Raw genomic sequence first — 57,671 nt, forward strand, 5'->3', positions numbered from 1 at the left:
GGGGCCGGAGCAGTAACCCGATGGAGAATCCGGGGCGTCGGCTGGACGGTAGGACGGAGAACACGCAGGGCGTGCCGCAGCGGGATCCCGGCAGCACGGGGGACGACGCGGGCTCCGGGGGCCGGAGCAGTAACCCGATGGAGAATCCGGGGCGTCGGCTGGACGGTAGGACGGAGAACACGCAGGGCGTGCCGCAGCGGGATCCCGGCAGCGCGGGCGACGACGCGGGTTCGGGTTCCGGTGGTCGGAGCAGCAATCCGATGGAGAATTCGGGGCACCGTCTGGGCGGTGGGAAACCGGATCCCAACGGGATCTGGAAGGAACCGCACCCGGACGGCCGGACCAATGGGCCGGCGCAGGCTCAGCGGACCGGGCGGGGTCACGATTACCCCGCGACTCACTACAACCGTCCTGTCGACAGTGACTTGGGCGGGGGCGACAAGGTCGGCGGTCGGCCGGGTGACACGGTCGGCCGGGACCCGTTCGCCGGCCCGGGCAAGGCGCTCGGCGGGGGGCAGAAGGATCCGTTCGGTCACAACGAGCCGCGTCCGGAGCGTGCGTCGGGCGATAAGGGCGCGGGTGACTCGCTGGGCGGTGCGCCCAAGCCGTCGGGGCGCAAGGATGCCGGTTTCGGCGGGCGGCCCGCCACGCTCGACGACCTGCCCGGCGGGCGTCCGGGCGGCAGTGGCAAGGGCTCCGGCGAAGCCGGCGGCGGCCTGCGCCCCAACCACGGCAACAGCAGCACCACCAACGTCGAGACGCAGTCCCACGGCAGCGGCAGCGGCAGCGGGAGCCGTCCCGGAGCCGGTACGAACTCCGGCAAGGGCACGAACACCGAGTCGCCGGGGACCCCCGGAAAGCTGCGTCCGGGCAATCAGAAGACGCTCGACGAGCTGATAGCGCCCGGCGGGGGACGGGGCAACCGGTCCAACGAGTTCGAGGACCGCGGCAGCGCCTTGGCCGGCGGGCCGGAATCGCGGCGTCCGGGCGAGAGCCTGCCCGAATCCGGGCCGGCGCCGACGTCGTCGCGTCCGGTGGGCGAGTCTCCGGGCGCGTCGGGCCCGAAGCCGGGGCAGCGCGTCCCGGACGGGGAGCACGGGCAGCCGGTGCCGTCCGGGGGGAAGGAGGCTCCGGGCGGGGCGCCGACAGGGCCCGGCGGCGGCCAGCGGGGCAACCGGACCAACGAGTTCGAGGAGAACGGCAGCGCCCTGCCGGACCCGGCTCAGCACCGTACGGGTCAGGAGATCGTCCGGTTCGGTGAGCGGCAGGGAATGTCCTACGGCGAGGCGCGCGACTGGGGCCGCAGTTACGCGGACGCGCAGCGCGACGGTTTCGACGCCCGTAACCGCTGGGAGCGGGACTTCAACGACCGGCTCGACGAGTTGAAGGCGAACCATTCGCCCACCCCGGAAGGTAAGGGCAAGGCCCCGGCCGACGATGGGAATCGGGAATCGGAGCCGGTCTCGGACGGAATGGGCCGTGGCGTCGCGCGCTTCGGTATGGACCGGGGTATGTCCCCTCGTGAGGCGCAGAACTGGGGCGACCGGTATACGGAAGCGCAGCATGAAGGCCATGAGGCGCGTAACCAGTGGGAGCGGGAGTTCAACGACCGGCTCGACGAACTGAACACGACGCATTCGCCGGGCGGCCGGGACGGGGAGAACGCGTCTCCCTCCGGTGAGGGGATAGGGAGTCTGGCCCCGCCTCCGGAGCGGGTGGGCAGGGACATCGCGCAATTCGGCGAGAGCCGCGGAATGTCCCGTCAGGAAGCGCGCGAGTGGGGCGACCGTTATGCCGACGCACAGCACGATGGTGGTGTCGAGGCGCAGAACCGGTGGGAGCGGGAGTTCGAGAACCGGCTCGACGAGCTGAAGCTGGAGAACGAATTCCACCAGCACCGGAACGGTGGGAATGAGAACGGCGCCGGTAGGGGTGCCGAGAACTCGGGTCCGTCTCCGGAACGGGTCGGCATGGACATGGCCACGTTCGGCGAACGCCGGGGGATGTCTCCCCAGGAGGCGCGAGGGTGGGCCGACCGGTACGCGCAGGCCCAGCGCAGCGGTGACCGGGAGAGCCAGAACCGGTGGGACCGCGAATTCGACGACCGCCTCAACGAGCTCGAATTCGAGCGGGATCTCAACAACCGGCATCGCTTGAACAGCGACCCCGCGTCCGGTTCCAGCGGCGAGGGCCGGGGGAACCGGTCCAATGAGTTCGAGGAGCCGGGCCGTAAGGACGAGCCGCAGGGCGGTCGCGACGGTCGCAACGACCTGGGCTCCAGCAACGCCAAGGGATCCGGCCGCAGCGACAGCGACACGGACACGGGCAGCGGCACCGGGCGGGGAGAGCACTCGGACGACGGCCCGCAGGCCGAGCCGCAGACGTCGCCCTCCGGCCAGGGGCGTCAGACGCAGGTAACGGTGGTGGAGCGGCCCCAGCCGGAGCCCCCGGCCGCCAAGTCCCCTGCCGGGGAGGATGCGGGCAAGAGCGGGGGCAAGCACACGCCCACGTCTTCGTCCGCGTCCGACGATGCCGTCAACGGCGGCCGTCAGCCCGGCAAGCAGGCGCCCGGCGAGGGCCCGGCGATGGGCAAGACGCCTGGCGCGGGCGAGCAGTCCGTGAAGGGTAAGGAGCCGGCGGCGGGCGCTCCCGTCTCCGCTCCCTCGCACCGGCATCCTGGCGCGGCGCGGTTCGACATCGACGCCGCGCACGAGCGGCTCAACGACCCTGCTGTGCCTCAGGACCGGCGGGAGGAGTCTGTCCGGTGGGCCGAGGATGAGGTGTGGGGCCGTATCCGGGAGGTGGCGCCGGATGAGAATCCGGCGGGCGTCGTCTCGCGGCCTGACGAGGTCGTGGACCTGGTCGCCGCCGAGCACCTGCGCGCTGGCCACCTCCCGGCCAGGGACCTGCTGAACACCCTCATCCCGAGCCGGGAGCCCGTAACGAGGCCGCAGTCCGCACAACCCGCGCAGCCCGCCCCGACCCAGCAGCCCCGGCAGAACGAGCGTCCGTCGCAGGACGAACAGCCCTCGCAGAACGAGCGCCCGTCGCAGAACGAGCAGCCCTCGCAGACCGGGCGGCCCACGCGGCCCGCGCAGTCCGAGCCTGCTCAGCAGCCTGCCCGTACCCACCAGGCCGTCCAGCCCGGCGAAGGCAAGGACAACTTCTCCGGCCCAGGCCACCGGTTGGGCGGCTCGGGCAACAACCCGCATGACGTGCGGGTGCAGGACCCTGGCAAGACGGGCGACGACGCGGGTTCGGGTTCCGGTGGTCGGAGCAGCAATCCGATGGAGAACCCCGGGCGTCGGCTGGACGGTAGGACGGAGAACACGCAGGGCGTGCCGCAGCGGGATCCCGGCAAGACGGGGGACGACGCGGATTCCGGTGGTCGGAGCAGTAACCCGATGGAGAACCCCGGGCACCGGCTGGACGGTAGGACGGAGAACACGCAGGGCGTGCCGCAGCGGGATCCCGGCAGCGCGGGTGACGACGCGGGTTCCGGTGGTCGGAGCGGTAATCCGATGGAGAATCCGGGGCACCGTCTGGGCGGTGGGAAGCCGGATCCCCACGGGATCTGGAAGGAACCGCACCCTGAAGGTCGGAGCAATGGGCCGGCGGAGGCTCAGCGGACCGGGCGGGGTCACGATTACCCCGCGACTCACTACAACCGTCCTGTCGAGGGCGACTTGGGCGGTGGGGCCGACAAGGTCGGCGGTCGGCCGGGTGACACGGTCGGCCGGGATGCGTTCGCCGGTCCGGGCAAGGCGCTCGGCGGGGGTCAGAAGGATCCGTTCGGTCACAACGAGCCGCGTCCGGAGCGTGCGTCGGGCGACAAGGGTGCGGGTGACCCGCTGGGCGGCGCGCCCAAGGCGCCGGGGCGCAAGGATGCGGGTTTCGGCGGGCGGCCTGCCACTCTCGACGACCTGCCCGGCGGGCGTCCGGGCAGCAGTGGCAAGGGCTCCGGCGAAGCCGGCGGCGGCCTGCGCCCCAACCACGGCAACAGCAGCACCACCAACGTCGAGACGCAGTCCCACGGCAGCGGCAGCGGCAACGGGAGCCGTCCCGGAGCCGGTACGAACGACGGCAAGGACACGAGCACCGACACGGCGAAGGGCGGCACCTCGGAGCCCGGCGGGAAGCGTACGGGCGCCACGTCGAGCGGCCCGGCTCACGAGTCCGTGGAGCCGCTGCCCGTACCCCCGCTCCACCAGCCGACGACCGGCCACCAGCCGGCCGCCGGTACGGACGAGGCGACGCCGACGTCCCCCGCCACGGACGGCCGGGCCGGTCCGTCCGACCACCTGGACGAGCCGGTCACCACGCCGGGCGAGGCGCAGCCGGGCAGGCAGGGCAACCGGGCCACCGAGCCGCTGCCGACCGGGACGACGGGACCCGTCACGGCCCCGCGTACGGGCACGAGCGGACAGCAGGCGCCCGGCGAGGGCCCGGCGACGGGCAAGACGCCTGCCGCGGGCGAGCAGTCCGCGAAGGGTAAGGAGCCGGTGGCGGGCGCTCCCGTCTCCGCTCCCTCGCACCGGCACCCCGGCGCGGCGCGGTTCGACATCGACGCCGCGCACGAGCGGCTCAACGACCCGGCCGTGCCCCAGGACCGGCGGGAGGAGTCCGTCCTGTGGGCCGAGGACGAGGTGTGGGGCCGTATCCGGGAGGTGGCGCCGGATGAGAATCCGGCGGGCGTCGTGTCGCGGCCCGACGAGGTCGTGGACCTGGTCGCCGCCGAGCATCTGCGCGGCGGTCACCTCCCGGCGCGGGACCTGCTGAACACCCTCGTCCCGAGCCGGGGGCCCGTAATGAGGCCGCAGACCGCTCCGACTCAGCAGCCCCGGCAGACCGCCCCTGCCCAGCAGGCCCCGCAGAACGAGCGCCCGCCGCAGGACGAGCAGCCCTCGCAGAGCGGGCGGGCCCCGCAGCCCGCGCGGTCCGAGCCGAATCAGCAGCCTGCCCGGACCCGGCAGCCCGCCCAACACGACGAGAACGAGACCTACTTCGCGCCTCCGAGCCGTCGCGGCGGCAGCGATCCGATCCGCGATTGGGAGCAGGCTTCCGCTTCGAGCAAGAAGCGTTCCGAGGATCTGCGGGCGATCGATGACGCGGTGCGGAGGCTGCCGGACAATCCGAGTGAGCGGCATCTGCGGCGTGTGCTCACGGCGGTGGACAACTGGCGTGCCAACAAGTCGCGGAGCAGTCACCGCTGGGAGGCGGTGAGCCAGCTTCGGAGGGCGGTCAACAGTCGGCTGGCCGAGTTCGAGTCGCAGCCCGCCGCCCAGCCGGGGCCTTCTTCCCGGCACCGGTCGGCGGGCAGCAGCCAGATGGTGCCGCTGGTGCCCGTCCCGGCGCGTCAGCCCGCGGTGACCGGTTATGGTCCGGCTGACGGCTTTGAGGCCGAACTGCGTGGCTATCAGGTGGTTCTGGGCCACGGCGTCGAGCCGGGCGAGTTCGGCAACGTCGTGGAGTTGCCGGGGCTGCTGACCATCACGTTGGACAAGTTCGGCGGGGTGCCGGTCCTGGAGATCGTGACGCGTCCGTCGCGCGGTCTTCAGGGCGGCAGCGTCGATGGGCGGGCTGAGCGCGCCGATGTGGTCGCGGCTTTCGATCAGGTGCTGCAGATTCTCCGGCGGGTCACGCCCGAGCGGAGCTATACGCTGAGCCAGCTTTTCCCCGCGTCGCTCGGGTACGAGGTCGATCAACTCGCAGAAGGCCTGCGAGTCAAGATCAACCCATATAGCACCGACCATATGCTGGTGCATCAGACCGCGACGTCGCCGCTCAGTGAAATGGCCGAGTACATCCGGCATGTGAGGTCGAATACTCTGGGGGGTACTCCGCCGACCCAGGTGGCTCGACAGGATGCGGATGCGGCTCTCGATTTCAGCCGGAACGCCCGTAACGCCTTCCGGGCTTGGGTCGGTCAGAACCCCGATTACGCTCCTTACGTGACGGAGTGGGACGCCGACGAGCTGCGTGGGGCCCTGACGCTCGGCTATATGCAGGTCGCCGCAGTCATTCGGGGGCGGTCGCCGCAGCATCACCCGAAGGATTACACGGTCGCGTCGTCGCGTGCTTCTCTGGCTGCGATTCGGTCGGGTCTCGGGTACGCACCCCAGGCATTCCTGGAGGCGAATGCCGGTGCTCTGGCGGACGGGTTCACCCGGACTTTCAACAGTCATTCTTCCCGGCCGAATGACGCGTTGCTCGATGGGTTGATGAGGCGGCGCGGTTCGGAGCATCAGCCTGCTACGTTCGGCGAATATCTCGATAACCTGCTCGTCGCGGAGCCGGCTCGGTTCGTGAGTCAGCTTGAGGCGATGTCGATCCGTACGCATTTCGTGGAGCTGGAGGGCAACCCCGTCGGGGGTAGGGCGCTTCTTGACCCGCTGGTGGTGGTGACGGAGAACCGTGCGTACGGGCCGTCGCCGGAGCAGGCGACGCAGGCCACCACGGTGCAGGGGGCAGCGGGGCTGTCGGATTTCTCGCTGGGCCTTTACAACCAGGCTCGTGTGCGGCGTGGTCTGGAGGCGGTCGGCTGGCCCATCGACTATTCCCAGCAGGCTGGTTACGCGCAGCAGGGCTATTCGTCGGTGGCGTACTCCCAGTACTCGCCGCCCACCCGGACCACCGGGAACATCGGACCCGCCCGGACCCCCGAATCGGCGGACACGACCGCTCGCCCGGCCGCGCCCGCGGCCCCCACGCCCGTACCCGCCGCGTCCACGCCCTCTCCCGCCCTGGTCGAGCTGGCGGGCCGGCTGCCGGGCATGGAGCCGGAGGAGCGCGTCGCGGCGGTGGCCGGGCTGCCGCTGTCGGAGCGGGAGGCCCTGGCCACCGACGCGACGCTGGTGACGGGCCTGCGCGACGCGCTGCCCGCCGAGGAATTCCACGCGATAGCGGCCCCGTTGCTGGTCGTGGTCCCGCCGGGCACGGACCGGCCGGAGGAGGCTCGGCAGGAGGCGGAGGCCCTGCTCGGCGGCATGCTCGGGGACCCGGACACCACGGCTGCTCTGTTGACGGGGCGGCGACGGATCGTTGTCGTGCCCCGGGACACGCCGCTGACGTCGTTCGACCCGTTCCAGCAGCCGGACGAGGCCCATGACCACGGGCGTTCCGTGGGCACCGAACGCGGAGTCTTCCGCGGTCGGCTCGCCTGGGTCGGTGAGGAGAACCTGCTCGGCGACACCGTCGGCGTGCCCCACGCCGATGTCTTCGAGGACGGCTACTCCAGCGCCCGCCACGAGTGGGCCCACGCCGTGCAGTCGGTGCTGGGCGACGCCGACCGTCAGTGGATCGCGGACGTCTTCGAGGCCAAGCGGCGTGACGGCACCGCCGAGAACTGGCCTGACGGCGTATTCCCCAACTACTCCTCAAGCTCTCAGCAGGAGTACTTCGCCCAACTCAGCACCGCCTACCTGGGCGCCAACACCGGCACCGACCCCAGCACGGGCCAGGCGCGCAACAACGGCGCCGACTGGGTCGAGCAGAACGACCCGGCGCTGCTGCCGCTGCTGCGACGGCTGTACGGGCCGGGGCGGCCGGGAATCCTCGGCAGCCAGGACAACCCGTACATCCTCGCCGGGTTCCGCGCCCTGTGGGCACAGGCCGAAAGCGAACTGGAACCGACACCTGCGGCGGGCCACTCGCCGCGCACCGACTCCGGTCTGGGGGAGCCCGGCCTCTTCCAGCACGAGGGCTCCGACGAGGAGACCGTGCTGGAGGAGACCCACTTCGCGCCTCGCACGTCTTCCACCACCATGGTGCTGGAGCGGCCCGAGCCCACGGAGGAACGTCCGCCGCGCAACGAGCAGGCTCCGCAGAGCGAGCAGGAGCCGCGGAACGAGTCCGAACCGCGGAATGGGCAGGCCCCGCGGAACGAGCGGACCGAGCCGGCCTCCCCGGCTCCCCGCACCGAGGAGCCCACCCGAACCCACCAGTCCGCCCAGTCCGCCCAACCCGTCGAAGACCGCCAGACCCACTTCGCGCCTTCGAGCCGTCGCCAAGGCGGCAATGATCCGATCCGTGACTGGGAGCGGCTTTCGTCCACGTCGGGCAAGCGACGTTCCGACGAGTTGCGGGCGATCGACTCCGCTGTGCGGCGTCTGCCGGACGATCCGAGCGAGCGGGATCTGCGGCGGGTGCTCAACGCGGTGGAGGCATGGCGGGCCAACAAGTCGCCGAGCAGCCACCGCTGGGGAGTGGTGAGCCAGCTACGGAGCGCGATCCGGGAGCAGCTGCGGGAGTTCGGGGGGCAGCCCGCCGCCCAGCCGGGCCCGTCGTCGTCGCAGCGGGCCGCCGCGCCCGTGGGCAGCAGCCAGATGTTGCCGCTGGTGCCGGTCCCGCAGCGTCAGCCTGTGGTCACCGGTTATGGTCCGGCTGACGGCTTTGAGGCCGAACTCCGGGGATATCAAGTGGCCTTGGGCCACGGCGTCGACCCCGGGGAGTTCGGCAACGTCGTGGAGTTGCCGGGGCTGCTGACCATCACCCTGGACAAGTTCGCCGGGGTGCCGGTCCTGGAGATCGTGACGCGTCCGTCGCGCGGTCTTCAGGGCGGCAGCGTCGACGGGCGGGCTGAGCGTGCCGATGTGGTCGCGGCTTTCGATCAGGCGCTGCGGATTCTCCGGCGGGTCACGCCCGAGCGGAGCATCAAGCTGGGGCAGCTCTTCCCCGCGTCGCTCGGATACGAGGTCGATCCGCTCGCGGTCGATCTGCGGGTGAAGATCAATCCGAACAGCACGAACCACATGCTGGTGCATCAGACCGCGACGTCGCCGCTCAGCGAACTCGTCGAATACATCCGGCACGTGAAGGCGCATACCGAGTCGGGTACTCCGCCGATCCAGACCGCCCGCAGGGACGCGGACGCTGCCATCGAATTCGGCCGTAACGTCCGCAGCGCGTTTCAGCGATGGCTCGCCCAGAACCCGGGTTACGCTGACTATGTGGCGGAATGGGACGCCGACGAACTCCGTGGCGCGCTGACGCTCGGCTATATGCAGGTCGCCGCTGTAATCCGGGGGCGGTCGGGACAGAACCACCCGAAGGACTACACCGTCGCGTCCTCTCGCGCCTCTCTCGCCGCGATACGGTCCGGGCTCGGGTACGCACCCCAGGCATTCCTGGAGGCGAATGCCGGTGCTGTGGCCACCGGGTTCACCCGGACTTTCAACAGTCATTCTTCCCGGCCGAATGACGCGTTGCTCGATGGGTTGATGAGGCGGCGCGGTTCGGAGCATCAGCCTGCTACGTTCGGCGAATATCTCGATAACCTGCTCGTCGCGGAGCCGGCTCGGTTCGTGAGTCAGCTTGAGGCGATGTCGATCCGTACGCATTTCGTGGAGCTGGAGGGCAACCCCGTCGGGGGTAGGGCGCTTCTTGACCCGCTGGTGGTGGTGACGGAGAACCGTGCGTACGGGCCGTCGCCGGAGCAGGCGACGCAGGCCACCACGGTGCAGGGGGCAGCGGGGCTGTCGGATTTCTCGCTGGGCCTTTACAACCAGGCTCGTGTGCGGCGTGGTCTGGAGGCGGTCGGCTGGCCCATCGACTATTCCCAGCAGGCTGGTTACGCGCAGCAGGGCTATTCGTCGGTCGCGTACTCCCAGTACTCACCGCCCACCAGGGCCACCGGGAACAGCGGACCCGCTCCGACCACGACGAACAGCGGGACTACGGACACGGCCGCTCGCCCGGCCGCGCCCGTACCGGCCGCCGCGCCCGTAACCCCCACGCCCGTACCGGCCGCGTCCACGCCGTCTCCCGCCGTGGTCGAGCTGGCCGGGCAGCTCCCCGGCATGAGCCCGGACGAGCGTGCCGAGGCGCTGGCCGCGCTGCCGCTGTCGGACCGGGAGGCCCTGGCCGCCGACGAGTCGCTGGTCCAGGACCTGCGCGAAGCGCTGCCCGCGTCTGAATTCCATGACATCGCGGCGCAGTTGCTGGTCGTTGTCCCGCCGGGCACGGACCGGCCGGAGGAGGCCCGGCAGGAGGCCGAGGCCCTGGTCGCCGGCATGCTCGGGGACCCGGATACCACGGCTGCTCTGCTGACCGGGCGGCGACGGCTCGTCGTCGTGCCGAGGGAGACGCCTCTGACGTCCTTCGACCCGTTCCACGAGCCGGACGAGGCCAACGACCACGGGCGTTCCGTGAGCGAGGAGCGCGGGGCGTTCCGCGGCCGGCTCGCCTGGGTCGGTGAGGAGAACCTGCTCGGCGACACCACCGGTGTGCCGCACGCCGACGTCTTCGACGACGGCTACTCCAGCGCCCGCCACGAGTGGGCGCATGCTGTCCACTCGGTGCTGAGCGACGCCGACCGCGAAAAGATCGCGGAGGTCTACGAGGCCAAGCGGCGCGACGGCGCCGCCCAGAACTGGCCGGACGGAATCTTCCCCAACTATTCGTCCAGCACGGCCTACGAGTACTTCGCCCAGCTCAGCAACGCCTACCAAGGTGCCAACACCGGCACCGACCCCATCACCGGCAGGCCGCGCAACAACGGCGCGGACTGGGTCGAGCAGAACGACCCGGCTCTGCTGCCGCTGTTGCAGCGGCTGTACGGGCCGGGGCGGCCGGGGTACCTCGGCAGCCAGGACAACCCGTACATTCTGGCCGGGTTCCGCGCCCTGTGGGCCCAGGCCGAAAGCTCCCTGGAGCCGGAGACCGCGACGCCGGAGCCGACGCCCGCGGCGGGCCACTCGCCGCGCACTGATTCCGGTTTGGAGGAGTCCGGCCTCTTCCAGCGCGAGGGCTCCGACGAGGAGTCCGTGCCGGAGGAGACCCACTTCGCGCCTCGGACGTCGTCGTCCACCACCATGGTGCTGGAACAGCCCGAGCCCGCCGAGGAACGGCCGAGCCGGTCGAACCAGTCGTCCCGTGGTGAACGGTCGTCGCGTGGCCACCGGTCCATCCGAGGCGAGGGCTCGTCCCGCAGCGAGCGTTCCTCGCGCACCGAACGGCCGTCGCGCACCGAACGCACGCCCCGTACGGAGCAGCCCGCCCGTACGGAACAGCCGTCCCGCAGCGAGCAGAAGCGCCCGGCCGAGCAGCCCGCGCCCGCCCGTAACGAAAGCCCGGCCGCCACGCCCGAGGAGCGGGTGACCGGGCGCGGGCTGGAGCCGGTGTACATCGTCGACCAGGGCGACACGCTGGCGCACGCGCTGACCGCCACCGCGCCGGGGGAGACCAGCCGGCTGGCCGGGCACTCCCGGCCCGCCGGTACGCAGGAGCTGCGGGACGGTCTCGCCGACGCGCTCGCCGCCGACCTGCGCCTGCCCCCGTCGGAGCGCCGGCTGTGGCCCGCGCTCACCAGGCAGAACGGCCCCGGCGGGACGGCGGAGCCGCTCGTCGCCGAAGGCGGCGAGGACGAGGCCGTGCGGACCGTGCGGACGGGTTCCGAGGGCGGGGACTGGCTGACCCTCGCGGTCGCCGCGCCCGTACTGAACCTGAATCTGACCGTACTGACGCCGGACGGCGCTTCCTGGACGGCCGGACCCGAGAACGGCCGCCCGGCCGTCCTCTTCCAGCAGCAGGACCCGCCCCCCTTCACGGCGGAATGGGCGGCGACCCAGCCTCCGGCGGAGGCCCGGCCGACTCCGCCCGCGCCGCCGGTTCAGGAGACCCCGGCCCGCGCCCAGGCGCAGGCCCCGGCTCCGGCCCCGGTCGCGGAGCCATCGACGGTGCCGCGCGCCCTCGGCGCAACCGGTGGAGGGCGCTCCGCCGAACCGGCCGTCACCAGTACCCCGGCGCAGCCGCAGGTCTTCTTCGGCGCCGACCCGCGCCCGACGGCGGCCCCGGCCGAGCCGTCGCGCAGCCGGACGAAGTCCGGCAGCTCCTCCGGGACTTCTTCGAAGTCGAAGGGCAAGGAGAAGGAGAAGGCCACTTCCTCCAAGAGCACCACTTCCAAGAGCACCACTTCAAAGAGCACCACCTCCAAGAGGACGACATCCGCCCCCGCGGCGGAGACCACCGCCCCCGTGGCTCCGCCCACCACCCGGCGGCAGCGGACCATCCTCGCGCCCGTGGACGAGAACACCGAAGCGCGCTTCGCCGACCCCGGCGAGGGCAGCTCCAGGGGAGCGGCGGGCAACAGCGGCGCCGGCCGGGGCAGCGGCAGCGGCCGTGGCAGCGGTGACGGGTTCGAGCAGACCCCGGCGCCGCGTGAGGGCGAGGGCGAGGGCAGCGCGCCGCGCGCCCTCTCCCCGTACGCACTCGCCTACGGCTCCCGGCACGACGGCATGGTCGGGCTCGTGGTGTACGAGGCGCAGACCCCGGACGTCCTCGACGGACTGCACCGGCAGGTGGTGGAGGAGCTGGGCCTGACGCCGGGGAGCGAGGCCGCGGACGAGGTGCGCGCGCAGCTCACCGAGTCGCTCGACCTGTCGGAGATCTCGGAGAACCTGTCGGACGTGCGCAGCGGCGGCGGCCACCGCATCACGGTCACCGTCGACGGGCGCGAGCGCACCGCGGACGTACGGATGCGGCAGTCCGACCCGAGGCTGAACCAGCGCGCCGGGACCTCGGGCGAGGTCCCGCGCAAGACGAAGGTGGAGCGGACGGGCGACGGCGGGCAGACGTCCTCCAGCAGCCAGGACTCCGGCACCGTGCGTACCGTGCCGATCCCGTGGATCGGGATCTACGAAGGCCCGCAGGGGCCGCTGCGCTGGTTCGACGGCACCCTGTCGGCGACCGTGACGCACAACCAGATCTCGCAGTCCGTGACGGTCGGCGAGGGCGTGTCGACGAAGACCGTGCAGCGCGCCGGCGACGAGGCGCACGCCGTGGACTACACGAGCCGGTGGCAGGTGCGGGCCGACGCGGACCGGAATCCGCAGGCCGACTGGGGGCCGGAGCGGGCGCAGGGCACGGTGACCGTGTGGTTCCCGGAGCACCGGGCCTTCGCCCCCACGGGCGACCAGGGGCCGATGCCGGAGCCCGCCGGGCTCGACGGTCTGCCGCTGTGGGGCGTCGAGGGCGTCGTGGAGCCGGCCCGGCTGCGGGACGAGATCCTCGGCCACGAGGACTTCGCCGACCTGAACGGGCTGGGCGAGGACTCGCGGGAGGATCTGACCGAGTTCCTCTCCGAGCGGATGCTGCGCGGCAGCGTGCCGATGCAGCGTGACAACGGCGTGTTCTCGCCGGTGCTGTACGACGCGGACGGCGACGCGGTCGGCGTGGTCCGGATCGCCGCCAGGCTGCGGCCCAGGGACCCGTCCGTCCGGACGCCGGACGGCTTCTCGCTGGAGTCCTGGCGCACCCACAGTTCCAGCGTGGACCAGTCGGTGCGGCTCACCAGCGGCATCGGGGTGGACGGCAGCGGCGGTCCGATGTTCACGCCGGACACCGCGGCCGGCCACCCGACCGCGGGCACCCGGCACGGCGGCGGCGTCTTCGGCAAGGCCGGGGCTTCCTGGTCGCCCTACGACGGGCTGAGCACCGGCAGCAGCTCGTCGCTGATGCACGGCCTCTACACGACCAGCGGCCACCTGGTGGTGCCCGCCGACATCACGTACGACGTCACGTTCATCCCCGCCGACGGCGGCGAGATCGCCCGCTCCTTCGGCCCGTGGGAGGAGGGCATCGAGCTCCGGCTGCCGCCGCGGGAGGTCACCGAGGGGCACGTCCCCACGCGGGAGGAGACGCGGCGGCTCCCCGGGCACCTGGAGAACGTCGAGAGCATCGGGCTCGCCGCGGTGCCCGTCGGCGTCGAGGGCACCGAGGAGATGTTCAACCGGGCGGAGCGGTATCTGCGCCGGGAGGGCTTCCTGCCCTCGCGCGAGCGCGGCGGGTCCGGTTCGAGCGAGAAGCGGCGGCGCGCCCAGCTGGAGAACCTGCGCCGGTTCCAGCAGCTGCGCTCCGGGATCGGCCAGGACACGGCGCTGACGGACGCCGTCGACGGCGGGCGGCGCGCGTGGTTCCAGCTGCCCGGCCGGCGCAATGTGCAGGTGCGGTTCACCGCCGGACCGGACCGCACGCCGCGGCCCGGGGAGACGGAGGCGCCGCGGCCCGAGCACTCGCGGCATCTGCCGAGTGTGGAGACCGCGACCTTCAGTTCCCACGCGACGAGCGGTTCCCGGCAGACCGGCAACCAGTTCGCCGGCTCGGTGGGCGGTGGCGGCGGCCCGCGCTGGGCGACGCCCGACGCCGGGTGGGCGGTGGACACGACCGTTGACCGCACCCGCGGCAAGAAGGTCGACACCTCCTCGACGGCCGGCACCTCGGTCTCCACGGACCAGTTCAACCTGACCACGGAGGGCGGCACCGAACTCTTCCGGATTCCGGCCCGGTTCGGGCTGGACCTGTACGAGGGGACGTCGCCGGAACCGCTGGTGCGCTTCGCCCAGGACCCGGACCGGTCCGCGCCCGTAACGGCTCGGCAGCCGGTCCAGGGCCTGCCCGCGCCCGTGACGGCTCGGCAGCCGGTCCAGGGCCTGCCCGCGCCCGTGACGGCCGAGCAGAACATGCCGGCCGTGCCCGCGCGCGTACTGGGCGGGCAGAGCGCCCCGGTGGCGCCGGCCGCCGCCCCCGCCGCTCCCACTACGGTTCCCGGCACCATCACGCTCGCCGTGCCGCACGCCCGTACCCTCCCCGCCGACGCCCCGGCCCCCGCGCCGCGGGAGCCGGACGTCATCCGCGCGCCCCGCACCGGTGGCGGGCAGGACGACGACTTCGAGCGGCTGCGGATGACGGACGCGGAGGGCAACCCGCGGCCGGGGCAGATCCGGCTGCCGTCCGACGCGAACGTGGACGACTTCCGGGGCGCGGGCGCCATCCAGCGGGCGTTCCAGCAGCTCGTCGACGGCACCTACCCGGGCCACCCGGCGACCAACGCGTTCGGCCAGTGGGTCAACTCGGCCACCGGCCGGCTGCCCGGTGCGGTGACGGCCGTGGGCAGCGGGGTCGCGGAGTACCTGGCGGGCCCCGCGCCCACCGACTCGGGCGCCTTCGCGGCCGAGGCCCTGTTCCAGCAGATCCGGACCTCCAGCCTGATCGGCCGGTCGCACCAGATCTTCAACGGCACGTATGTCATCGAGGGCCTGGTCCTGCCCGGACTCGCCGCCGACCAGGAGATGTCCCTGGACATCCGCGGCTTCCTGCACCACCCCGCCCACGACGGGTCGTTCACCACCTACGGCGAGAGCGACATGTCCAGTACGGACACCAGGTCGCGGTCGCGCACCGTCACCAACAGCCGCGAGTACGGCGGCAGCGTCGGCGCGCTCCAGTCGGCGCCCACGCCGCCGAGCCGGGGCCTCCAGGCCCAGCCCAGCGGCCGCGGCGCCCAGAGCCGCAGCGTCGACGACGGCAACTCGCGGTCGACGAGCACCTCGGTCGTGCGGGTGCCGGTGGAGACCGGCCGGCACCATCTGATCACCGCCGACGCCACGCTGCTGCTGACCCTGCACCGGGGCACCCGCAACGTCGTCGGGCACCTGGCGGGGATGGGCAGCCGGGACGACATCACGATCGCGATCGACCTGCCGCGCTCGGTGCGGTTCAGCATCGCCGACAGCCATCTGCACGGCCTGGGCCGCTGGTTCGCCGGTGTGCGGGGCATCCCCGCGACGCCCACGCCGCCCAACACGCTGCCGCTGCCCGAGCACTTCGTGCAGACCCGGCAGCTGGGCTACGGCAGCGTCCGGTACGTCACCCAGCTCGACGACCCGGTGCGGCGCAACGAGGTCCGCGACCGGCTCCACGACGAGCTGCTGGCGCTGCTGGAGCGGGAGGCGCCGGGCGTGACGCGGCCCGGCAGCGCCGCGTACATGTCCGGGCTGGGCGCCCAGATCGCCAATATGACCGCGCAGGACCGGCTGCGGGCGCTGCCCGGCCGGGGGTCGGTGACCGCGTGGTACCGCTACCCCACGACGGGCGGCACCCGGCTCCTCCAGGTCACCCTCTCCGCGGAGCCGGAGGCCCAGTCCGCGGCGCTGCGCCAGCTGCGCGGCCGACCGGCGGGCGAGGGGGCGGGCCTGGACCAGCTCGGCATCCACGCGCCGAACGTCGAGGGCCGGTCCCACGGAACGTCCCGCACCCGGAAGGCGGGCGTCAACCCGATCACCCGCTACCCGCGCCCGAACGCCGCGGCCGGCCGTACCGACCGGACCGGACCCACGCTGTCCGCCGCCCGGTCCACCGCCCGGTCCGCGCGGATCGACAACAGCGCCGACGACCGGCACTGGACCCGCACCGAGAACGCCGCGGACTTCGACCACGTCGGCTACACCTTGACCGGCGCCGTGCGCTCCCAGCTGATCCCGAACTGGCCGCCGGACCTGCTCGGCGGCGCGGCGGCGGCCGGCTGGATCACCCTGTCCGAGGACTCGGGCGAATCGGTCGCCCAGCGGCTCCAGCGGCTGCTGCGCGGCCGGCCGACCCGCACGGTGCAGGTCCCGGCGTCGGTGGCGCTGCGGTTCGCGGGCTCGGAGACGACCCCGCCCCGCACGGAGATCGCCCCGCCGGTCCGGCCCTGGGTCACCGGCGCCGACCCGCGGCTGCCCGCGTCGGAGCGGGGCCCGCTGCCGTTCGGCAGGCGTCCGTTCACGGCCGGTCCGGCGCTGGCGCCCTCGGGCGCGACGCCCGTGTTCACGTACAACGCCTTCCACGAGCTCGCGGAGGCCATCCGCGACGTCGCGCCGGGGGCCGCCGAGACGTGGGGCCTGACGCGGGACCTCACGCCGGAGGCCGCCTCGGTGCGGCTCGGGGAGCTCATCCAGGCCGGGGAGATCTCCCTTCCCCCGGCGAGCACGGCCGGGGAGCAGACGTCCCTCGTGCCCGGCGCCTGGCCGGCCGAGGACGAGGTGGCCCCGGCCCTCCAGGTGAGCCTGCACAACCCGCGGCCGCTCACCGAGGCCGAGGACATCGCCATGGACCGGCTGCGGGTGCGGTCGCGTTCGCAGGGCAGTTCCTCGTCCGTGGGCACCGCCGCGGGCCTGGGCTACCAGACCGTGGAGAGCGGCAACCAGGCCAACCTGCACCTGGTCGGCTTTACCGTGCCCGTGCTCCAGGAGCAGCCGGTCACCCGCACCGGCGGCGGCTCGAACTCCAGCGGCGGCTGGGACCGGATCAAGACCGGCGGCACGTCCCGGTCCGCGACCGAGACCAACACCCGCAGCCACGAGACGATGGTCGACGTGGTGCTGCGGGTCGACGGTCCGGGCGGCACCCGCTACGTCACCGGCACGGCCACCGTCCGGCTCTTCGAGCGGGACCTGCTCGGCTACGGCGTGATCGGGCCGCGCAGCGCCTCGCGGGTCTACGACCTGCCGGCGATGCTGAACGAGCAGCCGCACACCCCGCTGCGGAACTGGCTCACGCACCCGGTCACCCAGCTGCCCGCCGCACTGGCCGCCGGGCTGGACCGCCAGGAGGGCAGCGCCCAGCTCTGGCTCGACCTGGGCGCCGACCCGGACAGCACGGCGCTGGCCCGCGCCCTGTACGTGGGGTCCCGCACCGCCCAGGCGGCGGGGCGGCCGGTGGAGCTGGCGCTGCGCGGCAACACCGGGCTGCGGTTCTGGCCGTTCGCGGCCGACGGCTCGCTCGCCGACATCACCCACGCCACCGCCGCCGCCTGGCACCGGATACAGGGGCACATCACCGCCGCGACGGACGCGGCGGTCGCCGAGGCCGCCGCGGTCGCGCACGAGCAGCAGTGGCTGCTGCCCGACCTGGAGCAGGCCGCGGCCCAACTGGCCGCCGCCGACGCCGGGCTGGCGGCGGCGGACACCGCGCACACCGGGGCGGCGGACGCGCTGACCGAGGAGCGGCGGCAGCGGCAGTCGGTCGCCGACCGGCTCGCCGAGGCCCGGCGGGCCCAGGACGACGCCGAGGGCGCGGCCCGTGCCCAGGCGCAGGCCCAGCGGGCGGCCCAGGTCCGGGTCGCCAGCGCGGAACGGGCGGTGGCGGAGGCCGAAGCGGCGCTGGAGGCCGCGGAGGCCGCGGACGACAGCGCGTCGGACACGTCGTCCGTCGCCGGGTCCGAGCCCGACCCCGAAGCGGACCTGGCCGCCGCGCGCAACGAACTGGGCGCGGCGGAGCGGGCGTTGACAGGCGCGCGGGCGCGTGCCGAGGTCGCCCAGGAGGCGGCCGACCGCGCCGCCGCGCACGCGGACGGCGTGGACCGGCAGCTCGGCGCGGCCGACCGGCGGGTCGACGAGGCGGGCCGGGCGGAGAGGACGGCCGCCGGCGGTCTCGCCGTTGCCACGCAGCTGCGCAACCAGGAGTTCGAGACCCACCAGAGGCTGCTGGAAGAGGTGCGGCAGGCGCGCCAGGAGCAGGTCGACCAGCGGCGCATCCAGGACGAGGCGTGGGCCCGGATGCCGGGCCTGGCCGGCAACCTGAGCGCCGACCGCTGCCGGGAGGGCACGGGCGGGGCGCGGTTCCCGCTGAACTCGCTCCACTAGCCGCGACGGCGGCGGGCGCGCATCGGCCCCGGCGGGGATTTCCCCGCCGGGGCCGATGGGTTCTGCCGGAGCGCTGTCGGACCGGAGTGTTGTCGGACCGGAGTGCCGCCGGACCGGAGTGCCGCCGGACCGGTGTGCGCTCAGATGCGCCAGCGGCTCTCGCCGTTGTCGCACTTCTCGATGATCAGCCGCCGGTCGCTGTACTCCGGCTTGTCCTTGGGGCCGACCGTGACGCACAGGTGGTTGCTGGCGTAGTTGCGGATGTGCACGGTGCCGTCCCCGGCCGGGTCGAGCCACCACAGCTGGTTGTCGTCGAACGAGTCGGTGCAGGGCGCCTCGATGAGCTTGGTGCCCGGAGGCATCGCGCCGAACATCGGCACGTCCAGGCAGAGGCCGTCCTTCGCATTGTCGATCAGGACGAGGTCGGAGCCGCCGGGGCCCTTGTGCTTGTGGTGGACCCGTACGTTCCACAGCTGGTTGTCGTTGTCCGTCCCGTCGCACTGGTGCTGGTTGACGGGGGTGTTCTGCGAGCCGGGGCCGAAGCCCGGGATGTCCATGCACAGGCCGGTCGCGTAGTTCCGCAGCAGCGTCTTGGGGGTGTTGGCGAGGGACTGCGACCGGAACAGCAGCTGCTTCGGCTTGACGGGGCCCGCTTTCTTGAGCTTCTCCTCCTTCTCCTTTTTCTTCTCCGCCGCCGACTTCGGCTTGGGCGACGGCGTGCCGACGCTCTTCGGCTCGGTCCCCGTGCCGATCGCCGTCTGGGGCGGCGGGTCCTGGGTGTGCGTGGGCTCCGGCGTGTGCGTCGGCTTCGGTTCGGGCGTGTGCGGCGCGGGGATGTGCGCGCGCAGCTCGCGTTCCTTCGCCGTCTGCTCGGCCGCGAGCCGCACCTTCTTGTCGTGCTCGTCCGCCTGGTAGGTGCGCCACGCGCCGACTCCCAGGGTGGCGCCCGCGGCGAGTGCCATCACGGCCGCCGCGCCGGCGATCCGGGTGCCCACGCGGGTGCGCTCGCCCGGCTGCTGGGAGCTCGTGGTCAGTGCGGCGACGAACCGTGCCCGCCGCCGTCGTTTCGCGTCGTCCTGTTCAGTTTCGCTCAAGGCCCGTTTCCCAACTCACAGAAGCTGCGTCAGTAGATGTGCGGGCGGCTCGTGGTACGCCGTGCCCGCTGCGCCCCCGGCCAGTGAATCACCGGCGGCCTCGCTCGGGACCGGTCCGTGGGCGGTGTGAGCGCGTGATGAGCAAAGGTTGAACAGCCCTGATCCGCCCTCACCGGGTTACCGATCCGTACAGTTCGCGTTCGCGCAACAGCTCCGCCGCTCTCGTCAGCGCGGCGGCCAGCCGCCGCCGGTAGGTGCTGAAGGACAGCGCCGCCCGGCTCGCCGCGGCCTGCTGGCTGCGCGGCCCGCTCAGATAGGTGATCTCCAGGACGTCGGCCAGCTGCCGCTGCCCGGGGAGCGCGCGCAACTGCGCCACCGTCTCGGTCAGCGCCGTCCGCAGCGCCGCGGCGTCCGCGCCGGGCGCCACCAGCCGGGTGCCCAGCAGCGCGCTCTCCGCGAGCTGCCGCGGGTCCAGTGCGCTGCGGTAGGCGTGCTTGACGGCCTCCGCGAACTCCGGCCAGGGCATGGGGGGCGCCGTGGCGGCGGTCGCCGGCGCGGGCAGCGCGGCGGGGTCGTCGGCCAGCAGCCGGGTGCGCAGCGCCTCGGCCCAGCGGTCGAACGTCGCGCTGCGCCAGTCCTGTACGTACGGCGCCGCCGGGCAGCCGTCCGGGCCGTCGAGCGGGGCCGTGCGCTGCTGCCCGTACAGCTCCAGCAGCGTGGCCAGCGCCCGCTGCTCGGGGGCCGTGCACGTCCAGCTCATCGCCAAACCCGGCGTGGTGGCCCACAGCGTGGTCAGCGCGTAGCCGGCGGCGACCGCACTGCCGGTGCTCCAGCGCGCCAGCAGCAGCCGCTCGCTGCGCCGCAGCGGCGACCGGCCGGCCGCGTGCTCCAGCGCGGCGTGCGCCACCGGGTCGTCGGGCAGGCCGGTCGAGCCCGCCTCCAGGCAGGGGGCGACGAGCGCGCCGACGAAGCCCCGGCGGCCGTTCTCGGCGACGGTGAAGGCGCCGGGCTGCTGGTCCCACCACTGCTGGGCGAGGAGGGCCGCCGCGCCGCCGTGCTCCCTCTCGACGGCGGCCAGTACGGCGGCCAGGTCCGCCGGGCGGGCGGTGCGCAGCTGGAGGCGGTCCGCGCCCTGCCAGTCCGCGGCCTCTCGCGCGATGCGGTTCGCGCGGCCGAGGTAGGCGAGGCCCGCGCCGAACGCCCAGCGGCCGCCGCCGCGCTCCGCCAGCCGCTCGGCCAGGTGCGCGTGCAGCCGCCGGAAGAGCCGTTCGTACGTCTCCAGGCCGCGCCAGCGCAGGTCGGCCAGGAGCGCCTCCCGTACGAGCTCGTGCGGTACGAGGCCGTCGGCGGTGGTGTGCACGAAGGACTGGCAGCTCAGCCAGGCGCAGAGGGTACGGGCCTCGGCCGCAGGAATCTCCAGGGCGTGCCGGACCAGTTCCTCGGTGGTGACGCGGGCGAGGGCCAGGACGTGCAGGGCGTCGGAGCGGTCCGGCGTGGGGCTCTCCCGCAGCAGCAGCCGCAGCAGTTCGCGCACCAGGTCGGGGGAGTCGCTCAGCTCGCAGCCCGGGTAGGGCCCGTCGGGGTGCGGGGCGCGTTCGCACGCGTCGGCGAAGAGGGCGAGGGCCAGCGGGAGGCCGTGCGCGGCCCGTACGAGCTCGGGGACGGCCGCTTCGTCGACGTCGCGGTTGCGCAGCAGTTGCGCGGCCTCGGCGTCGTCCATGCCGTCCAGTTCCATGCTGCGCAGCGCGTGCCACCACTGGGCGTCGGTGCGCCACTCGGCGGACGGGGGGCGCCGGCCGCCGATGACGAGCAGGACGTGCGCGGGCATGCGCGGCAGGAACTCGTCGCGCAGCCACTGTTCCAGGGGGCCCAGCGACTCCGCCGAGTCGATCAGCAGGACGTGCGCCTCCGACGGCGGGCCCTGCGCTTCGAGGGCGGCGAGGAACGCCTCGGGGGTCGGGTCCGTGCCGCGCATGTCGATGGAGCGGGCGGTCCTGCCGTGCGCCTCGGCCTCGTCCGCGAACCGGCGCAGCAGGGTGGTCTTGCCGACGCCGCCCATGCCGTGCAGCCACACGACGAAGCAGCCGTGCCGGTCGCTGAGCAGCAGCTCCCGCAGCAGCCGGAGTTCGGCGACCCGGCCGGTGAACACCCGTTTCCGCAGGGCCGCGAGCAGGTCGCCGTGGGAGTCGGCGGGGGCGGGGGCCGCGGCGAAGGGGACCGGGGGAGGGGCGGGCGCGACGGGCCGGGAGGCGACGGACCCGGGCTTGACGGACTGGGGCGGGGCGGACTGGGGCGGGATGGTGGCGGGCATGACGGAGGCGGGCGGGACGGGCGTGGGCTTGGGGGGTGTCGTCCGCATCTGCTATCCGCTGAACCGCTGAGGGCCGCCGACGCGGGGGCGGGTGAGGCTGAGGGTGCCGGTGGCCGTTCCGCGGGTCGGCGCCTGCTGGGCCGACGGCTCCGCGAGGCCCGGCAGAACCACCTTTGTGATCATCGAGCCTTTCCTGCTTTCGAGCTTATGAACTTCCGGGTTGCTGGGGTACTGCGGTACTGCGGTGCTGCGGTGCTGCCTTACTCGTGCGTCCCGGCTGTCGTGCCGTGGGCTTTGCGCTGCGGTTGCGCGCTTTTCGCTTTCGAGCACGTGAGCCGGTCCATGATTGACCGTGATCGATCGTGACCATCGACGATGCTCCTCCGGGGGTGCCCGCGCATCGGTGATGACTACGTAGAACGCGCTGGGTCGATTACGTAATTCCGTTTCGGGTGGTCAGAGAGTCAACTCCCGCAACTGGCGACGTGAGGAAATGCCCAATTTGCGGTAGATGTTTCGGAGATGGGCGTCGATCGTGCGCGGGCTGAGGAAGAGCATCGCCGCCACCTCCTTGGACGTCGCGCCGGCGCCGACCTTCCCGGCGATGACCCGCTCCTGCGCGGTGAGCTCGCCGAGCGGGTTCTCGCCGTGCGGGCGCGGCCGGGCGCCGATGGCGCGCAGCCCCCGCGCCGCCCGCGCGGCGAAGCCGCGGGCGCCCATGGCCGAGAGCATGTCGTACGCCGCCCGCAGCTCGGCCCGCGCCTCGGGGCGCCGGTTCTCGCGGCGCAGCCACTCCCCGTACGTCATCCGGGCGCGGGCGTACAGAATCCGCACCCGGGTCCGGGCGAACTGGTCGATGGCCTCCCGGTACAGCGCCTCGGTGTCCTCCTCCCGGCCTTCGTAGCGGCCCTCGTCCTGGCTGAGGAGCGCACGGGCCTGCAGCCACTCGGCGACGGCCCACGGAACCGGGTTCGTACGGGCCAGCGCCTCCAGATGGTCCAGCGCCGTGGCGGCCTCCTTCCCGCGCCCGACGTACGCGGCGGCCTCGACCAGCTCCGCGTTGACGGCCCAGATCGAGTACGAGCCGCCCTGCTGCCGCTGCTGGGCCGCCAACGCGGCCTCCAGCGCCGCCTCGTGGTTGCCGAGCCCGTTGTGCAGCACCGCCCGCGAGTAGTGCTCGCCGGCCGTCTCGAACGGCCGCCCGCCGGTGCCCAGCAGCGACTGGGTCTCGCGGTAGCGGTCGACGTCGCCGCTGTACGCGATGCAGACGAGCTCGGCCCCCAGCAGCGGGGCCGTGCCCGCGGCCTCGTCCACCGCCCGCGCCTCGCCGAGACTGGCCGCCGCCTCCGCGAACCGGCCGACCGAGACCCTGGCGATCGCCTGGTAGCGCAGCGCCTGCGGCAGCGCGGCGAGCGCGCCCTGCCGGCGCGCCGCCTTCACCTGGCGGTTCGCGACCTTCTCCATCAGCGCGTCGTCGCGGAGGTCGATGACGAGCTGGCAGACCAGGTTCATCCGCAACGGCCCCGTCGACGGGGCCGCGGGGTCGCTGCACGCCGCCGCGGCGGCGAGCATCGCGGGCACCGCCTCCTCGACGGGCAGCATGTTCTGGTCCAGCAGGGCGTCGAGCAGCAGATCGACCGGCCGGGCCGGCGCCCGCCGCGGGGCCCGCTCGCGGATGTGCGCGCCGAGCCGCTGGAGCCGTCCCGGCTCGTTGTCGTTGTACATGAACGACGCGAAGGCCTCCAGGTACGTCTCCCTGGCCCGGTCGGGGTCCAGGCCCTCGGCGATGTCGACGAGGGCGCCGGTCGCCTCCGGGGTCTGGCCGAGCTGGTAGTCGACCCGCGCGCGCAGCAGCCGCGCCTCGGCCTGCCCATGGGGGTCCATGGGCAGGTGCGCGGCCCGCGCGACGAGGGCGCGGGCCGCCGCCGGCGCCCCCGACTGCAACCGCAACTGGGCGGCGGCGAGCAGCCGTCCGGCCTGCCGGTCGGATACGGGCGTGAGCCGGCCCGCCTGCTCCATGAACGCCGCGGCGGCCGCGTACCCGCCGCGCTGCCGCGCCCGGTCGGCGGACCGCTCCAGCTCGACGGCGACCTCCTCGTCGACCTCGACCACGGCGTGCGCCCGGTGCCACGCCCGGCGGTCGGGGCCGGTCTCGGGATCGGTCGCCTCGGCGAGCGCCGCGTGCACCCGCCGGCGCGTGCCCGGAATGGCCGCGGCGTACACCGCCGACCGTACGAGCGGATGCCGGAACCGCAGCCGCGGCCCCAGCGACAACAGCCCGGCGTTCTCCGCCGTGTCGAGCCCGGCGGCGTCGAGGCCGAGAATCTCCGCCGCGCGCCGCAGCAGCCCGAGATCGCCGACGGGCTCCGCCGCGGCGAGCACCACCAGCGTCCGTACGGCGGACGGCAAACGGTCGAGGCGGCGTACGAACTGCTCCTCCAGCGCGGCCACCACACCGGCCTGCGATCGCATCGGCCGCGCGACCCCGAACGGCCCCGCGTCATGCGCGAACTCCAGCAGCGCCAGCGGGTTGCCGTGCGCCTCGGCCAGAATCCGGTCGAACACCTCGCAGTCCAGCCCGGTATGCGTCACCGCCCCCAGCACCGCCCGGGCGTCCTCGTCCCCCAGCCCCGACAGCGGCAGCCGCGGCAGCTCCGCGAGCCCGGAGGCGGGCCCGGCCTCCCGGGTGGCGAACACCACCGCGACCCGCTCGACGGCCACCCGCCGCGCCACGAAGACCAGCGCCCGCCGCGAGGCGTCGTCGAGCCACTGCGCGTCGTCCACCACACAGCACACCGGCTGCTCCTGCGCCGCCTCGTGCAGCAGCCCGAGCACCGCGAGCCCGACCGTCAGCGGATCGGGCGAGGTCTGCTCCCCGAGCCCGAACACGGCCTCCAGGGCCGCTTGCTGCACGGCCGGCAGCCCGAAGCGAAACCTGAGAAAAGGCGCGCACAACTGATACAGCGTCGCGTACAGCAAATCCTGCTCGAACTCGGCCCCGGCGGACCGCACAACGGCGAATCCTTCCAGTCCCGCCATCGCGGAATCGAGCAACGCCGACTTCCCGATTCCCGCCTCGCCGGCCACGACGAGCGCGCCCCCACGCCCGGCAGCCGCTGAGACCAGCAGCCGATCGATCTCGATCCGCTCCCTCTCCCGGGCAACGAGCTGCATCGGAGTCGGCCTCCCTGCCAGTGTTAGAGCCTCTAACGCCCTCAAAGCGTGATGAGTTGGTGCGAGATTTGTCAACTCGGTCAGTCAAATCCCCCAAGCAGGCGCCGGGATGGTGAAAACGGCTGCCCGAAGGGGCAGGGACGGGCGCTGGACCGGGGGCCGACATGATGGCGGGCGACGCGATGGCGGACGGCGTGACGGCGGGCGGCGCGGGCGGACGTGGACGGAATGGACATGAGCATGTCGATCTTGCGGGGCGGCGGCGGACCGGATTCGGATGAGCGAATCCCCTGTGGCCGATGAACTCGGCAGGCCCGTATGGGGGATCGCCGAGAATTCCCGGCAACTGCTGTCCAGGGAAAGGGCTTTAAGGAGGCCCTTTCCCCTTTCCGCGGGAGCGTCGCATGCCCGGCCCTGACGGTCGACTTTGCGTTGTCTTGACCCTCTGGTTTGGCCCTCGCTATGGTGACGGCCATGATCGACGGCCCTGACCAGGCCGTTAAGGTCGTGCTGGGTGAAACGGGGGCGGGCGGATGGCCGCCGCTACGGGGGGATTGGGATTGAACCTGTCATCAGACAGAACCGGTGGCAGAGTCGGAGACCGAGCGGAAGGACATTTCCGCGAGGCGCCGCCGTGGGTGCGCGAGGCGAACCTGTCCCTGCTGACCGCGCGCGAACGCGAAGTTCTCCTGGCGCTGGGCGACTGCCTTTCGAACGCCGCCATAGCGGGCCGCTGGTTCATATCGGAGCGGACGGTGAAGAAGCACGTCACCAGCGTCTTCGGCAAACTGGGGATATCCTCGCGCGCGGAAGCCGCCGTCATAGCGACGTACGACAAGGTCGCCGAAAGGTGTCCTTCAGGACACTAGATCCCATTCCGGGGACGTGGAATCTTCACTGGGTCAACACCAACCGCAGGGGAGAAGAACTATGTCCGCAGCAACTCTGGTGAAGGATTCCGACACCGCCGCGGAGCCGGCGCCGGCGAAGGCCGCCAACGCGTTCACGTCCGCGTCGATCGGCGCGTACGTGGCCGCGACGACGGCGCCCGAGCGCGCCCTCTCGTCGATCAGGGCCAAGGTCGACAAGGGGCTCGTGCGCTACGACGCCTGGTTCCTGATATTCACCGCCGTCATCCTCGGCCTGGGCGCCACCATCTTCGCCGGACTGGTCGTCTGGTGCGTGGTGAAGCAGAACAAGAAGTTCACCGGCTCGTGGTCCTTCAAGAACTGGGGTCTGAAGGTCAGCGCCGAATGCAAGTAGCGGCCTGACGGCCGCTACTGCGAGGCGCCCGGGAAGCCCCCGGCGGGATCCGGGCTCCCCGGGCGCCCCCGCCACCCACCGCATCGGCAAAGGATCAACGCGACAGTGTCTCTCCTGAATGTCAAAGACGTCAGCTATTCCTATGACGGAATTGTCAACGTCCTCCTGGACGTCTCCTTCACGGTCGAGAAAGGCACGATCGTCGGGCTGGTGGGCCCCAACGGCTCCGGGAAGTCCACGCTGATCAGGAACATCTTCGACCTCGTACAGCTGCAAGCCGGTTCCATACGGATCGGGGGCCATGAGCACGCCCGGCCCGAGGCGAAGAAGCTGGGCATGTATCTGTCCAGCAACGACTACCTCCCCGAGTTTCTGACGGCCCGCGAGTACATCGCCATGATGGGAAAGCTGTTCGGCCAGGACACGAACCACGACGAAGCCATCGAACTGTTCCGTAAATTCTCCATGGCAGGCCGCTACGACGACCTCATGGAGGACTATTCGCACGGCATGCGCAAGAAGACGCAGCTGGTCTCCGCGCTCGTCGTCCGCCCGCCGCTGGCCGTCATCGACGAGACCCTCAACGGCATCGACCTCGAAGCGCTGCACCTCGCCGAGCGGGAATTCCGGCGGGTCCGCGAGGAGGGCCGCTCGATCCTGCTGTGCACGCACGACTTCGCGGTGCTGGAGCGCCTGGCCGACCGCACCCTCTTCCTCGACCTGGGACGCGTGGTGTACGACGCGCCGACGAAGGACCTGGTCGAGGAGCACGGATCGCTCGACGCCATGGTCTTCGACTACCTCGAAACGTTCCAGCGATGAGGGGCGAACGACAACTGGCGGACATACAGCAGATGACGGACATGCGGCCGGTCACAGATGCACGACAACTGGCGGGCATACGACCGGCCCAGTCCGCGACCCTGGCCCGGATGCTCCTCGTCTTCTTCCGCCGCCGCGTGCTGCGGGCCGGAGCGCTGAAGTCCGCCCCGGTCAGGGTGTTCGTCGCGGTGGCGGGGGCGCTGCTGCTGGCCGCCATGTGCGCCGGCTCGTACTTCTTCCTGCGCCCCCTGGCCGACGAGGCGGCCGTGTGGCGGCTGCTGTTCGACACCTCCACGGTGTCCCTGCTGCTGTGGGTGCAGATCGCGTTCCTGCTGGTGAAGGTGTTGTTCATCAACGCCGAAGGGATGCTCCGGCTCAGCTACCAGCTGCCGGTCACCAACCGCGAGCGCTCGACGGCGTTCCTCCTGTACGAGGCGGCGATGACCGCCGCCGTGGCCGCCGTCGGCCTCGTCTCGCTCGCCGTGAGCGCGCTGATCCTCCTCGGCCCGTCCGCGATCGGCTACATCACGGCCTCGGTCGTCCTCCCGGCCGCCCTGACCTATCTGGGGCTGTCCGTCCTGTACCAGCTGCTGACCCGGCTGTGGACGCTCGCGGGGCTCGGCCGGATGGCGGGCGTTCTCAACGTGCTCGCGCTGTTCGCGCTGCTGGCGTACTACACGGCCCGGATGACGCCGATGATCCAGGACTTCTCCAGCGCGTATCTGAGCAGGCGGACCGCGTACACCTGGGTCACGTCGGTGTCCTGGGCCTGGCACGCGTACGGACCGTGGGCGGCGCTGGCCGGCGCGGCGGCCCTGGCGGCCGTACTCGTGGCCCTGACCTTCGCGCTCGCCCCCAACCAGCACATACGCCAGTCCCGCTACCTGAAGCTCCCCGGCAGCGTACGGCTGCGCGGCGCCCTTGGCCCGTACGACTGGTGCCTGCTGCGCAGCGCGCAGACCGTGGCCGCCGCCGCCATGGCGCTGGCCCTGTTCGTCTACCTGCTGCTCGCCAAACCTTCGGTGAGCCCCCTGTGGGGCCTCGCCGCCCTGTCCTTCGGCGGCCTGTACCAGTTCACGGCCACCCAGCGGCTACGCGACCTGCCAGGCACGCGAGAACCGGCCTGGCGCGTCTACACCCGCCTGATCACAGCGCAACTCATCCTGCTCACCGTGTTCGCCGTACCAGCCTTGGCGATCACGGCCGCGCTCGCCCCGGACCGCTTGATTCCGAGCGGCGCGGCGCTGGCGTCCTGCCTGGGCGGAGCGGTGATGACCACGTGCGTCGGCATCGTGTTCCCCGCGGAGAAGGACAACCCGTTCTCCGTGTTCCTGGGGCTGTCGGTGGTCTTCATCGTCGCCGGCACGACGGTGATCGGGCTGGGCCTGCTGAACCTCCCGCCCTGGGCGGTGGTGGCCTGCCTCGCCGGGGCGGTCGTCGCCTTCGTCTGGTACGCGGTGCAAGGAATCCACACCAATGAATCGAGGAGAAGGAATGTTCACGGCACGGTCGGTAGTGACGTCCGCCATCGGGGCCGCCCTGCTGACGCTGATCACCGCGGCGGCGGTCCTGCTCACCCTCATGTTCTCGACGGGCACTGACGAGGTCGTCGAACGCACGGCGCTCTTCGGCTCGTTGGTCTTCGAGACGGTGAAGAAGAGCGACGGCGCGCTGGGCATCACCACCGGCGTCGAGAACCCGCTCCCCCTCATCGCCTTGTTCCTCGTCCTCACCGCCGTCCTGACGATGATCCAGACCATCTACCGGGGACTGAAGCAGCGCCGTGAGCACCTCCTCAACGCACCCGGCAACTGATCTGAGACTCCGCGCCGTCGCCTGGGCGGTGGCCGCCCAGGTATGGCCGCTGCTGGCACTGGCCGCGGTCTTCCAGGCGATGGCGCTGGCCTGGCTGGCGAAGTCCGGCGACCCCGTCCCGACGACCCTGGCCTGGCAACTCTCGACCAAGCCGGCCGCCCTGGGCCTGGCGGCGTCCTTCGCCCTCCACGAATCGGCTCATGTGGCGGCCCTCAGACGGATCGCCACGGTCACCCACATCACGCTGGAGAGAACGGCCTGGCGCACGTCCCTGATCCCCCGGGGCGAGATGACCGCACGCCAGACGGCGACGGTGGCCGCGGCGGGCCCCCTCGCCTGCGCCGCGACGGGCGCCCTCCTATGGTTCTCCGGCCTGGACCGCCCGCTGTCGTACTGGTACGCGGCGCACGTGGTGTTTCTCCTGCCGCCGTTCGGCGACGGCAGGGCGCTATGGCGAAGCGTCCGCACAACACAGCGGACCAAGACGAGCTGAATCAGGCTGACTAGCGGGAATCACCGCAACCCGGCGAAGAGATCACTCTCGGGCAGGGGAGCGCCGGTGGTGTCCTTGACCCGCACGTAGGTCTCCATGCCCATCAGCTCGCCGAACCTCTCCTTGCCCATCTTGAGGAAGAAGATGTTCTCGCCCTGACTGGCATGTGCGGCCAGCGAGTCGAATTTCTGACCGCTGAACGCGGCGGTATCCACCCACGTGGTGATCTCGTCGTCGGGGAGGCCGATCTCGGCCAGCGCGGCGAGCTCGGCGGGGTCGGGCTCCGGCATGTCCCCGAACTCGCGCATGAGCTCCCCGAACCGCTGCATCGCCGAGTGGGGCATCGTCGTCCAGTACACCTTCGGCGTCAGCTCCGTCATCTCCAGTGCCGCCATCGTGATGCGGTTGGCCTGGATGTGGTCGGGGTGGCCGTAGAACCCGTTCTCGTCGTAGGTGACGACGACATCGGGCCGGTAGCGCTCCATGAGCTCCGCGAGCCGGGCGGCGCCCTCCTCCACGGGCGTCTGCCAGAAGGACCCGGGGGCGTCGTTGCTCGGCCAGCCCATCATCCCGGAGTCGGCGTAGTCCAGCGTCTCCAGATCGCTGATCTTCAGCACGTCGCAGCTCTCCTGGAGCTCCCGACGCCGCATCACGGCGACAGCCTCCGGATCGTGACCGGCGTCACCCGGCTTCACTCCCCCCGGCCCGTCACCGCACCGTCCGTCGGTACAGGTCACGAGAACCGTCCGCACCCCTTCGGCCGCATACTGCGCGAGAACCCCTCCCGTGCTGGTGGCCTCGTCGTCGGGGTGGGCGTGTACGGCCATGAGCGTCAAGGGCCGGTCAGTCATGAAACAGTCCTCCTGAGAAAACACGTCGCAGTCCACATGCACGGGGCGAGGCTCCGGACGGAACGGACGACCTCCCGATCCCCGCCCACCCAGCACCGCCCCCTCGGCCCTGTAACCCCGCCGACCGGACCCGCTGTTCCCGACCGGCCGCCATCGACAGCATTTTCAAGATCGAACCGAACCGGCGGTCACGCAATCAGTCACGCGGAACGCATCAGGGCCGGTAACTCATCCGAGTCACCGGCCCTGATCTCTGTTCCTTCAGTCGGGGTGGCGGGATTTGAACCCACGACCTCTTCGTCCCGAATGAGGTTCGGGTGGGCTCGTGATCGGCGGCGATGGGTATCGGCGCTGGTCAGAGACTTGCTGCGGGGCGGGCTCGCATGGCTTCAGAGGGTATCCGTTGGAAGATCATCTCCCAGATTTCTCCCAGCGAGGGCCGACTGCCTGCACACTGGGCGCGGAGTGGCGCGGTTGCTGCAGCAAGTTTGCGTATCAGGTGAGGCTCTTGCGGCGTGCGCGCAGGGAGTAGGTCGTCGGTCCACCCGGCCTGCCGCTCTTCGACCAGCCGCCGCTCGTCGCGATGACCCAGCCCTTCTGCTCCTTCATCTGTGCGGCGAAGGTACGGCGGTCGTTGATGGAGCAGCCGCAGGTGAGGGTGACGTCGATGTCGAGGTACTGGCTGCGAGGGTTGTCGTCGCCGTACGGATCCTTGATCCATTCGACCTTGTGGATGTGGCCCTTCAGGCCCGTTCGCTCTTCGTCATGTTTGATCCCGAGTGCCTTGGCAAACTCGTCCAGGTCGTCGATCTCGAAGAGGTCGCTCGACCACTGGCCGGGCCAGACGGCGAACAGCCGGGACTCTCCGCCGACCGCGCGCTCGTAGGCGGCACGCTGGTCCCCGTGCGTCACGGTGCCATCCCCGTGGACCTCGATATAGCACGTCGTACTTGAGGCGTACGGGAAATCTCTGCCGGTTGCGGCTGCGCTTCGTGGCTTCATTGGCCCCCCAATGTGGTTCTACGGCAATGCACTTTGTTCGATCCCAGTGAACAACAGGTCGGCATTGCAGGGGTGCCATCTCATGAAAGGTGATCGGAGCGCGTTGTCGACCAGAACACCGTTGGTTACTGAGCTTGAACTCGTGATGTCGTAGGGGTTGAGGGGCTGTGGTCTCCTGCGGCATCACCGGGTCGTGAGGTATCCACAGGGTGGCGGGCTGACCGCCGAACGGCAGCAGTTCCGCGAGGAGTTACGGGGCCAGGCGGCCGAGCGGTTCGCAAGGGGCGAACCGAGCTCAGCGATCGCCAAAGATCTGCGCGTCAGCGTCCGTTCGGTGCAGCGATGGCGGCGGACCTGGGATGAGGGCGGTCCGCGGGCCCTGCGCTCGCGTGGGCCCGCGTCGCTGTCATGGCTGAATGAGAAGCAGTTCGCGCAGTTGGAGGCGGAGCTGGCCGAGGGGTCGGCCGCGCATGGGTGGGAGGAGCAGCGGTGGACACTGGCCAGGGTCAAGACGGTGATCGGCCGGCGCTTCCATATGCACCGTTCAGGGCCTGCGCAAGCTCCTGATGCGCAACGGCTGGTCCTGTCAGGTCTCGGCCCGACGCGCGATGGAGCGGGACGACGAGGCGGTGGCCGGGTGGGTCAAGGAGGTGTGGCCGTGCGTGGAAGGCTCGCGGCGGCCCGTGGGGCCTGGCTGGTCTTCGAGGACGAAGCCGGATTCTCCATGACGCCTCCGCAGGCCAGGACCTGGTCCCAGCGTGGCCGGACCTCGGTGGTGCGGGTCCGCGGCCGCTCCCGGTGACGCGTCTCTATCGCCGCGCTGACCTGCTACAAACCCGGCGACCGCTCCCGGCTGATCTACCAGCCTCGCAGGAACGACGGCCGACGCGACGGCTGCAAGAGCTTCTCCTGGCATGACTACCGTGGCCTGCTGACAGCCGTACACCGGCAGCTCGGCGGCCCGATCGGCCTCGTCTGGGACAACCTGAACGTTCACAAGGCTGCCGGACTGCGCGAGTTCGCCGAGGCCCGGGACTGGCTGACCATCTTCTACCTGCCGCCCTACGCGCCTGATCTCAACCCTGTCGAAGGGATCTGGTCGCTCCTGCGACGCGGCTAGCTCTCCAACGTTGGCTTCAACAACCCCGAACAGCTCGTCCGGACCGTCCGACGCGGACTACGGCACATCCAGTACCGCAACCACCTCATAGACGGCTGCCTCACCGAGACTGGCCTGACGATCACACCTTCCTGAGGAAACAGAGCGACATCACGAGTTCAAGCTCAGTAGAGGGCGTCTGAAAAGCCGGTCAGCGGGCAAGTTCCCTGGTAGCGGGGCGGTGGCGCACTTTCAGGAGCTGGGGTGTGCGGGCTGCGTTCCCGTTACTCGACTGATCTGTCCGATCGGGAATGGGAGATCCTCTGTCCGCTGGTTCCGGCGGTCAAGCCCGGTGATCGGCCGGCGATACACGCGCGGCGGGGGATTCTGAACGCGTTGGCGTACTGGCTGCGGGCCGGCTGTGCCTGGAGATTGTTGCCGCATGACCTGCCGCCGTGGCAGACCGTCTATCACTACTGGCGGCGACGGCAGCAAGAAGGTGTGTGGGAGCGGATGTTGACGGCTCTGCGCGAACGCGAGCGGATGCAGTTCGGCCGTGATGCCACTCCCAGCGCGGCCATAGTGGACAGCCAGAGCGTGAGGGCCAGCGAACGCGGTGGCCTGCACGGGTACGACGGCGGCAAGAAGGTCAACGGCATCAAGCGGCACCCGCTCGTCGATACCTGCGGCACCGTCCTGGCCGCTTGCGTGAGCCCGGCGAGCGTCGGCGATCGTGATGGCGCCGCGGTGCTGTTCTCCCAGGCTGCCGGTGTCTTTCCGCGCCTTCGGCTCGTATGGGCGGACCAGGGGTACCGCGGTGCCGACTTCCATGCCTGGGCCCGGGAAACCACCGGCGTCACCGTGCAGGTCGTGCAGCGCCGCGACGGAGGGTTCCGCTCGACCTGGGCGAAGGCAGGGACACCGCCTCCGGCCGTGCCCCTCTTCGCAGTGGTCCCGCGACGTTGGGTGGTAGAACGGACCATCGCCTGGCTGGGACGGTGCCGCCGCCTGTCGAAGGACTACGAGGACCTGAGTGTGTGTTCAGAGAACGCCATCTACCTCACCATGGCCATGCTCCTCGTGCGGCGCCTCGCAAGACCAGCCCGCTGACCGGCTTTTCAGACGCTCTCTAGTGGCCGAGTGGACCCACATGCCATGGGTCGCTCGGACGGCCGTCGGCTTCAAGCCCGTAGCGACGAGCCTGTTGCCAGCCGACATCGTCGGGGCGGTGGAGTTCAGCGAACATACCGATTCCAAAGCCACCACGATATCCAGCATCAATTCCTATGCGCATGAGTCGATCGACACCAGTCGAATCTCCATTCTCGTCTCGGCAGTACAGCAACTCGCTTAGGCCCTGCCCATCGGGGTCGGATACGGCGACAAATTCTGCTTCTTCCGTCTGCCCGTTCCTTTCGAGAAGGTCTGACAGTCCCCAATAGGCGTCAGACTCTCCGCGTTCCGCGGCTCGTCGCATCAGGTGGATCGCTCGCTCCAGGTCTCCTGCAACATCGCTCATGCATGCGAGCGTGAATAGAGCTCCAGCGTTTCCTGCTTCTGCGGCCTGACAATACAATTCACGCTGCACTTCCTCATCTGGTGTGATCTCCGCCAAGCAGAGAGCAGCCTCGTGGCTTCCAGCATCAATAGCGCAACGGTAAAAAGCAGCGGCTTCTTGCGATCTGTCTGGCCTCTTTGATATTTCAGCTAGCGTCAGGAGAGCATCAACATCGCCAGCATCGGCGCCTTCCATGAGAATTTTACGCGCCGTGGCTTGAAGGTGAGGAGGCGTATCATGGTCAAATAGGTAGCGCAAATATGGGTACCACAGCCGAGGGTCAGTTGTGGTGGAGTTCGCTTTGAGGAGGAGGCGTTCGGCGCCTTCCTTGTCGCGGCCAGATATGCGTTTGGCCAGTTGGATCTGCGCCCAATAGTCACCCGCTTCGGCTGCGCGACGATAGAGACGCTCGGCGGCTTTGCGATCGCCAGCGCCCTCCTTAAGCTGGGCCAGCAGCACAAAGGCGGGCGTCTCCCCCTCGTCCGCGGCTCGCTCGTACAGTTGTTCTGCTTCTTTTCGGCGACCATGGCGATCGTGCCATGAGGCCAGCGTGGCAAGACCCCGAGCGTCCGCGGCCTCAACGGCTTGCCGATAGATGCTCGACTCCGGGTCATAGCCGTCAAAGCGGGCTTGGACCGCAGCGAGTTCTACAAAAGCGCTTGAGTCCCCGGCTTGGGTCGCCGCGCGGACAAGTTGGACAGCATGGCGGTACCGCCAACGATCATTAGCCGCCTGAGCTAGCGCCATAAGGGCCGCTGGGTCACGAACGTTATCGGCGGCGGCGTCCCAGAACGCCTTGGGAGGCACTGCATAAATGCGCTCGGACCGTCCGCGCTGATCCAGATAGTCAGCCAGTTGATAGTGTGGCTCCGACGGCTTGGTCTCCCCTGGGCGAGCACGGATCCGTGTCAGGGGCCCGCGTGCACCGTGCAGCGGAAGGGTTGCGTACTCTAGGGCTTGCGATGCCCAGGAGTCAGTCACTTGCCCCCACTGTAGGTTTGTCAGATATGAGGGAGCAGCGAACTCCAGCAGCGACAACGGCACAGTCGGTCCAAGGCCCAACCGTTGGGCATCCATGGCCACCTCTATCACCGCCCTGGCGGCCGGGGGGGCATTTAGATATCGCTCAATAAGCGCCGGCCCACCAGTCAGGTACTGAGTGATGTGCCCCTGCTCCGCATGTTTAACCGCATGAGCAAGCCTCGGATCCACTGCAGCAGCTGCATTGAGGTTCGCTGACTCACTCTCACTGAATTTGTCGGGTACAGGCAGATCGCATCCCGTCAGCAGCGCCCTAGCTTGCGAATGAGAGTCATTGGTGCCGGATCCGGATGTGGGAGGAGCCGTGAGCGTCGCCCAGTATTCGTGCCAAAGTGTGCCCAGGACGAGCACCGGGGCACGTTCTGGGTCGCGCAGGAGCGCACGCAATCCGGCAGCGAGATTTTCGCCCATTGGGCTGTTCGGTGTGAGTAGATAGTGCTGGGTCTCGTTCAGCCATAGGACGGTGTTAGGCTCAACCGCTTCCAGGCAGGAAAGGGCAGCTTCAGGTCGGCTGGGCTCGATCGGATGCCATAGGCGCCAGGAAGGTGAGAGCAACTGGATGGCTTCCCAGCAGGCGCGGGTCTTCCCTGTAGAAGATCCGCCTACCAGCATCACTATCTTGCTGGCCCCATGGACTACCTGCTGTACAGCGTCGCGAAGCCGTCGGTCATGCTCGCGCTCGACGTACACCGGCAAGGCCGGAAGGTGTTCTGCAGATCCGTCCGATTCAACGGTGATGGCCTGGTGTACTTCCCATGCGTAGGGATCGGCGATCTCGCTGATGCACCGTCCAGGAGGCTGTTCAGGAAGCAGGCGCCGCTGCGGGGCACGGGCTTCGTTGATGATGATGTCGCCGCCTGCCTGGTAGATCCGAGCATCGTGTCGTGCTGCGGCATCTTGCCGAATCACTGGTCGGCGATCACTGTCACTCACGACTCGTTGATGGTCTGGTGGCCAACAGCTTGGTAGATGCGGGCCCTTCCAGATGCACGGGCCTTCATCTCAACGGAACCGATGCGGGTCGCCTCAGCGCTCGGCAGCAGTGGGGTCAACTCCTCGTCCAGGAGTCGACGTAGTTCGTCTGCCAGAGAGGGATCATCGCGCAGCAGCCTGAGCAGTCGGCGCTGCCAATCGGCGGCAAGCCCTGCTTCGGCCTCCGAGTCACCGGCTTCCCGGGCGGCCAGCACCTCAACACGCACATCGGCAAGCTCTTCTTCAATCGCCTGAACACGTTGTGGATGCACACGGCGCCACAGAGCCACAGCAGACGAACGCGCCTGCTGCCAAGTGTCCGTTGCCATCGCGCCCACGAGTGCGGTGCCCGCTGCCATGACGAGCGGATTCATATAGCCCCCAACCTCAGTAGCAAGGTCACCACCGTATTCGAAAAGTCCGCCTGCCATGGTTGGCTGGCGGCACCCGAAGTCACGCCAGCCTCAGAGATCTCCCTGGTCTGGGCCCTCCCACGGGCAGCGTGGGACGAGGCGGGGCACCAGACGGTTGGAAATGTGAGTTCTCGGTCGGCCTGTCGCCCCCGGCCGACTCCGCGATGGCGGAGTGGAACGCGTACTTCACCACCGACGTCCCCTACGAGCCCCTGACCGATCTCCTCATCGCGCTCGGCACGCGTACGGTTGCGGACATTGGCACCGCCGGGCCCCAGACGGTCCTCAACGCGCTGAGCGCCAAGGGCTGGATCCGCGATCTGGATCGGCGTCAGACCACCGCGACTGACGCCGCCTTCACGCGCAGCGTCTCCTTGGTCCAGGCGCAGCTGGTGCTCAGCGGTGAGAAGACCTCCTCCTGCTGGCTACCAGCCGGATCGGTGGACCGGTCGGCCCTGTTCCGGGCCTTCGGGGTCCGGAGCTACCGGAGCCCGACTGCCCGGAGCGCCTGCTCGGCGGCCCGGTACTGGTAGAAGTGGCCGTGGTCGAGGCTGGTCTGGAGCAGCATCCCCTGCTCCTTGTCTGCGTGGAAGAGCGACAGGGTGGCGCAGTCCTCGCACTTTTCGCAGGTGAGGAATGGGCTCAGCGGGTGGAGTCTTTGGCCGCCACCGGCCAGGTACAGACTGGTCGCGATCCGCTCTGGTCCGGCATGACGCAAGTTCTCGGTGGGAACGACTGGGTGGTCTCCCATCAGCCGCGGAAGGGTGATGGTGTCCGACTGCTCGTGGCGATCCCACACCACGTTGGTCACATCAAGCAGCTGCAGGTCGGCGAGGAAGCGTGCTCGGTCGAGGAGCAAGCGCAGGCCGTCGTGAGCCTCGTTCAACTTGGAGACGGAGACAGCGGGGAGGTATTCACGCCCGTGGGCCCTGCTGTTGCGCTTGGTGCCCAGGCTGCGGCAGGCTGCCTCGGCCTCGTCGTCCGCAAGGAGGGTTGCAAGGTCGTGGAGGGGGTGCTCGGGGGGAAGTTTGGACATGCCCTCCGCCGCTCCGATCTGCTGAAGGATGCGCTGCCAGTCCCCGAAGCCGGGGCCGCCGTGCCCGGTTGCGATCTTCCCCTTGAACGCCTTGATGGCCTTGCAGGCGATACCAGCCTCGTGCGCCAGAGCGATCGTGAGAAGCGCGCTGTATCCGAGCAGGGTTTCCGCGGCCTTGAGTACGGCCGCGTACTCCTTCGCCTGGGCATCGTCCTGGCCGTCCGCGCTCTTCTGCACCTCGACGTTCCGCCAGCGCAGAGCGATCGGATAGGGGTACCGGGTGCGGACGATAAAGCCCGGATCGTCCAGTTGGGCTGCAGCGACGGAACGGAGCCGGGTGAGCTGGCCGGTAGCAATGATGCGGTGCCGGGCTTCCTCCGGGCTTGTGCTCATGTCGAAGACTGACTCCGCGAGCGCCCCGGCCTCGGCCGCCATTTCCCCCAACCGCTGGCCAGCAGCAGCGAGATTGGCCAGGGCTGCGGACAGCGCGGGGTCCTCGTTCGGCAGCTCCAGCGCCTTGAGCTGAGAGCGCCTAAGGTGCCGTTGAAACGCGTATCCGGCTGTGAGAGCTCCGACGGTATCGGAGCGCAGGAACGCGAGGATCAGGTGGGCATGCTCCGCCGTCAAGGGTTTGGCCGGGCGGAGGACAAACAGGCTGCTCACGGCAATGGCCGGTAGATCAGCTTCCTGCACCAGAGCGGCTTTCGGTCGACCGGAAACCACCGAGGACAGCAAGACGTCGCCGGCACGAAGCTGAAGCCGCTCCGGTGTATCGTTGCGCCAGTCATCGGCTGCCGGATCCGCTGTCGAGATCACACCGTCTCGCCCAATGTTCTTCAGCCAGATGAGGCGGACAGCGCCCGAGTCGGCGGGTCCGCAGACCCCGTCCGCGACCCGGCGGTCAAACGTCCATCCGCTCAGGACCGTATCGAACACCGATTCAAACGGCAGGCGGTCTGACGACGAGTCTTCGTGCTGCGCAGTGCTGGACAAGGTCCCCCCAGGGATCGTGATGCCAGATCCTACGATGCTGGTTGAATGTGCCGTCAGGCGTGTTGGCGGTGACCTCCAAGGCATGGGAGCGGACGGGGGGCCCGCGGAACGCCAGCCGCCGTGGCGTGTCAGAGTGATTGGGCTCTACAACCGCTGGCACCTTGATCGCCCAAACAAGTCCTACTAGCTAGTCGTCGGCCCATCGAAGCTGGAAGAGCAGCTTCTCGGCTTCCTCGGCCGCCACGTCGGCGGTGCGCTCATAGTGGCAGACCAGGCACTGGCCGACTCCGATGCCCATGCCGTGTTCGTCTCCATGGTCTGGGCCGAAGGCGGTGTATCCGCAGATGGGGCAGTCCTGAAGTTCGAGGCTGTCAGGGTTGTGTTTGGGGTGATAGGACGGGTGAAGTTCGCTGGCTCGCTCCGCCCGGTTACTGGCTTCCTCGTCCCCGAGCCGGAGCAAGAGGGCGAAAGCACGGGCTCGCGCGGCGCGGTCGTCGGCCTCGGTCCCTTCCCAGGCACAGTCGGCGTGTTCGCCCCCGAGAGTGCCGAGGCTGTTGTGATGGTCGAGGGCGAGCAGAGCTTCGATGTGCTCGCGCTGCAGGCCACCTCTGACGCTGGCGTGCCGCACGGGTTGGGTGCTCTTAATTCCGCTGCGGAGCACGATGACGTGGATGCGGGTGTCCAGGGCCAGCGATTCGGCGCCCTCCCACGGCCATACGCTGCGAAGGCTCTCGTTGGGAGCTGGCGGGGGCGCGGGGTCGGGGATCACGAAGACGCCTGGCTCCTCCTGGTCCTCCTGAGCCTTTTCCTTGACGACGTCGAGCAGCGCGGCAGCCGACTTCACTCGTCGGCCGTCTTTCTCCGTGGCTGCGGCCTCGCCCCACTCGGCGGACACGACAGCCGCCAGCCCGTTAGTCAGGGCTTGGTCGAAGATGGCCTCTGCTCCGGAACCCATGTGGTCGCACTCAAGCTCGGGGTGCACCGGGCGTACGTCTCTGCGCGCTGTTCCTGCATTCCGACATCATCAGCGGAAGTCGGCCACCAGCACACGAGGATTCCCCCTCGCCTTGGCGGTGGGTACGTGCTGCCTGCTTCGCAGTTGGGTCAGCGACGTGAGGCGCTGGAGTTCGCTAACGTGCAGGTGTGCGTTGCTACGTGCGCGGCGTGTCACACCTGCCCGGCTGCTACCAGCCGGGAGAAGCCCACCAAGATCTTCTCCCAGATTTCTCCCGAACGATCACCGGAGACGCGGGAGGGGCCTGATCCTCAGTGAGGATCAGGCCCCTGACCTGTGTTCCTTCAGTCGGGGTGGCGGGATTTGAACCCACGACCTCTTCGTCCCGAACGAAGCGCGCTGCCAAGCTGCGCTACACCCCGAAGCAACGAGCTCTACTTTAGCGGACCGATGGCCGGAGACGAAATCCGGTTCTCGGGGCCGCGCAGGTGGGGGCGGATGCGGTCGAGGAGGAGCAGGGCCAGGGCGAGGACGTAGAAGGCCAGGGCGAAGATCACGGTGTTGCCGAGGACGCCGCCGTAGCCGTGGATGTCGACGTCCAGGAAGGGGTACGGGTAGCGGCCCTCGGTGCCGGGGGAGAGGAGGGCGCCGCGGATGAGGGCGAAGGGGAGGTAGAGGAGGGGATAGATCAGCCACTGCCAGGCGTACGCGAGGCGGAACCGGCCCGGTGTCGTGAGCACGAGCCAGTCGAGGACGACCGCGATGGGGGTGGCCGTGTGCAGGAGCTGGGTGGCCGTGGTCTGCCACTCGGAGGGGGCGTGGGCGTCGCCGGCCATGGCGAAGCCGCTGGAGTCGTTGGTCAGGACGAAGTGGTAGACCAGCCCCGTGATGGCTATATAGAGGACCGCCGCCCCCGTGATCCGCGCCGAGAGCGGCGGCCGGGCCGACCACGCCCGGTGTGCGGCCGCCAGCATGACCACCGCGACCACCGCGTTGGACTGGATCGTGAAATAGCTGAGCACCCGCGGCACGTCGCCGATCGCGCAGTCGATCACGATGCCGGTGATCGCCGCCAGCGCGATGAGCACCCGGAAGACGGCCGTGAGCGGGCGGCGCCCCGCCGGGACGACCGCGGAGGCGGGGACGCCCGCGGCGCTGATCGCGCTCTGCCGCGCGTGGGAGGAGGTCGGATCGATCATCCCCCCACCGTAAGGGCGGGCGCTCCCGCCCGGCGGAAGTCTTCCAGTTCCGTGCGTTCGGGCTTCGGTCGGGCTTCGGCCGGGCTTCGGTCAGGCTTCGGTCAAGGTGAGGAGCGTCGCCTCCGGCGGGCAGTTGAAGCGGACCGGCGTGTACCGGTTGGTGCCGCACCCCGCCGATACGTGGAGGAACGACTCGTTGCCCCCCGCCCGGTGCTGCGACAGGCCCTTGACCCGCTTCGTGTCCAGGTCGCAGTTGGTCACCAGCGCCCCGTAGAACGGCACGCAGAGCTGGCCCCCGTGCGTGTGCCCGGCCAGGATCAGCGGGTAGCGGTCCGCCGTGAACGCGTCCAGCACCCGCAGGTACGGCGCGTGCACCACCGCCAGCGACAGGTCCGCCGACGTGTCCGGGCCCCCGGCCACCTCGCTGTAGCGGTCCCGCTTGATGTGCGGGTCGTCGAGGCCGGTGAGGGCGATCTCACACCCGTCGACCTTCAGCCTGCCCCGCGTGTTCGTCAGGCCGACCCATCCCGCCGCGTCGAAGCCGTCGCGCAGCTCCTCCCACGGGTTGTGGATCGCTCCGACCACCGGCTTGTTGCCGTTCAGGCCGTGCCGCTTCTGCGCCTTCTCGATCAGGTAGCGGGCCGGATTGCGCAGCTTCGGTCCGTAGTAGTCGTTCGAGCCGAAGACGTACGCGCCGGGGAACTCCATCAGCGGCCCCAGCGCGTCCAGCACCTCCGGCACGCCCTCCGGGTCGGACAGGTTGTCGCCCGTGTTGATCACAAAGTCCGGGCGCAGCCCCGCCAGCGACTGGAGCCAGCGCTGTTTCTTGCGCTGCCCGCAGACCATGTGGATGTCGGAGACCTGGAGCACCCGCAGCGGCCGCCGGCCGCGCGGCAGCACCGGGACGGTGACCCGTCGAAGGCGGAAGGAACGGGCCTCGATGCCTGCGGCGTAGGCCACGCCGGCCGCGCCGACCGCCGTGATTCCCGCCGTGATGCCCAGGGGTACTCCGTATCGCGCGCGCATGCGCCCATCGTCGCAGACCGGCCGCCCAGGGGAAATCTTCGGGTGATTCCCGGCAGTTGCTGGCATAGTCAAGGACATGACCACGCTCAAGTCCCAGCTGCAGGACGACCTCACCGCCGCCATCAGGGCGCGCGACGAGCTGCGCTCCTCCACCCTCCGGCTCACCCTCACCGCGATCACCAAGGAGGAGGTCTCGGGCGAGTCCGCCCGCGAGCTCTCCGACGACGAGGTGCTGAAGGTGGTCACGCGCGAGGCGAAGAAGCGGCGTGAGGCGGCGGAGGCGTTCGAGCAGGGCGGCCGGGCCGAGTCGGCGGAGCGGGAGAAGGCGGAGGGCGAGATCCTCGCCGCGTACCTGCCCCAGCAGCTCTCCGATCTGGAGCTGGAGTCGCTGGTCGCCGCGGCCGTCGCGGAGGCGGCCGGGCACGGCGCCGAGGGGCCGCGCGCGATGGGCGCCGTCATGAAGATCGTGAACCCGCAGGTGGCCGGCCGGGCCGAGGGCGGCCGCGTCGCCGCGATGGTCAAGAAGCTGCTCGCCGGCTGACCCCCGGCGGGACATCGTCGCGAACGCGGAGGGCGCCCGGACCAGAGGAATGGTCCGGGCGCCCTCTACTGCCTGGCAGCGGGTGACGAAGCCGTCGGGCTAGTGGTGCTTGCCGCCGTGCTGCTTCCCCTTGCCGGGCTTGCCGGCCTTTCCGTCGTCCCCGCCGTCATCGCTCTTGCCGTCCTTACCGGAACCGGCGATCGGGACGGTCGTGAACTTGTCCGCCGGCTTCCCGGCGAGGGCGCCGGAGACGGAGTCCTTCCAGATGGGCGCCGGGCCGTCGGCGCCGTACACCTTGTCGTACGGCTTGCCGCCGAAGGTGATGCCGTTCTGCATCTGGACCTTGTGCTGCGGGTCGCCGAGCCAGACCGCGCCCGCCATGTTGGGCGTGTAGCCCACGTACCACGCCGAGTACCGGTTGTCGGTGGTACCCGTCTTGCCCGCGCTGTCCCGCCCGTCGGTCAGCCCCGCCGCCTTGCCCGTACCGTCGTCGACGACGCCCTTGAGCATCGTGTTGATCGTGTCCGCGGTCTTCGTCGACATCGCCTGGGTGCAGGTGCTCTGCGGCACCGGCAGCTGCTTGCCGTCGGAGTCGGTGACGCTTTCGAGCGCGGTCGGCGTGCAGTACTTGCCGCGGGCCGCGAAGGCGGCGTACGCGGCGGACATGTTGAGCGGCGACGCCTCGTTCACGCCGAGGGTGTACGAGGCGCCGAGGCCCCACTCCGTGCCGCCCGCGCGCTTGGTCATGCCGAGCTTGTTGACCATCTTCGTCACGTTGCACAGACCGGTGTCGGCCTCCAGCGAGACGAAGTAGGTGTTGATCGACTTCTTCAGCGCCTCCGGCATCTTGTACGGGCCGACCTCGTCAGGGCTCTCGTTCGGCACCGAGGCGCTGCTGGCGTAGCTGCGGCCCTGGCAGTCCGAGACGGTCGGGTACGGCATCCGGTTCGGCGACGGGTACGACTGGGAGTTGTCCATGCCGTTCTCCAGCGCGGCGGCCGCGGTGAAGGGCTTGAACGTCGAACCCGGCAGATATCCCGCGCCGCCGCCCATGTTGCGGTCCACGGAGAGGTTGATCTGCGTCTCGTTCTTGCCGAAGCCGTACGGGCGTGACTGGCCCATGCCGCGGATCTTGCCCGTGCCCGGCTCGACCAGGGTGACGGCGGTGGCCACCGGGTCGGACGGGTACACATGGCTCTTGACCCCGGCCTGCACCGACTTCTGGGCCTGCGGGTCCAGCGTCGTACGGACCGTCATGCCGCCCTGGTTCCAGCGCTTGCCCCGCTCCTCCTTGGTCTTGCCGAAGGTCTTGTCCCGCAGGAAGATCTCGCGGACGTAGTCGCAGAAGAAGCCCGCGCCCTTGACGGCGGTGATGCAGCCGCTCTTGGGCGGCTTGACCTTGAGCTTCACCGGCTTTTTCTTCGCCGCCTCGGCCTCGGCCGGAGTGATGTCGTGCACCTCCGCCATCCGCTGGAGCACGGTGTTGCGGCGCTTGGTCGACTCCTCCTTGTGGCTGACCGGGTCGTACCGGGTCGGCGACTGGACGATGCCGGCCAGCAGCGCGGACTCGTCGAGGGTGAGGTCCTTGGCGTGCTTGCTGAAGTAGCGCTGGGCCGCCGCCTCGACGCCGTACGCCTGCTCGCCGAAGAACGTGATGTTCAGATAGTTGTTGAGGATCCGCTTCTTGCCGAGCTCCTGCTCGACCTGGATCGCGTACTTCAGCTCCTTGACCTTGCGGCCGACCGTCTGCTGGGTGGCCTGCGCGACCTTGTCGGGGTCGTCGCCGGCCTCCTCGATGAAGACGTTCTTCACATACTGCTGGGTGAGGGTGGAGGCACCCTCGGATACGCCGCCGGACTGCGCGTTCTTGTTGAGGGCGCGGAGCACGCCCTTGAGGTCGATCGCCCCGTGCTCGTAGAAGCGCGCGTCCTCGATCGCCACGAGCGCCTTCTGCATATAAGGGGAGATGTCCTTGAGCGGCACGACGGTGCGGTCGCGGGAGTAGACCTTCGCGATCTCACCGCCCTGGTTGTCGAGGATCGTGGTGCGCTGACTCAGCGGCGGGGTCTTGAGGTTGGACGGGATCTCGTCGAAGCCCTCGACCGAGCCTTTGGCCGCCAGGCCGAAGGCGCCGAAGGCCGGCAGCGCGAGACCTGCCAGCACCGCTCCGGAGAGGACGCTGACACCGAGGAATTTCGCGGCCTGCTGGGTCGTCGTGAGACCCCCGCCCGAGCGCTTCTTAGCCATGGGGGGCAGCCTACGTTCTCATTCGCCGGACAGACGCCCAGGTGTTCGCCTACGCTTGATTCACGCCAGTCACTGCGGTGCGGTTCCGGACCATCCTCCTCAGCACTCAGCCGAACTCATCCGAGTGCCGAACCGTGCCCGACTTCAGCCCATGTGTCACATGGTGCCCACTGCGTCTCGACTGAATCACCCCGAGTTGACGGATTTGTCGATGATGTCGTCGGGTCACTCCGTTGGGTGATCTGCCGCATACGCATAGTCCGTTCGGGCCATTCAAGATTGGGCCCGCAGGGGGTGTTGCACCCTGCCTGCCTTCCGTAACGTCCTCAACTGGCAACGGTGAATATGCCGCTGCCGCCGTGGGGGAGCCTCGATTCGGGAGAGGACGGCGCCAGCATGAGCTGGGTAACCGACTGGAGTGCACAAGCAGCATGCCGCACCACCGATCCGGATGAGCTATTCGTTCAAGGCGCGGCACAGAACAGGGCCAAAGCGGTCTGCACCGGTTGCCCGGTGCGCACCGAGTGCCTGGCCGACGCCTTGGACAACCGTGTCGAGTTCGGCGTGTGGGGCGGTATGACCGAGCGGGAGCGGAGGGCGCTGCTGCGTCGCCGGCCGACGGTCACCTCTTGGCGGAGGCTTCTGGAGACCGCCCGTACGGAATACGAGCGCAGTACGGGCATCCTGCCCATCGACGACGAGGAGTACGAGAACTACGCCGCGGCGGGGTGAGCCGGAGCCATTTCGCTCGCGCAGCCGTGCGGAAGACGGCGCGGTCTTTCGGAAGCGCATCAGAAGTGCATCAGGGGCAGTGGCGGGGCAGCGGCATGTATCGTTCGCGCCCTCCTGCCCGCCGCCCGCGCAGGGCAGGCCCAGGTCCGCTGCGTACGTGGCCGTGTGCGCGCACGGTGCCCGCGTACGTTGCCGCAGTCGGCTGCCGTGCGTACGGACGTGTACGTGTACATACGGACGTGGACGTAGGGCGGTAGGGCGTTCAGCTATGAAGCGGCTGTCCGCGGGGACGCGGGCTGGGTCGCCAAGCGCTCGCCGACCGCGCGCAGGCCCGCCAGGTCGTGGACATCGCCGGGCAGCGCGGCTACTTCCGCCACGGGCACCTCGGGGTGCAGCGTGGTGAAGCGGTCACGCGTGCGGCGCTCGCGGACGAGCACCTGCATACGCTCGGCGTGCAGCCGCAGCAGACGGGCGGCGAGCTGTTCCGGGGTGGCCTCGATGGGGTCGGCCGCCTCGGCGATGGTGGTGGGGTCGGTGACGGGTGCGGTGCTGTCCTGTGAGCCCTCAGTGGCGGTGGGGGAGCCGCTGTCGGGGGCTGACGGGTCGCCCATATGAGGCTTCCCTGCGGCACGATCCACAATGCCGGAACCAGCAAGATTTTCTGTGTAATCGGGCGCCGCTTCCGCCGGAGCCCCCGCGGAGCCGTCCGTGAGGGCTTCGGCGGCGGCCAGCGCCCGCTCCGCGGAGAGCTGGTCGGCGCCGCTGCCGTGCACCCGGTTCAGTACGAGCCCGGCCAGCGGCATCCGGTCGGCGGCCAGCCGCTCGATGAAGTACGCCGCCTCGCGCAGCGCGTCCCGCTCCGGGGCGGCGACGACGAGGAACGCCGTGCCGGGCGCCTGGAGCAGGCGGTACGTGGCGTCCGCGCGGGTGCGGAAGCCGCCGAACATCGTGTCCATCGCTGCCACGAAGGTCTGTACGTCGCGCAGCAGTTGCGCGCCCATCAGCTTGTTCAGCGGCCCGCTCATCACCGACATGCCGACGCCGAGGAACTTCATCCCCGCCCGGCCGCCGATCTTCGCCGGGGCCATCAGCACCTTGATGAACTTGCCGTCCAGGAAGGACCCGAGGCGGCTCGGCGCGTCCAGGAAGTCCAGCGCGGAGCGGCTCGGCGGGGTGTCGACGACGATCAGGTCCCACTCGTCGCGGGCCCGCAGCTGGCCGAGTTTCTCCATGGCCATGTACTCCTGCGTGCCGGCGAAACCGGCCGACAGGGACTGGTAGAAGGGGTTCTCCAGGATCGCGCGGGCCCGCTCCTCGTCGGAGTGCGCCTCGACGATCTCGTCGAAGGTCCGCTTCATGTCCAGCATCATGGCGTGCAGTTCGCCGCCCGCGCTGCCGTCGACGCCCTCGACCCGGCGCGGCACGTTGTCCAGCTCCTCGATGCCCATCGACTGCGCGAGCCTGCGCGCCGGGTCGATGGTGAGGACGACGACCTTCCGGCCGCGCTCCGCGGCCCGTACCCCCAGGGCCGCCGCGGTCGTCGTCTTGCCGACGCCGCCGGAGCCGCAGCACACCACGATCCGGGTGGCGGGGTCGTCCAGGACCGGGTCCATCTCCAGCCGGTACGTGTCCGCCAGGCCGTTCATGAGGCCACCCCTTGCTTCCGCAGTCCGCGGGCCATGCGGTACAGCCCTGCCAAGTCCACGCCGTCGCCGAGCAGTTCGAGTTCGTACGTGGGCAGGTCGAGCCCGGATATCTCCGCCCGCCCGCTGCGCTCCAGGGCCACCCGCTCGGTGTGCTCGCGGGCCTCCTCCAGCAGCGGGTCGATCAGGCGGTCGGCGTGGCCGCCGCGCTGGGCGCCGCCGAGTCCGACCCGGGAGAGGGCCTTGGCGACGGCGGGGCGCTGCCCGTTCGCGACGATGTCCACGGCCGTCTCGTCGAGGAGCGCGGGCCGCACCATGTTGATGACGACGCCGCCCACCGGGAGCTTCGCGGCCCGCAGCTCCGCCACGCCGTCCACCGTCTCCTGGACGGGCATCTCCTCCAGCAGCGTCACCAGGTGGACCGCGGTCTCGGCGGACTTCAGGACGCGCATCACGGCCTGGGCCTGATTGTGTATGGGGCCGATCCTGGCGAGCCCGGCCACCTCGTCGTTGACGTTGAGGAAGCGGGTGATGCGGCCGGTCGGCGGGGCGTCCATGACGACGTGGTCGTAGACGAAGCGCCCGCTCCGGTCCTTGCGGCGGACCGCCTCGCACGCCTTCCCGGTCAGGAGCACGTCCCGCAGGCCGGGCGCGATGGTCGTGGCGAAGTCGATCGCGCCGAGCTTCTTCAGGGCCCGGCCGGCGCCGCCCAGCTTGTAGAACATCTGGAGGTAGTCGAGGAGCGCCAGCTCCGCGTCGATGGCGAGCGCGTGCACCTCGCCGCCGCCCGGGGCCACCGCGATCTTCCGCTCCGCGTACGGCAGCGCCTGGGTCTCGAAGAGCTGGGCGATCCCCTGCCTGCCTTCGACCTCGACCAGCAGGGTGCGTTTTCCCTCGGCGGCGAGGGCGAGCGCGAGGGCGGCGGCGACCGTGGTCTTACCGGTGCCGCCCTTGCCGCTGACGACGTGGAACCTGCTCATGATTTGGAGCCTAACCAGTCGGGCCCCGGAGTACGCACGAGGCGGGGGGAGAGAGGCATTACAGTCGCACCATGACCAAGTGGGAATACGCGACCGTGCCGCTGCTCGTACACGCGACCAAGCAGATTCTGGACACCTGGGGCGAGGACGGCTGGGAGCTCGTCCAGGTCGTGCCCGGCCCGAACAACCCCGAGCAGCTGGTGGCCTACCTGAAGCGGGAGAAGCAGGCATGAGCGTCGTCGAGGACAAGCTGCGCTCCCTCGGCCTGAACCTGCCGGAGGTCGTGCCGCCGCTGGCCGCGTACCAGCCGGCCGTGCGCTCCGGCGGGTACGTGCACACGTCCGGGCAGCTCCCGATGGTCGAGGGCAAGCTGCAGGCGACCGGCAAGGTCGGCGCCGACGTCACCGCGGACCAGGCCAAGGAGATGGCGCGGACGTGCGCTCTCAACGCGCTCGCCGCCGTGAAATCGGTCACGGGCAACCTCGACAAGATCGTGCGCGTCGTGAAGGTCGTGGGCTTCGTCGCCTCGGCCACGGACTTCACCGGCCAGCCGGGCGTCGTCAACGGCGCCAGTGAACTCCTCGGGGAGGTGCTGGGCGAGGCCGGGGTGCATGCGCGCAGTGCCGTCGGGGTGGCGGTCCTGCCGATGGATTCGCCGGTGGAGGTCGAAATCGTGGTCGAGGTCCAGGAGTAGTTCGGCTGAGCCTGCGCCAGTGCGTGCGCCGCGGGGTGTTTCGGGGCGCTGCCCCGGACCCCGGTCCTCAATCGCCGGACGGGCCGCATGGGGCTGGACCCGGCCGTATGGCTTGAGCCGGGGGGATTCGGCGGGTTGTCGGTCCTCAATCGCCGGACTGGCTGGATTGGCGGGCGTCGGCCCGCGAACTCTCGCAGCCATCGCAGCCATCGCCGGCAGGGGGCCCTGACGGGCTGGATTCGGTGGCCGTAGGCCCCGAAGCGCGGGGCGTCGGCGCGTGCAGCGCGTCGGCCCGCAAGGTCCCGCCCCTGCGGGCGGAAAGCCTGTTTCGGCTGGTGTGGCGCTCATCGGAGGCAGCTCCGATGAGCTTGGCCCCCTCGTGCATCGGGGCGTCAGCGCATAGCATCCGGCCATGTCGTCGTCGACCAACGGACAGTGGTACCCGCCGGAGTGGCCGGAGCGGATTCGTGCGCTCGCGAGCGGGGAGCTGGCGCCCGCCGTGCCGCGGCGGGCGGCGACCGTGCTGCTGCTGCGGGACGCCGGGCCAGGGGCGCCCGGCGGTATCTCCGTGTACATGCTGCGCCGGCGCGCTTCCATGGCCTTCGCCGGAGGGGCGTACGCCTATCCCGGCGGCTCCGTGGACCCGCGCGACGAGCGGCCCGTGGCCTGGGCCGGGCCCTCGCGGGCGCGGTGGGCCGGGCGGCTGGGGACGGACGAGGCGACGGCGCAGGCGATCGTGTGCGCCGCGGTCCGGGAGACGTTCGAGGAGGCGGGCGTCCTCCTCGCGGGCCCGGCCCCGGACACCGTCGTCGGCGACATCACGGGCGACGACTGGGAGGCGGACCGCGCGGCGCTCGTCGCCCGCGACCTCTCCTTCGCCGACTTCCTCGAACGCCGCGGCCTCGTCCTGCGGTCCGACCTGCTCGGCGCGTGGGCGCGCTGGATCACACCGGAGTTCGAGCCGCGCCGCTACGACACCTGGTTCTTCGCGGCCGCGCTGCCGCGTGGCCAGCGCACCCGCAATGCCTCGACCGAGGCGGACCGCACGGTCTGGACCGCCCCGGCCGAGGCCGCCGAGGGGTACGACCGGGGCGACCTGCTGATGATGCCGCCCACCATCTCCACGCTGCGCTCCCTGGTTCCGTACGGAACGGTCGCCGAGGCGCTGGGCTCGGCGCCGGAGCGCGACCTCGCGCCCGTACTCGCGCAGGCCCGCCTCGAAGGCGACGAACTGGTGCTGAGCTGGCCGGGGCACGACGAGTTCACCAAACGCATCGCTGAACGCGTCGATCCGCGCGCCCCCGAAGGGAAGACGCGGATCGGCGGCGGCACCGGCGACGACACCTCCACGGGGGCCTGATCATGACCCATGCGGCAGCACTGCCCGGCCGGCCGCGCGGCGGCGTCATCGGCGGCCCGGCCACCGACCGCGCCGTGTGCGTACTGGCGCCCAACCCGTCGGCGATGACGCTCGACGGCACCAACACCTGGCTGATCTCCGAACCCGACTCCGACCTCGCCGTCGCCGTCGACCCCGGCCCGCTGGACGAGGGGCACCTGGCGAACGTCATCGCCACCGCCGAGAGCGCCGGCAAGCGCGTCGCGCTCACCCTCCTCACCCACGGCCACCCCGACCACGCGGACGGCGCGGCGCGCTTCGCCGAGCTGACCGGTACGCACGTACGCGCCCTGGACCCGGCGCTGCGCCTCGGCGACGAGGGACTGGGCGAGGGCGACGTGATCACGACGGGCGGCCTGGAGCTGCGCGTCATGGCCACGCCGGGCCACACCGCGGACTCCCTCTGCTTCCATCTCCCGGCCGATTCGGCCGTGTTGACCGGCGATACGGTCCTGGGGCGCGGCACGACCGTGGTCGCCCACCCGGACGGGCGGCTCGGCGACTACCTGGACTCGCTGCGGCGGCTGCGTTCGCTGACGGTCGACGACGGCGTCGACACGGTGCTGCCGGGCCACGGGCCGGTGCTGAACGACGCCCGTGGCGTCATCGAGTTCTATCTCGCCCATCGCGCGAAGCGGCTCGCGCAGGTGGAGACGGCCGTCGAGGGCGGCTACCGGACGCCGTCGGAGGTCGTCGCCCACGTCTACGCGGACGTGGACCGCACGCTGTGGCCCGCGGCCGAGCTGTCCGTACGGGCACAGTTGGACTATCTCGACGAGCACGGGCTGGTCTGACAGCGGAGCGGTAGAGCGGTTGGGGCGGTCGGGGCGGTGGCGTTCCGCCGCGCCGCTGGTTCCCAGGCCCACATCACCTGCCGCCTGCCGCCTGCCGACCTTCCGTCCCCGTCTCTGTCCCCGTCCCCTCAAACTGATACCTGTCGCATCGAGCAGGCCCGCCTCCGCATGCGTGCGCCTATTCGCCGGCGACCGCGCCTCAGTCGGCCCCCGCTGTCTGTCGTCGTTGGGCCGTTCCGTCCTCCGACGGCAGGAAAGGGGCCGTCACTTGGAGGAAGAGCGCCCGCCGCTCGTCGGGAATGCCGAGAAGATTGGCGGCTTCTTCCAAGGTGACGCGCCGGCTGTCCGCCGTGCTGTGCCGGGATGCCGCCACGGGTAGCGGCAGGTCGTCTTCGGTCAGCTTCCCGGACTGGATGAGCACGTCGCGTACGGGGACGTCGAGCGCTCGCGCCAGGCCGCGCATGGTCGTCAGGTCGGGCATGCTCTGCCGTTGCAGCAGCCGGGTGACGGCCGCGCGGTGTACCCCCGCGTCATCGGCGACCTTGGACCGGCCGCCGCCTCGGGGGTGATCGATGTCGTAGCCACGGGACCTCATGAGGTCCTCCATCCAGGCCGCGAATTCCTCCAGGGTGTCCTTCATGGTGAGTCCGCTCCCTCCATCCGCTCAACAGACTAACGCGCGTGCGCGAGCGAAATGTTCATCTGAGGTTGCTGCGCAAAATAAGGCCGAAAGGGCTGTGTGGGGCGTGTGAAGGAATTGCAGATTGCGTGCGAGTGCGAAACATAGAAAATTCATCCGGGCTCGCGAGGCGGTTCGAAATCCGCTCGCCGCCATCCTCGCGCGCTCCCCGGCGCGTCGCCCGAGGGGGGCTGCCCCTCCGGGCGTTCGCCGGTTCGCGGATTCGATCCGCGCGATTGATTGCACGCAAGCTCTTGTTGCGCACTCGCGCGATCGGGTACCGTCCTCATGTCGCGGCACGGATCCGGCCTTCCCCGTGGGCCGTCGAGTCCCGTGCCGCGACACGGATTCGCCTCCGGAGGCGGCACGGATTCGGCCTGGAGACGGCCCGGACTCCGGCAGGCGGCCGACGTGCTCGCCGCCGTCCGCCGCGCCCGCCTCGTCCGCCGAACGGCGGACCGTGAGGCCCGCCTGAGGCCCTGACGCCATTGGGGCGCGGCCCAGCGCCTTCGGGCACGCTACGGGCGTCCTGACCCCGCTGACGGCGCTGTACGGCACGTTCAGACACCAGCGAAGGGCCCGCCGGAGATCCGGCGGGCCCTTCGTGCGTTCAGGGGCTGCTTCGGCGCGTACGCCCGTACGCGCTTACGGCCACGGGCCCGGTACGCGCGCCCGTACGCGCGCGTGGCTCAGCGCGAGCGCTTCGCCAGTCGCTCCACGTCCAGCAGGATCACGGCGCGCGCCTCCAGGCGCAGCCAGCCGCGGCCCGCGAAGTCGGCGAGGGCCTTGTTGACCGTCTCCCGCGAGGCGCCGACGAGCTGCGCCAGCTCCTCCTGGGTGAGGTCGTGCACCACGTGGATGCCCTCCTCGGACTGCACGCCGAAGCGGCGCGACAGGTCGAGGAGCGCCTTCGCCACGCGCCCGGGGACGTCGGAGAAGACGAGGTCGGACATCGAGTCGTTGGTCCGGCGCAGGCGGCGGGCGACCGCGCGCAGCAGGGCGGTGGCCACCTCGGGCCGGGCGTTGAGCCAGGGCTGGAGGTCGCCGTGGCCCAGACCGAGGAGCTTGACCTCGGTGAGCGCGCTGGCGGTGGCGGTGCGCGGTCCCGGGTCGAACAGGGACAGCTCGCCGATCAGCTCGCCGGGGCCGAGGACGGCCAGCATGTTCTCCCGGCCGTCGGGGGAGGTCCGGTGGAGCTTCACCTTCCCCTCGGTGACCACGTAGAGCCGGTCTCCGGGGTCCCCCTCGTGGAACAGGGCGTCACCCCTCGCGAGGGTGACTTCACCCATGGAGGCGCGCAGCTCAGCGGCCTGCTCGTCATCGAGCGCCGCGAAGAGCGGGGCGCGCCGCAGAACGTCGTCCACGAGATCTCTCCTTGTCGACATGCACAGAGGACCGTGGTCCCCATCATGCCGGACGATAAAACAGTGCGATCAATCACAAGTTTGACGCACCGGCGTCCCGGACCGTACGGCAGGGGTCCGATTGGGCTGCGGATTTGCTGCGGTCGGGGCGGATGTCAGTGCTGGGCTTTAGTCTGGCCGAGTGTCCAATACGCCGGTGAGAGCAGAGGGGAAGGGGCCCGGAGGTCCCCCCGACGAGGGTGCGGGGAGGGCGGCCGCGCCCCGCGATTCCGCCCTGGGCGAACGTACGCCCGACAGCGAACGTACGCCTGGGAAGAACGAACGCGCGCCTGGGAAGAAGACGAGAGCGGCTGACAGCAGCAAACCGCTCGGAAGCGGGAGTGGCAAGGCGCGCGGGGGCGAGTCGCGGCTCGCGCTGGTGCGCCGGGCGCGCCGCATCAACCGCGAGCTCGCCGAGGTCTATCCGTACGCGCACCCCGAGCTCGACTTCGAGAACAGCTTCCAGCTCCTGGTCGCCACGGTCCTCTCCGCCCAGACCACCGACCTGCGGGTGAACCAGACGACCCCCGCCCTCTTCGCCGCCTACCCGACGCCCGAGGACATGGCGGCGGCGGACCCCGAGGCGCTGGAGCAGCTGATCCGGCCGACGGGTTTCTTCCGGGCCAAGGCGAAGTCGCTGCTCGGCCTGTCGGCGGCGCTGCGCGACAACTTCGGCGGTGAGGTGCCGGGCCGCCTGGAAGACCTGGTCACGCTGCCCGGCGTCGGCCGAAAAACCGCCAATGTCGTATTGGGCAATGCCTTCGGCGTGCCGGGCATCACCGTGGACACGCACTTCGGGCGGCTCGTGCGGCGCTGGAAGTGGACGGACGAGACGGACCCGGAGAAGGTCGAGGCCGTCGTCTGCGACCTCTTCCCGAAGAGCGAGTGGACGATGCTCTCGCACCGCGTCGTCTTCCACGGACGCCGTGTCTGCCACTCCCGCAAGCCCGCGTGCGGAGCCTGCCCGATCGCGCCGCTCTGCCCGTCGTACGGGGAGGGCGAGACGGACCCGGAGAAGGCCAAGAAGCTGTTGAAGTACGAGATGGGCGGCCATCCCGGTCAGCGGCTCAAGCCCCCGGCCGACTTTCCGGGCGAGCCGGCCCCGCCGCTGGGCGCCGCTGTGGAGGTGGAGTGACGAGTACGTACGGCGGCGCGGCCGCCGTCAGCACGCGGGGGCTGCCGCAGTGGCTCCTGCCCGTGGCGCGGGCGGCGGAGACGATCGAGCCGCGGCAGCTCAGCCGTTTCCTGCCCCCGGAGACGGGCGGCCGCCAGTCGGCCGTACTGGTCCTTTTCGGTGATGGTGAGGGCGCCGGGGAGGGCGGTGATGGTGGCGGTGACGGGCACGACCGCGCGGATGCCGATGACACCGGCGGGCACGAGGGCGGCGGCAGCGCCCGCGGCCCCGTCCTGCTGCTCACCGAGCGGGCGGGCAGCCTGCGTTCGCACGCCGGGCAGCCCTCGTTCCCCGGCGGCGCCCTCGACCCCGAGGACGGCGATCCGAACGGCGAGGGCCCGCTGCGCGCGGCCCTGCGCGAGGCGCGGGAGGAGACTGGCCTCGACCCGTCCGGCGTCCAGGTCTTCGGCGTGCTGCCGCGCCTCTACATCCCGGTGAGCGGCTTCGTCGTGACGCCCGTGCTCGGCTGGTGGCGCGAGCCCAGCCCCGTCATGCCGGTCGACCCGCGCGAGACGGCGCGGGTGTTCGCGGTGCCGGTCGCCGACCTCACCAACCCCGCCAACCGGGCCACGACTGTGCACCCCAGCGGCCACCGAGGCCCGTCCTTCCACGTCGCCGACACCCTGGTCTGGGGGTTCACGGCCAGCGTCATCGACCGGATCCTGCACTACTCCGGCTGGGAGCTGCCCTGGGACCGTGAGAAGCGGGTGCCGCTCGACTGGCGTGCGTGAGACGGTGACCCAGCACGGCGTCCCCACGCGCGTACGGCGGGGCGGTCCAACGACGACATGACGACACCAAGGCGAGGCTTTTTTCGGTGAACGTGCTGGACATCGTGCTGTTGCTCGCCGCCGCGTGGTTCGCGGTCGTCGGCTACCGGCAGGGCTTCGTCGTGGGCGTCCTCTCGGTCATCGGGTTCCTCGGCGGCGGCCTCGTCGCCGTCTATCTGCTGCCCGTGATCTGGCAGAGCGCCACCGACGAGACGTCGCCCAGCACCTGGGAGGCGATCGCGGCGGTCGTCATCGTGATCGTCTGCGCCTCGGTCGGCCAGGCGGCCACCACCCACCTGGGCAACCGGCTCCGCCGGCACATCACCTGGTCCCCGGCGCGCGCCCTGGACGCCACCGGCGGCGCGCTCGTCAACGTCGTCGCGATGCTGCTGGTGGCCTGGCTGATCGGCTCCGCCCTCGCGGGCACCTCCCTGCCGACGCTCGGCAAGGAGGTCCGCAACTCCAAGGTGCTGCTCGGCGTCGCGCGGGTGCTTCCGCAGCAGGCCGACACGTGGTTCGCGGACTTCAGCTCGGCCCTCGCGCAGAACGGCTTCCCGCAGGTCTTCGCGCCCTTCTCCAACGAGCCCATCACCGACGTCCCGGCCCCCGACCCCAGGCTCGTGGCGAGCCCCGTGGCGAAGGACGCCCAGCGCTCCATCGCGAAGGTCGTGGGCACCGCGCCCAGTTGCGGGAAGGTCCTGGAGGGCACCGGCTTCGTCTTCGCGCCGCACCGCGTGATGACCAACGCCCATGTCGTCGGCGGCGTCAAGGAGCCCACCGTCCAGATCGGCGGCCGGGGCAGGCTGTACGACGCCACGGTCGTCCTCTACGACTGGAAGCGCGACATCGCCGTCCTGGACGTCCCGTCGCTGAACGCGCCGGCGCTGCGCTTCTCCACGCCGGACGCCGCCAGCGGCAAGAGCGCCATCGTCGCCGGGTTCCCGGAGAACGGCTCGTACGACGTGCGCGCGGCCCGCATCCGCGGCCGCATCCAGGCCAACGGCCCGGACATCTACCACCGCGGTACGGTCCGCCGGGACGTCTACTCGCTGTTCGCGACCGTACGGCAGGGCAACTCCGGCGGCCCGCTGCTCACCCCGGACGGCCGCGTCTACGGCGTGGTCTTCGCCAAGTCCCTGGACGACGCCAACACCGGGTACGCCCTCACCGCGGACGAGGTGCGGGAGGACGTCGGCAGGGGCCGCGCGGCCACGCGCCAGGTCGACAGCGAGGGCTGCGCGCTCTGAGACGCTCCGAGCTCTGAGACGCTCCCAGCTCCGAGGCGCTACCAGGAGGCCGCGATAAGCCGCGAGAGCCTGCCCGGCCCCCCCCGGGGAGGGGGAGCGGCTCAGCGGCTGCGCGGATGGCGCAGCCGCGCCGATACCCACCGCGCGCGGCGCCGGATGATGCGCGGGATGCCGATCCGGGGATCATGGCCCACGCCTCGCGGGGAGCCACCCCTGTTGGAAACGCTCAGCGCGGCATCGCCATCGGCGCCACGCTCCTGAGTCAGGTCACGGTAGTCGTGCGTCCAGCCCATACCGAGCTAAGTGCCCCTCAAGCGTGGTCCGTAATCGCCTGGGGGCCCGTCAATTGGCCTATGCGCCGGGCAATTGGCTGTTCGAAGGACGTGTGTTCGCCTGAGGCGGACGGCCGGATCCGGGGCCGCTGAGCTGCCCGACGGGCCCGGAGCGCCCTGCGGCCGGGCCCGCCTCACGAGATGCGCGATTCCCCCGATCGTGGACCCGTGACCGGCCGGCGCGGATCGCGCGGGGAACGCCGCCGAGGGCCCGCCTAACGGTCCGGTTCCGGGTCCTTGAGCCAGTTCACCAGCTCCGCCGAGAACGCCACCGGGTCCTCCTCGTGCGGGAAGTGCCCCAGGCCGTCGAAGAGCCGCCAGCGGTACGGGGCCTCGACGTACTCGCCGGAGCCCGCCGCGCTGCGGGTGCGCATCACGGGGTCGAGCGAGCCGTGCAGATGCAGCGTCGGCACCCGCACCGGCCGCCGCATCCGGCGGTTGAACTGGATGCCGTCCGGCCGCGCGATCGACCGCACCATCCACCGGTACGGCTCGATGGAGCAGTGCGCCGTCGACGGGATCGACATCGCCCGCCGGTAGACGTCCACGGCCTCGTCGTCCGGCACCCGCGGGCCCGACCAGTCGCGCATCAGCCGCCCGATCACCGCCGCGTCGTCCGCGATCAGCTGCCGCTCGGGCAGCCACGGCCGCTGGAACCCCCAGATGTATGAACTCGCGGCGCTCTGCTTGACGTCCGAGACCATCGCCGCGCGCCACCGCCGCGGATGCGGCATCGAGGCCACCGCCAGCCGCCGCACCAGCTTCGGCCGCATCACGGCCGCCACCCACGCCAGATAGCCGCCCAGATCGTGCCCGACCAGGGCCGCGTCCGGCTCGCCGAGGGAGCGGATCACGCCGGTGATGTCGAGCGCGAGGTTGGCGGGGTCGTAGCCCCTGGGCGTACGGTCGCTGCCGCCCACGCCGCGCAGGTCCATCGCCACGGCGCGGAACCCGGCGTCGGCGAGCGCGGGCAGCTGGTGCCGCCACGTCCACCAGAACTGCGGGAAGCCGTGCAGCAGCAGCACCAGCGGGCCCTCGCCCATCTCGGCGATGTGGAACCGCGCGCCGTTGGCCGCGACGTCCCGGTGGCTCCAGGGCCCGTCGGGACGTACGACCTCGGCGGGCGCGGTGAACGCGGCGGACGCGGCCGAGCCGGCGGACGCGGGCGCCGCGGAGGTGTCGGGGACCGTCATACAGCCGAGCGTGTCACAGAAGAGCCCGTACGGGTGGCCTCGATCGCCGGACGCGGGTGCGGCTTGACGCTTTGCAGCACGGCCGCCGTCTCCTTCGCCGAGGCGATGGACTTCTCCGGCGGCTTGATCTTCTTGAACTTGGCGACGGCCAGCAGCCCGAGGATCGCGGCCACGACGAGGAACGCGCCGCCGACGATCAGGAACGACCAGGCGAGCCCGAGGCCGAGGTTGTGGATGCCGTACGCCGCGGCGAAGCTCAGCACGGGCAGCGCGAAGAGCGCCAGCACGCCGGCCGCCGCGATGGCGCCGCCGCCGATGCCGGCCCGTT

39 protein-coding genes, 1 tRNA gene and 2 pseudogenes (1 of these 42 only partly in view) are annotated in these 57,671 nt (G+C 70.7%); 21 read left to right on the plus strand and 21 right to left on the minus strand.

Features of this window, described 5'->3' with window-relative positions; genetic code table 11:
* The first annotated feature begins 425 nt into the window (after positions 1-425).
* Positions 426-18,398, plus strand: a complete 17,973-nt coding sequence (locus tag AB0I49_RS15840; protein ID WP_363227527.1) for a hypothetical protein — start codon at positions 426-428, stop codon at positions 18,396-18,398.
* Between the two features lie 140 nt (positions 18,399-18,538).
* Here the strand turns inward: AB0I49_RS15840 and AB0I49_RS15845 are convergent, their stop codons facing one another.
* The 4 genes from AB0I49_RS15845 to AB0I49_RS15860 all read right to left on the minus strand — a co-directional run bounded on the left by AB0I49_RS15845 (position 18,539) and on the right by AB0I49_RS15860 (position 24,977).
* Complete coding sequence (locus tag AB0I49_RS15845) at positions 18,539-19,492, minus strand: RICIN domain-containing protein (protein ID WP_363227528.1); 954 nt, start codon at positions 19,490-19,492, stop codon at positions 18,539-18,541.
* Positions 19,493-19,661: 169 nt separating this feature from the next.
* A complete protein-coding gene (locus tag AB0I49_RS15850) occupies positions 19,662-21,851 on the minus strand; it encodes a hypothetical protein (RefSeq protein WP_363227529.1) in 2,190 nt (729 codons plus the stop codon).
* Between the two features lie 3 nt (positions 21,852-21,854).
* Positions 21,855-21,986 (minus strand): hypothetical protein, encoded by a 132-nt coding sequence (locus tag AB0I49_RS15855; RefSeq protein WP_363227530.1) that lies wholly within the window; start codon positions 21,984-21,986, stop codon positions 21,855-21,857.
* A 273-nt stretch (positions 21,987-22,259) separates the two neighbouring features.
* Positions 22,260-24,977, minus strand: a complete 2,718-nt coding sequence (locus tag AB0I49_RS15860; RefSeq protein ID WP_363227531.1) for an AAA family ATPase — start codon at positions 24,975-24,977, stop codon at positions 22,260-22,262.
* Between the two features lie 638 nt (positions 24,978-25,615).
* On the opposite strand from AB0I49_RS15860, the gene AB0I49_RS15865 reads away from it, so the two are divergent.
* The 6 genes from AB0I49_RS15865 to AB0I49_RS15890 all read left to right on the plus strand — a co-directional run bounded on the left by AB0I49_RS15865 (position 25,616) and on the right by AB0I49_RS15890 (position 29,370).
* Positions 25,616-25,846: a helix-turn-helix transcriptional regulator gene (locus tag AB0I49_RS15865; protein WP_363227532.1), complete on the plus strand. Its 231-nt coding sequence runs from the start codon at positions 25,616-25,618 to the stop codon at positions 25,844-25,846.
* A 61-nt stretch (positions 25,847-25,907) separates the two neighbouring features.
* Positions 25,908-26,240 (plus strand): hypothetical protein, encoded by a 333-nt coding sequence (locus tag AB0I49_RS15870; protein ID WP_363227533.1) that lies wholly within the window; start codon positions 25,908-25,910, stop codon positions 26,238-26,240.
* Between the two features lie 105 nt (positions 26,241-26,345).
* Positions 26,346-27,062 (plus strand): ABC transporter ATP-binding protein, encoded by a 717-nt coding sequence (locus AB0I49_RS15875; protein WP_363227534.1) that lies wholly within the window; start codon positions 26,346-26,348, stop codon positions 27,060-27,062.
* Positions 27,059-28,663, plus strand: coding sequence for a hypothetical protein (locus AB0I49_RS15880; RefSeq protein WP_363227535.1), 1,605 nt, complete (start codon positions 27,059-27,061; stop codon positions 28,661-28,663). Before AB0I49_RS15875 ends, AB0I49_RS15880 begins: the two co-directional genes overlap by 4 nt.
* Positions 28,644-28,877: a hypothetical protein gene (locus AB0I49_RS15885; protein WP_363227536.1), complete on the plus strand. Its 234-nt coding sequence runs from the start codon at positions 28,644-28,646 to the stop codon at positions 28,875-28,877. The genes AB0I49_RS15880 and AB0I49_RS15885 overlap by 20 nt, the downstream gene beginning before the upstream one ends.
* Positions 28,846-29,370: a hypothetical protein gene (locus AB0I49_RS15890; RefSeq protein ID WP_363227537.1), complete on the plus strand. Its 525-nt coding sequence runs from the start codon at positions 28,846-28,848 to the stop codon at positions 29,368-29,370. The genes AB0I49_RS15885 and AB0I49_RS15890 overlap by 32 nt, the downstream gene beginning before the upstream one ends.
* Positions 29,371-29,390: 20 nt before the next feature.
* Here AB0I49_RS15890 and AB0I49_RS15895 read toward each other — a convergent pair whose 3' ends face one another.
* Both AB0I49_RS15895 and AB0I49_RS15900 read right to left on the minus strand, forming a co-directional pair.
* Positions 29,391-30,221 carry a PIG-L family deacetylase gene (locus AB0I49_RS15895; protein WP_363227538.1) on the minus strand — a complete coding sequence of 277 codons (831 nt, stop codon included), beginning with the start codon at positions 30,219-30,221 and terminating at the stop codon, positions 29,391-29,393.
* Positions 30,222-30,716: 495 nt separating this feature from the next.
* Positions 30,717-31,133: a hypothetical protein gene (locus AB0I49_RS15900; RefSeq protein WP_363227539.1), complete on the minus strand. Its 417-nt coding sequence runs from the start codon at positions 31,131-31,133 to the stop codon at positions 30,717-30,719.
* 283 nt (positions 31,134-31,416) lie between these two features.
* Here AB0I49_RS15900 and AB0I49_RS15905 point away from each other — a divergent pair.
* The 4 genes and pseudogenes from AB0I49_RS15905 (at position 31,417) to AB0I49_RS15920 (ending at position 33,432) form a co-directional block, all read left to right on the plus strand.
* Positions 31,417-31,951, plus strand: a pseudogene (locus tag AB0I49_RS15905) (winged helix-turn-helix domain-containing protein).
* Positions 31,882-32,025, plus strand: coding sequence for a hypothetical protein (locus AB0I49_RS15910; protein ID WP_363227683.1), 144 nt, complete (start codon positions 31,882-31,884; stop codon positions 32,023-32,025). Before AB0I49_RS15905 ends, AB0I49_RS15910 begins: the two are co-directional and overlap by 70 nt.
* A 168-nt stretch (positions 32,026-32,193) precedes the next feature.
* Positions 32,194-32,313: pseudogene (locus AB0I49_RS15915) on the plus strand (transposase); the annotation flags it as partial.
* A 273-nt stretch (positions 32,314-32,586) separates the two neighbouring features.
* The gene (locus AB0I49_RS15920; protein WP_363227540.1) at positions 32,587-33,432 is read left to right on the plus strand and encodes an IS5 family transposase; all 846 of its coding nucleotides are present in this window, start codon (positions 32,587-32,589) and stop codon (positions 33,430-33,432) included.
* Positions 33,433-33,451: 19 nt separating this feature from the next.
* On the opposite strand, the gene AB0I49_RS15925 is transcribed toward AB0I49_RS15920, so the two are convergent.
* Both AB0I49_RS15925 and AB0I49_RS15930 read right to left on the minus strand, forming a co-directional pair.
* A complete protein-coding gene (locus AB0I49_RS15925; protein WP_363227541.1) occupies positions 33,452-35,854 on the minus strand; it encodes a hypothetical protein in 2,403 nt (800 codons plus the stop codon).
* Positions 35,851-36,267 (minus strand): hypothetical protein, encoded by a 417-nt coding sequence (locus AB0I49_RS15930; protein ID WP_363227542.1) that lies wholly within the window; start codon positions 36,265-36,267, stop codon positions 35,851-35,853. Before AB0I49_RS15930 ends, AB0I49_RS15925 begins: the two co-directional genes overlap by 4 nt.
* Before the next feature lie 203 nt (positions 36,268-36,470).
* Here AB0I49_RS15930 and AB0I49_RS15935 point away from each other — a divergent pair, with 203 nt between their 5' ends.
* Positions 36,471-36,839, plus strand: a complete 369-nt coding sequence (locus AB0I49_RS15935; RefSeq protein WP_363227543.1) for a hypothetical protein — start codon at positions 36,471-36,473, stop codon at positions 36,837-36,839.
* On the opposite strand, the gene AB0I49_RS15940 is transcribed toward AB0I49_RS15935, so the two are convergent.
* The 5 genes from AB0I49_RS15940 to AB0I49_RS15960 form a co-directional block, all read right to left on the minus strand.
* Positions 36,788-38,335 (minus strand): restriction endonuclease, encoded by a 1,548-nt coding sequence (locus AB0I49_RS15940; RefSeq protein WP_363227544.1) that lies wholly within the window; start codon positions 38,333-38,335, stop codon positions 36,788-36,790. The genes AB0I49_RS15935 and AB0I49_RS15940 overlap by 52 nt on opposite strands.
* Before the next feature lie 187 nt (positions 38,336-38,522).
* Positions 38,523-39,290 carry a hypothetical protein gene (locus AB0I49_RS15945; protein WP_363227545.1) on the minus strand — a complete coding sequence of 256 codons (768 nt, stop codon included), beginning with the start codon at positions 39,288-39,290 and terminating at the stop codon, positions 38,523-38,525.
* A 348-nt stretch (positions 39,291-39,638) separates the two neighbouring features.
* Positions 39,639-39,712, minus strand: a tRNA-Pro gene (locus AB0I49_RS15950).
* Between the two features lie 12 nt (positions 39,713-39,724).
* On the minus strand, positions 39,725-40,489 hold the full coding sequence (locus AB0I49_RS15955) for a Pr6Pr family membrane protein (protein ID WP_363227546.1): 765 nt from the start codon (positions 40,487-40,489) through the stop codon (positions 39,725-39,727).
* A gap of 90 nt (positions 40,490-40,579) precedes the next feature.
* Positions 40,580-41,515: a metallophosphoesterase gene (locus AB0I49_RS15960; protein ID WP_363227547.1), complete on the minus strand. Its 936-nt coding sequence runs from the start codon at positions 41,513-41,515 to the stop codon at positions 40,580-40,582.
* 76 nt (positions 41,516-41,591) lie between these two features.
* On the opposite strand from AB0I49_RS15960, the gene AB0I49_RS15965 reads away from it, so the two are divergent.
* Positions 41,592-42,056, plus strand: a complete 465-nt coding sequence (locus AB0I49_RS15965; RefSeq protein WP_363227548.1) for a GatB/YqeY domain-containing protein — start codon at positions 41,592-41,594, stop codon at positions 42,054-42,056.
* 99 nt (positions 42,057-42,155) lie between these two features.
* On the opposite strand, the gene AB0I49_RS15970 is transcribed toward AB0I49_RS15965, so the two are convergent.
* A complete protein-coding gene (locus AB0I49_RS15970) occupies positions 42,156-44,303 on the minus strand; it encodes a transglycosylase domain-containing protein (RefSeq protein ID WP_363227549.1) in 2,148 nt (715 codons plus the stop codon).
* A gap of 396 nt (positions 44,304-44,699) precedes the next feature.
* Between AB0I49_RS15970 and AB0I49_RS15975 the strand changes: the two genes are divergently transcribed.
* Positions 44,700-45,035: a WhiB family transcriptional regulator gene (locus tag AB0I49_RS15975; RefSeq protein WP_037964184.1), complete on the plus strand. Its 336-nt coding sequence runs from the start codon at positions 44,700-44,702 to the stop codon at positions 45,033-45,035.
* A 266-nt stretch (positions 45,036-45,301) separates the two neighbouring features.
* On the opposite strand, the gene AB0I49_RS15980 is transcribed toward AB0I49_RS15975, so the two are convergent.
* Together AB0I49_RS15980 and AB0I49_RS15985 are read right to left on the minus strand one after the other, a co-directional pair.
* Positions 45,302-46,681 carry an ArsA family ATPase gene (locus AB0I49_RS15980; RefSeq protein ID WP_363227550.1) on the minus strand — a complete coding sequence of 460 codons (1,380 nt, stop codon included), beginning with the start codon at positions 46,679-46,681 and terminating at the stop codon, positions 45,302-45,304.
* Entirely contained in the window at positions 46,678-47,658 is a 981-nt protein-coding gene (locus tag AB0I49_RS15985) for an ArsA-related P-loop ATPase (RefSeq protein WP_363227551.1), read from the minus strand. Before AB0I49_RS15985 ends, AB0I49_RS15980 begins: the two co-directional genes overlap by 4 nt.
* Before the next feature lie 71 nt (positions 47,659-47,729).
* Between AB0I49_RS15985 and AB0I49_RS15990 the strand changes: the two genes are divergently transcribed.
* From AB0I49_RS15990 to AB0I49_RS16005, 4 genes are all read left to right on the plus strand, one after another.
* On the plus strand, positions 47,730-47,891 hold the full coding sequence (locus AB0I49_RS15990; RefSeq protein WP_003975360.1) for a DUF4177 domain-containing protein: 162 nt from the start codon (positions 47,730-47,732) through the stop codon (positions 47,889-47,891).
* Positions 47,888-48,352: a RidA family protein gene (locus AB0I49_RS15995; protein WP_363227552.1), complete on the plus strand. Its 465-nt coding sequence runs from the start codon at positions 47,888-47,890 to the stop codon at positions 48,350-48,352. The genes AB0I49_RS15990 and AB0I49_RS15995 overlap by 4 nt, the downstream gene beginning before the upstream one ends.
* Positions 48,353-48,764: 412 nt before the next feature.
* Positions 48,765-49,712: an NUDIX hydrolase gene (locus tag AB0I49_RS16000; protein ID WP_363227553.1), complete on the plus strand. Its 948-nt coding sequence runs from the start codon at positions 48,765-48,767 to the stop codon at positions 49,710-49,712.
* Positions 49,713-49,714: 2 nt separating this feature from the next.
* Positions 49,715-50,545 carry an MBL fold metallo-hydrolase gene (locus AB0I49_RS16005; protein ID WP_363227554.1) on the plus strand — a complete coding sequence of 277 codons (831 nt, stop codon included), beginning with the start codon at positions 49,715-49,717 and terminating at the stop codon, positions 50,543-50,545.
* A 199-nt stretch (positions 50,546-50,744) separates the two neighbouring features.
* Here the strand turns inward: AB0I49_RS16005 and AB0I49_RS16010 are convergent, their stop codons facing one another.
* A complete protein-coding gene (locus AB0I49_RS16010; RefSeq protein ID WP_363227555.1) occupies positions 50,745-51,185 on the minus strand; it encodes a helix-turn-helix transcriptional regulator in 441 nt (146 codons plus the stop codon).
* Positions 51,186-51,913: 728 nt separating this feature from the next.
* Positions 51,914-52,588 carry a Crp/Fnr family transcriptional regulator gene (locus AB0I49_RS16015; protein ID WP_363130200.1) on the minus strand — a complete coding sequence of 225 codons (675 nt, stop codon included), beginning with the start codon at positions 52,586-52,588 and terminating at the stop codon, positions 51,914-51,916.
* Positions 52,589-52,769: 181 nt separating this feature from the next.
* Between AB0I49_RS16015 and nth the strand changes: the two genes are divergently transcribed.
* The 3 genes from nth to AB0I49_RS16030 all read left to right on the plus strand — a co-directional run bounded on the left by nth (position 52,770) and on the right by AB0I49_RS16030 (position 55,818).
* Positions 52,770-53,762, plus strand: a complete 993-nt coding sequence (gene nth / locus AB0I49_RS16020; RefSeq protein ID WP_363227556.1) for an endonuclease III — start codon at positions 52,770-52,772, stop codon at positions 53,760-53,762.
* On the plus strand, positions 53,759-54,532 hold the full coding sequence (locus AB0I49_RS16025) for a CoA pyrophosphatase (protein WP_363227557.1): 774 nt from the start codon (positions 53,759-53,761) through the stop codon (positions 54,530-54,532). The genes nth and AB0I49_RS16025 overlap by 4 nt, the downstream gene beginning before the upstream one ends.
* A gap of 86 nt (positions 54,533-54,618) precedes the next feature.
* Complete coding sequence (locus AB0I49_RS16030; protein WP_363227558.1) at positions 54,619-55,818, plus strand: MarP family serine protease; 1,200 nt, start codon at positions 54,619-54,621, stop codon at positions 55,816-55,818.
* Between the two features lie 101 nt (positions 55,819-55,919).
* Here AB0I49_RS16030 and AB0I49_RS16035 read toward each other — a convergent pair whose 3' ends face one another.
* The 3 genes from AB0I49_RS16035 to AB0I49_RS16045 form a co-directional block, all read right to left on the minus strand.
* On the minus strand, positions 55,920-56,111 hold the full coding sequence (locus tag AB0I49_RS16035) for a hypothetical protein (protein ID WP_363227559.1): 192 nt from the start codon (positions 56,109-56,111) through the stop codon (positions 55,920-55,922).
* A gap of 254 nt (positions 56,112-56,365) precedes the next feature.
* The gene (locus AB0I49_RS16040; protein ID WP_363227560.1) at positions 56,366-57,343 is read right to left on the minus strand and encodes an alpha/beta hydrolase; all 978 of its coding nucleotides are present in this window, start codon (positions 57,341-57,343) and stop codon (positions 56,366-56,368) included.
* Positions 57,340-57,671 carry the 3' portion of a phage holin family protein gene (locus tag AB0I49_RS16045; protein ID WP_363227561.1) on the minus strand. The gene runs 127 nt beyond the window's last position, so 332 of the gene's 459 nt are visible here — the last part of the coding sequence; its start codon lies beyond the right edge, outside the window; the stop codon is at positions 57,340-57,342. Before AB0I49_RS16045 ends, AB0I49_RS16040 begins: the two co-directional genes overlap by 4 nt.

Origin of the sequence: Streptomyces sp. NPDC050617, assembly GCF_040654795.1 — a bacterium.
In the GTDB taxonomy this organism is placed as follows: domain Bacteria; phylum Actinomycetota; class Actinomycetes; order Streptomycetales; family Streptomycetaceae; genus Streptomyces.

Excerpts from the sequence above, each read along its gene's own strand:
- AB0I49_RS16040 (WP_363227560.1), bottom strand. The coding sequence starts at position 57,343 with ATGACGGTCCCCGACACCTCCGCGGCGCCCGCGTCCGCCGGCTCGGCC.
- AB0I49_RS15930 (WP_363227542.1), bottom strand. The coding sequence starts at position 36,267 with ATGAATCCGCTCGTCATGGCAGCGGGCACCGCACTCGTGGGCGCGATG.
- AB0I49_RS15985 (WP_363227551.1), bottom strand. The coding sequence starts at position 47,658 with ATGAGCAGGTTCCACGTCGTCAGCGGCAAGGGCGGCACCGGTAAGACC.
- AB0I49_RS15870 (WP_363227533.1), top strand. The coding sequence starts at position 25,908 with ATGTCCGCAGCAACTCTGGTGAAGGATTCCGACACCGCCGCGGAGCCG.
- AB0I49_RS15935 (WP_363227543.1), top strand. The coding sequence starts at position 36,471 with ATGGCGGAGTGGAACGCGTACTTCACCACCGACGTCCCCTACGAGCCC.
- AB0I49_RS16000 (WP_363227553.1), top strand. The coding sequence starts at position 48,765 with ATGTCGTCGTCGACCAACGGACAGTGGTACCCGCCGGAGTGGCCGGAG.
- AB0I49_RS15995 (WP_363227552.1), top strand. The coding sequence starts at position 47,888 with ATGAGCGTCGTCGAGGACAAGCTGCGCTCCCTCGGCCTGAACCTGCCG.
- AB0I49_RS15850 (WP_363227529.1), bottom strand. The coding sequence starts at position 21,851 with ATGCGGACGACACCCCCCAAGCCCACGCCCGTCCCGCCCGCCTCCGTC.
- AB0I49_RS15860 (WP_363227531.1), bottom strand. The coding sequence starts at position 24,977 with ATGCAGCTCGTTGCCCGGGAGAGGGAGCGGATCGAGATCGATCGGCTG.
- AB0I49_RS15855 (WP_363227530.1), bottom strand. The coding sequence starts at position 21,986 with ATGATCACAAAGGTGGTTCTGCCGGGCCTCGCGGAGCCGTCGGCCCAG.
- AB0I49_RS15880 (WP_363227535.1), top strand. The coding sequence starts at position 27,059 with ATGAGGGGCGAACGACAACTGGCGGACATACAGCAGATGACGGACATG.
- AB0I49_RS15945 (WP_363227545.1), bottom strand. The coding sequence starts at position 39,290 with ATGGGTTCCGGAGCAGAGGCCATCTTCGACCAAGCCCTGACTAACGGG.
- AB0I49_RS15970 (WP_363227549.1), bottom strand. The coding sequence starts at position 44,303 with ATGGCTAAGAAGCGCTCGGGCGGGGGTCTCACGACGACCCAGCAGGCC.
- AB0I49_RS15990 (WP_003975360.1), top strand. The coding sequence starts at position 47,730 with ATGACCAAGTGGGAATACGCGACCGTGCCGCTGCTCGTACACGCGACC.
- AB0I49_RS16035 (WP_363227559.1), bottom strand. The coding sequence starts at position 56,111 with ATGGGCTGGACGCACGACTACCGTGACCTGACTCAGGAGCGTGGCGCC.
- AB0I49_RS15955 (WP_363227546.1), bottom strand. The coding sequence starts at position 40,489 with ATGATCGATCCGACCTCCTCCCACGCGCGGCAGAGCGCGATCAGCGCC.
- AB0I49_RS15960 (WP_363227547.1), bottom strand. The coding sequence starts at position 41,515 with ATGCGCGCGCGATACGGAGTACCCCTGGGCATCACGGCGGGAATCACG.
- AB0I49_RS15885 (WP_363227536.1), top strand. The coding sequence starts at position 28,644 with ATGTTCTCGACGGGCACTGACGAGGTCGTCGAACGCACGGCGCTCTTC.
- AB0I49_RS15965 (WP_363227548.1), top strand. The coding sequence starts at position 41,592 with ATGACCACGCTCAAGTCCCAGCTGCAGGACGACCTCACCGCCGCCATC.
- AB0I49_RS16005 (WP_363227554.1), top strand. The coding sequence starts at position 49,715 with ATGACCCATGCGGCAGCACTGCCCGGCCGGCCGCGCGGCGGCGTCATC.
- AB0I49_RS15975 (WP_037964184.1), top strand. The coding sequence starts at position 44,700 with ATGAGCTGGGTAACCGACTGGAGTGCACAAGCAGCATGCCGCACCACC.
- AB0I49_RS15895 (WP_363227538.1), bottom strand. The coding sequence starts at position 30,221 with ATGACTGACCGGCCCTTGACGCTCATGGCCGTACACGCCCACCCCGAC.
- AB0I49_RS16010 (WP_363227555.1), bottom strand. The coding sequence starts at position 51,185 with ATGAAGGACACCCTGGAGGAATTCGCGGCCTGGATGGAGGACCTCATG.
- AB0I49_RS15980 (WP_363227550.1), bottom strand. The coding sequence starts at position 46,681 with ATGAACGGCCTGGCGGACACGTACCGGCTGGAGATGGACCCGGTCCTG.